Consider the following 55365-nt stretch of genomic DNA (forward strand, 5'->3'; position numbering starts at 1 on the left):
CGACCTGGCCCGCGAGGTCGGGGTGGGTGGAGTCGATGCCGGTGTCCAGGACGGCGATCTTCACGCCGGTGCCGTCGAAGCCGGCCTCCCACTGGCCGGGCGCCCCGATCTGCGGCACGCTCACATCGAGCGCGGCGGTCATCACGCGGTCCAGACGCAAGGAGGCGACTCCCGGGGCGAGTTCGGTGGTGCGGTCCGCGGTGTCGGTGAGCGCGGCCCAGGCCGGCGCCGCCTCCCCGGGGGCCAGCACGACGGCGTCCGAGTCCACGGACGGCAGTGCGCGCACCTTCGCGTCGGTGTCCGCGCGCAGCCGCCGTTGGGCCGCGGCGTCGTCCGCGGTGTAGCGCACGAGCACGGGCGCGCCGCCGTCCGCGATCTCGCGGTACTCGGGCCGGTTCAGCTCCGCGACGTCGAACAGGTTCAGGTCCACCTTGCCCGCGTCGATCAGCGCCTCGGCGTCGGCGGGGACGACATAGGTGTGGTCGCCGGTGCGGCCGATCTGGACGGAGATTCCGGCGCGGCCCTTGGCGGGCAGGATGCCGACCGCGGCGCCCTCACCGTCCAGCACGACCTTGTCGCCCGTGATCAGCGTGACGGTGGTGTGGCCCGGGGCCGTCTGCGAGACGGTCGTGAGAGCGCCGCCCATGGGGGAGCCGGGGCCCGCCGCCGCGGCCGGGACGGTGGTAGGGCCCGCCATCAGAGCCGCCGTCATCAGCAGAGCCCCGGACCAGGCCGGGACATGGGCGAGCCGTCGGGTTCTTCGTGGTGCCAGCAAGATCGTCCCTGTCTGTGGGTGGGAAGCAGCGTGGTGTGACGTCGTGCGGTGCCGTGACAGCCGTGCCTGAAAACGTTGTCAGGGCCGTGTCATGCTGCCCATGGCCCCTCAGCCGGAAACGAGCTCGTTGCCCGCTTAACTGTCCGTCGCACGCAAGGAGTTGAGACGCGGTTCGCCGTCGCGACCGGTGCCGTGCCGGGGACGGGGACGGCACGCCGTGTTCCCATTCAGACAGTGACGGACGAGTTGGCGAACCAGGCCTCGCGGAGCTTGACCTTCGAGTCGGGTCGAATCTTTACGGTCGGCGGCATGAGCGAGCTGCGGATTTCTCAGCTCGCCGAACGCACCGGCGTACCGGCGACCACCCTGCGGTTCTACGAGACGTCCGGCCTGTTGCCCGCAGGCCGGGCCGCTTCCGGCTACCGCCTCTACGGTGAGGACGCGGTCGAGCGGCTGGCGTTCATCGGGGCGGCCAAGCACCTCGGGCTGCCGCTGGAGGAGATCGCCGAGTTGCTGTCGGTGCGGGAGTCGGCCGCCTGCCGGGAGGTGAAGGCCGATCTGCGGCCCCGGATCGCAGCCCGCCTGCAAGCGGCAGAGGAGAAAGCGGCGGAACTCGCGGCGCTCGCCGTGACCCTGCGCGCGAGTCTGGAGCACTTGGACGGGCTGCCGGACCGGTCCGGCAGGTGCGATCCCCTGTGTGGGCTCCTCGCTCCGGCCAGGCTCACCACCGGGCGGAAGACGGTGTCACGGCGCGGTGGGCATCGAGTCGACATGGCGTTCACACCCGGCCGCCGTGTGGCCGAGGAGGCAGCCGAGCGGTGGCGCACGGCTCCGGTGGCGTGCTCACTGACCGGTGAGGAGACCACCGAGCGCAGCGCCGCCTGGCACCGGGCCCTGGCGGGCCCCCGCCGTCATGAGATCCCCGACGGCCTGCGGTTGACGCTGCCGGTGAACCGCACACAGACGGTCGCCGGACTCGCGGCTGCCGAGCAGGGCTGCTGCGGGTTCTTCGACTTCCGCCTCCACCTGGACGGTCCCGACCTCCACTTGGAGGTCCGTGCCCCCGCCGAGGGCGCCGGTCTGCCGGCTGAACTGTTCGCCGACGCCTCTTGAGTCTCCCCTCTGTCCGGCTCCTGCCCGCCCCCCTGCCGTCCTGGGCGTGCCGGCGTATCTCGAAGATCGCACGACAGGGGTATTGCCTCTGTGTGGCAGGAGGTTGACGGAGTGTCAGGACTGTGTCGCGGTCATGACATCATCCGGGAACGCTTGTTCCGCCCGAACGCCCGGGGCCATCGTCGTGGTGCGGCCTACGACCCCGTACGCCGTACTCACCCCGGCGCGTGACCACCAAGCGCGCCACCGTTCGAGGAGGACCCTCTCGATGGCAGCAGTACGCGACACCAAGCGGCGGGCCGCCGTGGCGATCACCACCGCGGCGACCCTGGCGGCGGTACTCGGTGCGGGCCTGGCCGCACCCGCCCAGGCCGCCCCGGCGGAAGGCAGGATCCTGCACGCCGGTGCGGCCGAGGCGGTGCCCGGGAGCTACATCGTCACGCTGAAGCAGACGGCCGGACTCAAGGCGTCAACAACCCAGGGCAAGAAGCTGATAGCGGGTTACGGGGGCCAGATCAAGCGCACCTACACGTCGGCTCTCAACGGCTACGCCGCCACTCTCAGCAGCGCCGAGGCCAGGCGGCTCGCCGCGGACCCGGCGGTCGCGACCGTCGAGCAGGACCAGAGGGTCCACTCGACCGCCACCCAGACCAACGCGCCCTGGGGTCTTGACCGTATCGACCAGCCGAACCTGCCGCTGAACGGCACGTACAACTACCCGGACTCGGCGGGCGGCGGCACGACGGTCTACGTTCTCGACACCGGCGTGCGCATCACCCACCAGGAGATCAGCGGCCGGGCGTCGTACGGCTGGGACTTCGTCGACAACGACGCCAACGCCCAGGACGGTGCGGGCCACGGCACGCACGTTGCCACGACCGTCGCGGGCACCACCTACGGCGCGGCGAAGAAGGCGAAGATCGTCGCCGTGCGCGTCCTCGGCAACAACGGCTCCGGCACGACCGCCGGGGTCATCGCCGGCGTCGACTGGATCACCGCCAACCACGTCGCCTCCTCCGTCGCCAACGTCTCGCTCGGCGGCGGGGCCAGCACCACGCTGGACGACGCGGTGCGCAGATCTATCGCGTCCGGCGTCACCTACTCCATCGCGGCCGGCAATTCGGGCGCGCTCGCGTCCAACTACTCACCCGCCCGGGTGTCGACCGCGATCACGGTCGGCGCCACCACCAGGACCGACGCGCGGGCCACGTACTCCAACTACGGACCCACCGTGGACATCTTCGCGCCCGGCTCCAGCATCACGGCCGGCTGGAACACCTCCGACAGCGCCACCTACACCGGCAACGGCACCTCCTTCGCCGCGCCGCACGTGTCGGGCGCCGCCGCCATCTATCTGACCAACCACCCGGGTGCCTCCCCGGCGGCTGTCGCCACCGCGCTGGTGAACGGCGCGACGTCCAACGTCATCACGGGAGTCGGCACCGGCTCCCCTAACAAGCTCCTCAAGCTCGTCCCGTAACAACAACCACCGCACCACCGCACCGCTGTACACCGCACGACGGCCGGGGACCCGGGCGTGGGACAGTACGCCTCCCGCTCCCGGGTCCTGTTGAGCCCTTCATCGTTCTCCAGCAGGAGTGGACGTGGTTTCGAGTGGCGGTGTGCGTTCTTGCTTACCTCGGCCGTCACAGCCGGGACGTCGGCTGTGACGGCCGAGGTGGTGGCGCGGTCTCGCCGTGCGCGTGTCCCCGCCGCGTTCGGGGGCATGCGGAGGTGGACCGGACGCACGCGTCCACCAACGGAGGGTGAAGACGATGTCCCTGCCCAACTACCCCCACCAAGCGGCCGACGGCACGTCCCCGCACACGACGCCCGAGCCCGCGCCCGCCCGGAGCAACGCCCTCGCGGTGGCCGCGCTGGTGCTGGGCATCATCGCGGTTCTCCTCTTCTGGACAGTCGTGGGCGGGATCTTCCTGGGCCTGCTCGCCGTGGTGCTCGGCATCATCGGTGCCCGCCGGGCGCGTGGAGGCCGGGCGCCCCGCCGCACCATGGCGATAGTCGGCGCCGTCCTCGGAGCAGTGGGACTCGTGGCCTCGACGGTGATCGTCATCATCGGCGTGTCACTGTTCAACTCGGAGGAGTTCGACAACTTCAACGACTGCATGGAGCACGCCAACAGCCAGAGCGAGAAGGACCAGTGCGCCGAGGACTTCTCCAAGGACGTGGAGAACTGACCGCACACGCGACAGTGTTGACGCCATCGGAAGGCTGCTCCGCGTCAACGGATCACGCCGGCCGAGGAGTTACGTGCCGCCTCCCCGCGCGATCCCCGTGCCCCGCAGCGAGGTCCGGGTGCACGGGGAGGCGGTCGATGACCGCTTCGACCCGGGCCGGGAGGGCCGGGCAGCGGCGAACTCCGCCAGTCGCGGCCGTTGTCGTACGCGACTATCGCGCCGGGTTCCGCCGCTGAGGTGCGTCAGGTGCGCTGATGGATCCCAGCAGGGCCAGGGCGTCCGCGGAGGGGGAGCCTGGCTCCGCGTGCAGGATGATGAGCTGCTGTCCCGGAGCGCTGCGGATGCTGAGGGCCTCGTGCCGCCAACTCCAACTCTCCTACCAGGGAGTGGTGCATCCGCTTGACGTCGTAGGGCGGCACCCGGGTGTACTCACGTGCCCACAGGGAACGGAACTCCGCGCTGCGCACGGACAGTTCTCCGACCAGCTCCAGGATGCGAGGGTCCTCGGGGGTGCTAGCGGCCGTGGCCTGAAGGTCGGCGACCGCACGATGCTTGGCCCGCTCCGCGTTCCGGTAGAGCGTCTTCGCTGCGGGGTCCAGGAAGAGCATGCGCAGCACGTTGTCGCGCCGCGCGAAGTCACGGTAGAGGGCGTCGGTCAACGCGTTCGTGGCCAGCAGGTCTTGGGCGTGGCCGATGATGAAGGCCGGCGTGCGGGTCCAGCTTTCGATCAGCTGTCGCAGATGCGGGCGGACACGCTCGACCCGGGACGGTGACTTCGTCCGGCGGGCGGTCGGCGCCGCGAGCCGGAAGAGCTCCTGCCTCTCCTCTTCCCCCAGTCGCAGGACACGGGCCAGGGACTCCAGTACCCGCGGTGAGGGGCTGAGTTCACGGCCCTGTTCGATTCGGCTGTAGTAGCTCGGACTGACACCCGCGAGTGTCGCGACCTCGTCGCGCCGCAGGCCGGGAACCCTTCGACGGCCGGCGCTGGGCAGCCCCGCGTCCGCGGGGCTGAGACGCTCCCTGCCGGAACGCAGGAAGGGACCCAGACCTTCCACCGGGTCGGGGCGGTTGTCATTGGCCATACTGCCGAGGCTAGGCGGAAAACGCCCGGAAATGCTCCGCCCATGGTGGGTGCGTTACACCCAGGCATGCGCGGCCAGAACGACCTGCTGTCATATTACGTTTACGGGCACTTCTCGTCAGCGGGAACGCATTTAGGCTGGTGGCATGAGCAATGGGACACCTTTGGGCGATTTCCTGAGAGCCCGCCGAGGAGCGCTCAAGCCTCAGGACGTAGGCCTGCCCGAATACGGGCGACGTCGGGTACCGGGACTGCGCAGAGAGGAAGTCGCGCTGCTTGCCGGAGTCAGTTCCGACTACTACGTCCGGCTGGAACAGGGCCGTGAGAACAGTCCGTCCCCGCAGGTGCTGGAGGCCGTGGCGCAAGCCCTGAAGCTGGGCGCGGAGGCCACCGACCATCTCAACCGACTCTGCCTCACCGCCTCGCAGCGTCCACGTGACCGGGGCGAGGCGGAGGTCAGCCGGCAGCTGCTACAGCTGATGGACGGGTGGGAGCACACTCCGGCCTTCGTGGTCGGCCCGGCTCTCGACTTCCTGGCCGGCAACTCCTTGGCCATCGCGCTCCACGACGGGTTCACCCAGTTCGACAACCTCGCCCGCATGGTGTTCGTCGATCCGGCGGGGCGTGAGTTCTACCAGGAATGGGAGCGCGCCGCGCAGTCCTGTGTGGCGGAAATCAGGGCCGCCTACGGCCACGATCCCGAATCTTCCCGTATCGCCGCCGTCGTGGCCGATCTGTCCGCTCGAAGCGAGGAGTTCGCCGAGCTCTGGGGGATGCACGAAGTCAAGAGCAAATCCCAGGAAGGCAAGCAGCTCAGGCACCCCGAGGTCGGGGACCTGCACATCAGATTCGCTGCTTTCACGGTCAACGGGGCCGCGCATCAGCAGCTGGTGGTCTACCAGGCCGAACCGGTCGCCGCGACGGCGGCCGCCTTCGAGACGTTGCGAGCCAGGGCAGCCCTGCCGAACCAAGCTGCCCGGCCCACCGCGCCGCCCACGGCCGACCTCGCCGTCGAGGAGCGGTAGGGAGCGGCGGCCTTCAGCTGGTGCGTGCATCTGCCGACACTCGACGGGAGAGACAGCGCGCGCGTCCACCGTGACGTCGACGCGCACATCGCACGGCACCAGGAGCGGACATGACCACCGTGAAGGACCTCCAGCCCCACCCGCTGGACCAGGTACACCGTCTCATCGAACCGGGGCCCGTCATTCTGGTCACGACCCGGCACCACGGAATCCCGAACGTGATGACCAACGGGTTCAACATGATGGTGCGCCATGCCCCGCCTCTGATCGCGTGCACCATCGGTCCCTGGGACCACAGCTACGAGGCTCTGGTCGAAACCGGCGAGTGCGTCATCTCGGTCCCGACGGCGGACATGGCCACCGCTGTCGTCGACATCGGCAACTGCTCGGGCACGGAGGTGAACAAGTTCGAGGAGTTCGATCTGACCGCCGTGGCCGGCGAGGAGGTCCAGGCGCCTCTGGTGGCCGAGTGTTTCGCCAACATCGAGTGCAGGGTCGCCGACAGCAGCCTCGTTCCCTCGTACAGCCTCTTCCTGCTGGAGGCCGTCAGGGCGTGGACCGACCCCTCGCAGTCCCAACCGCGCTTGTTCCACCACCGCGGAGACGGAACCTTCACCTTGGACGGGCCGACCATCGATCTGAAAGAACGCATGACCAAGTGGCAGTACCTCCAGTAGGCGGAGGGCACACCCTCGCGCTCGGGCGGAATCCATGGCCGGGCACCGCGGTCGACAGCGTCAGCCGGCGCTGAGCCGACGGGCCTTCCTCTCAGCCCCAGTTGTGATCGCCGGTGGGACCGCCGATGGAGTGAGACGGTGGCGCCGCTGCTGACGAACCGTCCGGGCGGATGCCCACTGGCGACTGTTGTCGGTGTCGTTGCGGGAAGCGCCGATGCGTGAGCGTGTCGGTCCGCCGACGCCGGGTCTGATCGTGGCTGATCGCGCGGCATCGAGGAGATGTTCCGGCACCGAGCCGTCAGAGGCCGAACTCGCCCAGTAGGCCCGCGTACTTCTTCGACGGTGGCGCCGCGTACTCGCCACCCTTGCTTGTTCGCAGGCCCAGGGACACCAGCGACTCGACCAGCTTCACCGCCGCTCCGACGCCGTCGACAACCTGGGCGCCGGTCCGGCGGGCGAGCGTGGGGGCGAGGGGTGCCATGCCCGCGCAGCCGAGCACGACGACATCGCACCCGTCCTCGTTCACTGCCGCCGTGCACGCCTCGGTCACGGTCCGCACGGTGCCCGGGCCGGGGTCGTCCAGGTCGAGTACGGGGACGTCGCAGGCGTGCACGCCACGGCAGGCGTCGGCGAACCCGTAGCGTCGCGCCAGGTCCCAGGTGCGTCCGGTCGTCCGGGGCAGCGTGGTCACGACGCTGAAACTCCGGCCGAGCAGTACTGCCGTGTGCATCGCCGCCTGGGCGATCCCGATCACCGGCCCCGTCGCCAGCTCACGCGCGGCGTCGAGCCCCGGGTCGCCGAAGCAGGCGATGACGTAGCCGTCCGCGGCGTGCGCCCCTCCCGCCGTCTCGCCCGCGGCGATCTCCGTGAGCAGGCCGGGGACGGCCAGCGCCTCGTCGTAGTGGCTCTCGACGGACTCCGGTCCCATGGCCGGGTTGACGGCGGTGACGACGGTCGACGGGGCCGCGGCCGTACGCGCGCAGCGGCCGATGGTCTCCGTCATGCCTGGGCTGGTGTTGGGGTTGATCACGCGGATACGGGTCATCGATCGATCACGATCCGCGGGGACCGCCGCTCCAGCGCGACGAACGCCAGGAAGCCGAGGCCGCAGCCGATGAACCAGCTGTAGTCCGAGATCTCGGTCAGATCCATGGTGGTGAGTTCGAGGTCGATCAGCATCTTCGGGATGAGGACGGACGCGACCGCCGGTATCCCGCTGAGGGCCGTCGCCCAGACGGCGTTGGGGTTGTAGCCCTTACGGAACCAGTAGCGGCCGGTCGTCGACCTGGTGAACAGATCGTCCACGACAACGTGCTGACGGCTGATCACGTAGTAGCCCGCGATCAGGATGCCGAACAGCGGCCCGATGAGCGCCCCGAGCAGCCCGAGGGTGTAGTGGATGGCTTCCGGGTCGCTGTACCAGTTCCACGGCGTGAGCAGCACGGACCCGACCGCGGCGATCATGCCACCGGCCCGCCAACTGATCCTCTGCGGGCTCACGTTGGAGAAGTCGAAGGCCGGTGAGATGAAGTTGGCGACGATGTTGATGCCGATCGTCGCGATGACGAACGTGAGCCCGCCGAGGAGGATCGCGAACGCCGTGTCGATGCGCTCCACGGTGTGGATCGGGTCGGTGATCAGCTCGCCGAAGACGGGGACGGTGGCCGAGGCGGTGATCACGGTCAGGAGGGAGAAGAAGAGGAAGTTGACGGGCAGGCCGAGGAAGTTGCCCTTCTTGACGGCGTCGAACGACTTACCGTAGCGGGCGAAGTCCCCGAAGTTGAGCATCGGGCCGGAGAAGTACGAGACGACGAGGGCGATCGCGCTGAGCATCACCGGGATCGAGGCGCCGAAGCCCAGGCTCTCTCCCTCTGAGAGGTTGAAGCCGATGTTCGACCAGCCGGCCTTGCTGACCAGGTAGACGGCCAGCACGATCATGACGATGTAGACGGCCGGTCCTGCCCAGTCGATGAAGCGGCGGATGGACTCCATGCCGCGCCAGAAGACGGCGGCCTGGGCAACCCAGAGGATCGCGTAACAGAGGTAGCCGAGCGGGGAGAGCCCCAGGAAGGTCGAGTCGTTCAGGGAGCCTGAACTCGGCCAGAACTTGAGGAAGATGATGAGCAGCGACTGCGAGGCGAGGTAGGTCTGCACGCCGTACCAGGCGATGGCGATGAGCCCCCGGATGACGGCCGGGATGTTGGCACCGGCGACACCGAAGACGGCGCGGTTGATCACGGGGTACGGCACCCCGGTGACCTGGCTGGGCTTCGCGACGAGGTTGCAGAAGACGTTCACGATGAGGATGCCGACGATCAGCGCGAACAGCACCTGCCAGCTGGCCAGCCCGAGCGCGAAGAGGCTGCCCGCGGTGACGTATCCGCCGATGCTGTGTACGTCGGACATCCAGAACGCCAGGATGTTGTACGAGTTCCAGGACTGCTTCTCGACGGGGGCGAGGTCGTCGTTGGTGAGGCTGGGGTCGTACCGGGAATCGGTGGCTTCGGTGGGGGTGGTGGGTGGTGCGACGCTCGGCGCTGCGGTGTTCTCGGCCATGAATGCCTCCGGGAGCGCTGTAAAGTCATTCCTTAACAGGGTGCGTCAAGCTAGCACTTGACACCTGTCGTTGTTTTTCCGCCGTGTAAAGGACGTGTCGCAATTGGAGGGCAAGGAGCCGGGGTCAGGTCCCGGGCCGGGCACGTCGGTGGACGCGATCAGCTCTGAGCGCCTGGGGCTACGGCTCCGCGAACTCCGGCTCCGCTCAGGGAAGTCGCTGCGCGCGCTGGCGCGTGAACTCGGAATCTCCGCGAGCGCGGTCTCGCAGATCGAACTGGGGGCGATGCGCCCGTCGGTGAGCCGGCTGATCGCGTACGTCTCGGCGGTCGACGCACCACTGGCGGCGGTGTTCGACATGGACGAACCGGAAGCGCCTGTCGAGGAGCGGGGGTTCGCGATCCGTCGGTCGTGGGAGGTCGACCCGATCCTGCTCGACGGCGGCGTCACCTTCCGCAGACTGTCGCCCGCGCCGACGCCGGACGTCGAGTTCTTCGAGTCCGTCTATCCACCGGGCGCGATCTCCAACGCGCACGGTCAGTTTTTGAAGCACGACGGCTACGAGGTGGGGACGGTCACTCAGGGCGAACTCACCATCGAGTTCGGGGCGGACACGGACACGGAGATCGTGACGCTCGCCGCGGGTGACTCGATAACGTACCCCTGCCGCCGGCCGCACATCATCGGCAACCGGTCGGAGAGCGTGATGGCGGTCGCGACGTGGCTGATCGTCCACCGTTGAGCCCGCTTGAGTCCGCTTGAGACCGTTGTTCCCGTTGAGTCCGCTGAATGGGCTGAGGCGCTGTCAGAGGGCGCCGATACCGTCCTGATGTATGGAAGCGACCTACGCAGACTTCTCGACATCCCCGCCGACGTGGCGGCCGACAAGCTGACCGACTGGCTCCGGACCCGCTGATTCGGCCGATTCGGCGCTTGACGCGGTTGCCTACGGCGAGCACGCCGCGATTGCTATGTTCCAGCACCATGGCAGACCACTGGACCAAGCTCGAACTCGACGTACGCACCTTCGACGCGGCGCGCTTCGTGACGTACGCGGAGCGTTGCCGAGCGGCCGGTATCCGGCTGACCACGCTGGCTGAGCTGGGGGACACCCCGCCCCACCGGCGTGAGCTCTACACGCTCAACAAGGACTGCTCCGCCGACATCCCCGACCGCGGCGAGTTCTACACCTTCGACGAGTACATCGAACGCCGGGTCGACGTCCCGTCCTTCGACCCGCGTGGTGTCGTCATCGCACTGGACGGCGACACATGGTGCGGTCTCGCCGCGACATCGGACCAGCGGTCCGACGGCTTCGTCTTCAACGAGATGACCGGGGTCCGGGCCGGCTACCGCGGTCGGGGCATCTCCATCGCGATGAAGACGTTCGGGATCGGCTTCGCCCACCTCTGTGGCGTGGACAAGATCCGAACATTCCACCACCCCGCGAACGCGGCCGCCATCGAGATGAACCGGCGGCTCGGCTATGTGGACGCCCAGTGGGACTGACAGACAGAAGGAACGGTATGGAGGACACACGACAGGTGGTCGGTTCCGGATCCCCGTTGGAACCGGAGATCGGGTTCTCGCGGGCGGTGCGGGTCGGGTCGTACGTCGTCGTCGCTGGTACGGCTCCGATCGGGGACGACGGTCGCACCGTCGGGCCCGGTGACGTCTACGCACAGACCGTACGGTGCCTCGACATCGCCGAACGTGCGCTGCGGGAGGCGGGGGCCGGCATGGCGGACGTCGTACGGACCCGCCTCATGCTGACCGACGTCACGCGATGGAGGGAGGCCGCCCGCGCGCACGGAGAACGGTTCGCCGACATCCGGCCCGCGTGTACGGTCGTGGAGGTGTCCCGCTTCATCGACCCCGAGTGGCTGGTCGAGGTGGAGATCGACGCGATCAGCCCCGTGCGGCGCATGCGGCGCTGATCCCCCTCGGGGAACTACGCGTGCTGGTTGCGACGGCCGGCTCCTGGGCTAGCCTGCGGTGGTGAGCACCGGACAGGAACACCCTGAGGCCGAGCGCTGGTTGGCGGACACCCGGGCGTCCTACGATGCCGACGCCACCAGCTACGCGGACGAGACGCGGAACCTCCTGGCCGAACTTCCCGCCGAACGCGAGACGATGGCGCTGTTCGCCGAGCGGGTTCGGGCGCAGGGCGGCGGGCCCGTCGCGGACGTGGGGTGCGGGCCCGGGCGGATCACCGCGCACCTGAGCAGTCTTGGCGTGGACGTTTTCGGTATCGATCTGTCGCCCCGGATGATCGAGGTGGCGCGCACTGAGCATCCCGGTCTGCGGTTCGAGGTGGGGTCGATGACGCGACTCGACCTCGCGGACGGCGAGTTGGCCGCCCTGCTTGCCTGGTACTCGATCATTCACGTCCCCGACGACGCGATCGGCGAGGTCCTTGCCGGCTTCCATCGGGTGCTGCGGCCCGGCGGTCTGCTGCTGCTGGGTTTTCACGTCGGCGACCCCTCGCCGCCCAAGCCGGGGGCGGACGAAGAGAGTTGGCCGGAGTCCTACGTCCGTCGCCGCCGGCCGAGCCAGATGGACGCCTGGGTCGACGAGGCAGGCTTCACCGTCGAGACCCATCCCACGCTCACGTCGGCCACACGCACGCTCGGAGTGCTGATGGCCCGCCGCTAGGTCGTGTCTTCAAAGTCCCGCTGAGGGCAGCGGCGGATTCACCGGCTGCGATCCGTACCCGGCGAGATAGAGCTTCATGGCGCACTGATCCTCGGCCTCGATGAAGACCCGCTGCCCCCAATGAGCACTGAGACGGTGGGCGATATCGACCAGTCGGCGACGTTCCTCCGGCGAGTACGCGGGGAACCGGACCCAGCCCCGTTCACCAATGATGTTGCCGAGATCGCTGAACAACACCGCCCGAGCGCGCTGTTCTTCCTCCTCCGTCAGTGGCGTGGATCCGCCTTCCGCGGGCTGCACACGGACGTTGTAAAGGTCTCGGATCACTGGCTTCTCGCAATGTCGGGGCTGTTCCCGGAGGGACTGTCGTCGCGGCTGGTGGCACAGCTCCCGGAGTGTCCAAGTGTCTCCCCGCGCGGGACACCCGCCTTGCGGCCTACGGTACTTGACGTGGCACGGCGTCACACCCAGGTCGCTTCGACGACAGCTCCGAGGCCGTTTCGTTCGGATCCTGCGAGGCTCGTCATACTTCCCGAATGGAGATGCGAGTCGTGGAGGCGGCGCGGCGTTGGCTGGCTGAGCGGGGCGTCAGCCAGGTGCGCGACGGGTGGGTGAGCGACGAGAGGCCGGACGTGCTGCTCACGGCCAACCAAGTGGCGCACTCCTGGGCCGGCGACGTGTTCGGCGAAGACCTCGTCGCAGCCGATCAGGTGCGGCTGGCCTTCGGGCTGCTGGACCTCCTTGACGACTACTGGGTCACGTGCGAGATCCGGTTCGCGGACCAGGGCACGGCGGGTCCCCTGCCGGTCGACGTGCTGTGGGACGGCTACCGCAGACGACTTGAGGCGGACAGGGATGCCGAGGCCGTCACCTACTCGCTTTGGGTGGACTGGTTCGAGGACCACACGACTTCCGCGACGGCCTTCGCCGAAGTGCTCGGCAACGACATCGACCGTGTCGTGGCCGATCCGTCGGAAGCTCTGCTCCGGCGAGCCCGTCGGGTTCTGGAATGCTCGGGCCCGGTGCGCTGGCCTGTGAAGGAGCCGACGTACCGCACCGCGATGCGGCTGCCCGCCCTGCACTCAGCCCTCTTCCACGGCCTTCGGGCGAGCTTCCACGACGTCTGCGGCGACCTGGAGCCGGGCGCCGCACTGGCTCTCCTCGACCAGCTGGATCTCCCGACGGGCACTCAGCACCGCGCGGAACTGCGCCAGGTGCTCGCGGCGGGTCACGAGAACCGCTACCGGAGCCGCGGCGCCTGGGACGCCGCGGTTCGCTCCTGCTCCTGAGGCGTGTGCCTGGCCGACCGAAGCAAGTTGCCGACACGCGCTCCGGGATCGTGACCCGCCGGGATCCCGGCACCCGGCACCAGGTACCCGGCACCCGGCGGCCGGCGGCCTGACGGTCGCAGCTTTGAGAGGGTTTGCCCCGAGCGCGCCCCGCCGCCTCGATGACAGCCAGATTTCCTCAATGTTTTTTCCGAAAGATCACTGTCCCTTCTAATGATCATCGCATTAGGGTCCAGGCGTCCGCGCAGACTTCGATGCAAGGAACACCTAGTGAGACAGAAGCGCACCAGCAGACACACACTGCTGGCAATCGGGGCAGCCCTGGCGGTGCTGACGGCCACCCCGTCGGCCGTCGCTGCCGGCCGGGACGGTACCGGCGTCCCCGACAACGTTGTCCCCGCTGTCGGCAAGGCCACCTCCGGTACCGGAAGCCACACCGTCACCCTGCTGACCGGTGACCGGGTGACCGTCACACCCGGCGGCAAAGGCCCCGACTCGGTCACCGTCGAAGGACCGGACGGTCGTCGTAGCGACGCCCGCATCACCACCCGCGATGGGGACACCTACGTCTACCCGTCGTCCGCCGACCCCTATGTGGCGGCGGGAAGACTCGATACGGAACTCTTCAATGTCACCCGCCTGATCGCCGACGAACTGGACGACGCCCACACCGAGGGCCTGCCGGTGATCGTCAGTTACACCCCTTCGTCGCGACGCTCCTTCGTGGCACCGCCCCTGCCTGAAGGCGCGACCGACGCACGGCCCCTCAGCAGCATCGACAGCACCGCGCTCACCGCGGACCGCGACCGGGCCGAGAACTTCTGGCACTCCCTCACTTCCCCGTCCCCGTCCGCTCCTTCGAGCACCGAACGGAGCTCGCTCACCGCGTCCGCCCCGGGTAAGGGGGGACCGGCACTGGCCGGCCGTGTAGCGAAGGTATGGCTGGACGGGAAGGTCAAGGCCTCCCTCGCGGACAGCACCGCGCAGATCGGCGCTCCCGAGGTCTGGGCCAAGGGCAACACCGGCAAGGGTGTGGACGTGGCGGTGCTGGACACCGGATACGACCCGGGGCACCCCGATCTCGCGGGCGTCGCCTCCTCCGCCAGCTTCGTCCCGGGCGAGGACGTGGACGACCACCACGGTCACGGCACGCATGTCGCGTCGACCATCGCCGGCAGCGGCGCCGCGTCCGGCGGCACCGAAAAAGGTGTGGCCCCCGGTGTGAACCTGCACGTGGGCAAGGTGCTCAGCAACCTCGGCAGCGGGCAGGACTCCTGGATCATCAGCGGCATGGAGTGGGCCGCGCGCGACGCCGACGCGCGGATCGTCAGTCTCAGTCTCGGCTCCGACGCCCCGGGCGACGGCACCGACCCCATGAGCCAGGCGGTCAACGAGCTCAGCGCCGAGACCGGAGCGCTGTTCACCATCGCGGCCGGCAACTCCGGCCCCACCGACCACACCGTCGGCGCGCCGGGAGCGGCGGACGCGGCCCTCACCGTCGGCGCTGTCGACTCGAAGGACGCCATCGCCGACTTCTCCAGCCGAGGACCACGGCTGCGTGATGACGCGATCAAGCCGGAGATCACCGCGCCGGGCGTGGACATCCTCGCCGCGCGCTCGCAGTACACGGGAGGCAGTGGCCCGTACACGCTGATGAGCGGCACCTCCATGGCCACCCCGCATGTCGCGGGCGCCGCCGCCCTGGTGGCGGCCGAGCATCCGGACTGGACGGGCGACCGGATCAAGGACGCCCTGATCAGCAGCTCTCTCCCGACGGCCTCCCACCCCGACGAGGGCGGCAACGGGCGCGTCGACCTCGTGGCCGCCACCGAGGGGACCCTGTTCGCGACCGGAACCGTCGATGCCGGAATCCACTCGCTCGGGGGTGATCCCGGCGAGACCGTGGACAAGACCGTCCGGTGGAAAAACAGCGGCGACCAGGCGGTCACGGTCGACCTGGAAGTAGCCGCCCCGGACGCTCCGTCGGGCCTGTTCACGCTGGCCGACCGTCAGCTCGTCGTCCCGGCGGGCGGCAGCGCCTCGACCACCCTGACGACACACCTCGACGAGGCCCCCGCCGGCAACCGCTACACGGGCCACGTCACCGGAGCGGTCGCCGGGAAGACCGCGACCAGGACCCTCGTCGCCGTCAGTACCCGCGAAGAGGATCACCACCTGCGGATCCACGTCACCGACCGCAGCGGTGCTCCCGTCAACGTCCTGGTCAACTACCAGCGCGAGGGCGACGAGTACTACTCGGCGCAGTACAGCCGGAACGGCGTCCTCGACGTCATCGCACCGGCGGGTACCTACACCGCCTGGACCTGGCTCGCCGTCGAAGGTACCCACGGTGAATCGTCGGCAGGTCTGGCACTGCTGGCAGCACCCACCATCGACGTGCACGGCGGTGACACCGACGTCGTGCTGGACGGCACCCGGGTGCGCCAGGTGAAGCTGAGAACACCCAAGGCCAGTACCGACAGCGACGTGCGCGTCGACTTCAGCCGTACCTTCGGCGGCGACGCGCCCCCCATCGCGGACGCGCACGTGGTCGGCGACGGATTCGACAGCCTGTGGGCCCTGCCCACCACCAAACCCGCCAAGGGCGATCTGGTCTACACCGCGCGCTGGCGGATGCAGCAGCCGCTGCTCTCCCTCACCGCCGGCGACCAGGAATTCGACGACCTGTGGATCCAGCCGGGCTCGTCACTTCCCTCCGACGGCAACCGCACCCTCCCCGCCGTGTTCGCCGGGAACGGCGGGACCGACGACTACGCGTCCCTGGACGCGAAGGGGAAGGTCGCCGTCGTCCGCTACGTACCCGAGGACGATGACGTCGCGCCGTCGGGTGTCGACCAGGTGCGGGCGGCGGAGCAGGCTGGTGTCGCGCTCCTGGTGATGGTCAACGACCTCAACGGCCGGCTCCGCCAGCCGGTCTCCCGCACCCCGCTGACCGTGGCCGGTGTCTCCCGTACCGAGGGCGAGATCCTGATCAGCCGCATCCAGAAGAGCCGCACAGGTTCGGTGCCTATGCGGGTGGTCGGCCATGCCGAGACGGAGTACCTGTACGACCTGGTCCACTCCTGGCACGGCCAGATCCCGAAGGATCTGGAGTACGCGCCCAAGGAGCACCAACTGGCCCGCGTCGACGTCGACTTCCGCAATGATCCGGCCGACGAGGTCGATGAGTTCCGTTACGACATCCAGCCCTACCTCGGGGTGAAGATCGGCGGCACGCGGGTGTCCAACGCGGGTGCCCACCGCACCGACTGGGTGACGGCGGACAAGAACGTCCCGTGGATGGAGGAGGCCAGCGTCGGCATCAAGTCCTTCCAGTACTCGGGGGAGATCGACTACCCGGCGGGCAAGTCCACCGACGTGCAGTGGTTCGGTCCGATGGAACGGCCCCGACTCAACAGCAGCCAGTGGCTGCCGGAGCGCACCGGCAACAGCGTGCAGGCGTTCCTCCCCGGTTTCGGTGACAGCGGGGAGGACCACGCGGGAGTCATCGGCTTCGGCACCACGTCCCAGACGAGCTCCTTCTACCGGGGCGACACCCTGCTCGCCTCCGGCGAGGGCTCGTTCGTCGGCGCCGAGGTGCCCGCGGCCCGTGCCGGCTACCGGCTGGTGACCACCACCGCGCGCACGGAGGGGTACCCGTACTCCACCGCGACCACGACCGAGTGGGGATTTGTCTCGGAGGCCCCCAAGGAGGGAGCGACGCAGACGCTGCCGCTGGTCCAGGTCGACTACACCCTCGCCACCAGGGCCGACGGCACGGCGAAGCGCAACGCCGAACTCGTCGTCACTCCTTCGCACATCCCGGGAGTCTCGGTCGCCGCGGTACGCACCGACAAGGTGGAGCTGTCCTACGACGACGGCCGCACCTGGCAGCGGGCGACCCTGAGCAACTCCTCCCGGGGTGCTCTGACCCACCTGCGCGCACCGGCGAAGGCCGACTTCCTCTCGGTGCGGGTGCATGCCTCCGACGCCCGGGGCAATTCGGTCACGCAGACCGTCGTACGGGCGGCCGGCCTGGGCTGATCCGCCCCTGCCTTCCCGCCGTACCCCCGCTTGGCCGGCGCGTCCCGCACGCGCCGGCCAAGCGCACGACCGGCAGCGGGACCGGGACCGGCGCGCGAAAGGCGGGCACAGAAGCGCCCTATGCGGCGACCAGCTCTCTGATCTCTCGCTCGGTCCAGTGGCCGGAGGCGCCGGGGCAGGCAGCGACGTACTCCGCGATCGTCGCGAGCTCCCATGCCCCTGCCGCGAGCAGACCACGCGTCAGGACGGTGAGATACGGGGCCGATGGCGCGTTCAGTTCGACGTCGTCAACGCTCCAGGGCGCCGTGAACGTGAGCATCGGCGCCCCGTCGAGGACCCCTGGACAGACGAGCGTCTCGTACCGCCCGTTCCCGAGCACGGCGTGGCCGAGGCTCAGAACCTCCCCGAGGTCCAGGTCGGTTCCCGGTTCCCGGTACATCTCCTGTGCCGCGATGTCCGAGAACTGCTGGGCGGTGACGAGGTGCGCCCGCGCCAGCACGCGGCCCTTGGCGTCCGGATCGAGGAACGCCCTCCCGCCGGTCCAGACGGACGACTCGGTGGCGAAGTACATGGAGCCCGTGATCTCCACGGGCAGGGATCGCTCAGGGAGCCGCCGATCCCGGCAGCCCGGATACTCCCTCGTGGCGCCAGGAGGCCGCCCCCCGGTGATGTAGTGCGCGAGGCGGGCACGGTCCGTGTTCGAGCCGTACGACGTATACCAGACCCGTTGTGGAGGTACGGCGGCGGCGACCCCGGCCGCATCGATGACTGGAGGGCTGATCATGACTCCAACCGATGTGAGGCTTCAGGGACGGGGGATGTGAGCGGTGTCGAGGGTCTGGTCGACGATCTCGCGGGCGAGGTCGGAGATGCGGAGCTGGTGGGTGCGGGCGTAGGCGCGCAGGGCGTCGAAGGCGAGGTCGGGATTGGTGTTCCAGCGTTCGGCGAGGATGCCCTTGGCCTGTTCGATCGTGATGCGGCTGGTGAGAGCGTGCTGGAGCTGGGCCTTCTCCCGTTGTTCCTGGCCGAGGTCGCGTTGCTGGAGGAGAGCGATGGTGGCGATGTCGGCGAGTGCCTGTGCGAGGGAGGCGTCAGGGGCGGTGAGTGGCTGGCTGCCGGTGTGGAAGAGGTTCATGGCCCCGACGGCGCGGTCGCGCAGTCGCAGGGGGAAGACGTGGCTGGTGCGGAAGCCGCTCATGCGGGCGCGTTCGGCGAAGGCGGGCCAGGCGTGGGTGACCGAGGGGTCGTTCAGATCGATGTTGGTGCGTGCGGCGCCGTCGCGGTAGGAGTCCAGGCAGGGGCCTTGGTCGTGCTGGATGACGAAGAGTTCCAGGACCTGGGTCGTCTCGTCGGACGCGGCGACGGTGTGGAGCCTGTCATTCTCGCTGGCCAGGAGGATACCGACGGCGGAGACGTCGAGCAGCGTGACGCAGTGCACGGACAGCTGCTCCAGGAATTCGATCAGGTCGAAGTCGTCGATCAGGGAGTCCGCGACCTGGACGAAGACTTCTGATACCTGCTGTTCGCGGGACATGGATGTCATCCCCTGGTCTCCTCGGACGCATTGGGTTCGTCGGGACTGTCGCGGTTGAGCCTAAGCCGCCGGGCCACGACATCCTCGGCCACATCGAGGATGGGCCGGTCGTGACCGTAGGCGTGGGCCCGCAGCCGCAGCAGAGCCTTGCCCGGCGGAAGGCCGAGCTGGACGCTGAGCATGCCCGTGGCCTGGTGGACGACGGCGTGGTGAAGTTCACCGTCCAGTCTTCCGCCGGCCCGCGTGTCGAACTGTTCACCGTCGCCGCCCAGATACCTCAGGGCCAGGGCGGCCGCGAGGGCCATCGCGTCGTTCATCTGCTGCCCGGTCATGGGCCCGGGGATGGAGCGCAGCGCGGTGAGGACGCCGACGGTGATGCCGCCGAGGGCGAGCGGCAGGCAGAACACCGCCTGGATCGGCAGGCCGGCGAGGGCGGGGAGGAGCACGGGCCAGCGGCCTGCCGCTACCGCGGACACATCGTGTTCCAGGACCGCCCGACCGGTGCGCAGGGCGTCCAGTCCTGGCCCTTCGCCCAGGGTGAACTGGAGGTCCTCGAACGATGTGCTCGTCTCCCCGGTGGTCCACAGGGTCTCGGTCGTCGGGCCTTCGAGAGCCAGCGACACCGACAACTGATCCATCCCCAGGGTCGAGGCGCAGCCGTCGGACAGTCGCGAACCCCGCTCCGCGTGGAAGGCGCGCAGGATCTCGCTCATCTCAGGACTGATCACTGGCGGCCACTTTTCCCTCCTGGGGGTGTGCGCTGGATCAGGGGGCCGGTGTCCGAGGGAGGGGAGGGCTGTGCCTGTGCGTCAGGTGGGCTCTGCCCTGTCCAAAGGGACCGGTCCTGGCCGACACTACCGGCGCGGAGGGCGGCGGGCGGGCACGCCCGAGCAGCTCCTCCCGGGACCCGGCCGGGTGAACTCACGGAGAACCCGGGCCGAAGGGTGGCGCGAGGGGGGCGGTGGACACGGGGGAGGTGTTCGGATCCATCTCGCCCGCCGGGAAGATCCGAGCGAAGCGGCAGCGCCGTGACCCCTGGTTATCCCTGACGTGGTCACGGCGCTGCCGCGTCTTCCCTGGTACCGCCGACGGAACCAGGAAAGTCTGTGGTGTCCCACCCGCCTAGCGGTCGGGGACCATCGGGCCGGGAAGCCGGGCCGGGACGCGGGAGAGGGGCCGTGAGACGAGTATTCGCGAGAAGCCCGGCCCTCGCCGATCCGGCCCTGTGTCGGGTCCCGGCCGAAGCGCATGTTGATGATGCGACGGTTCTGGTCGCCGGGCCGACAGTGCGCCGACAGCGTCAGCGGCTGTTGTTTTGTGGGTCTGAATGGGACGCGTCATCCACTTCACCCCCGGGACGGCCGTGTGTTCAGATCCGCCGGGGGCAGGGGCGTTCCAGGTACCCTAGACCTCTCCACCTCCGATGGCTATAGCTGCCTTCCGGTGCCACCTCCGTCTGTCCGTGCGTTCGGCACAGCACGTGGCATCGGCCGCCGTAGGCCGCAGTCGCACCGGCCATCCGGATGCGGCCCCACCAGGCCGGCCCTAGGCTGAAGCAGTGGCTGTGGCGGCGGGAGAATACGAGATCGGCCGGGAGACCGGCCGACTGCTCGTGCGCACCTATCGCCAGGGCCTGGCCGCGAAGGTCGGACATGATCTGCTCATCGAGGCCACCCGGTGGGAGGGCCACGTCGTCGTACCGGCGGACTCGGCGGCCCGGCCGACGGTGTCGGTGAGGATGGACACGGGCGCGCTGGAGGTTGTGGAAGGCACGGGTGGTGTGAACCCGCTCAGCGAGGGCGACAGGCAACAGATCCAGCGGACCATGCGCAAGATGCTGCGCACCGACCGCTACCCCCACGTGGCCTTCACTTCCACCGCCGTGGAGCTCCGCGACGACAGTGCGACCGTGGACGGCGATCTGACCCTGACCGGGCAGACTCACCCGCAGCGCCTGGAGATTGAGCAGCGGGACGAGGCCACCCTGGTCGGCACCGCGAGCCTGGTCCAGTCGCGGTGGGGCGTGAAGCCGTACTCCGGCTTCCTCGGTGCCCTGAAACTCCGCGACGCGGTTGACATCGAGTTCACCGTCTCCCTCTCGGCACACTGACAGAGCGCCCAGGAGCCTTTGCCGCCAACGCCCCTCGCTGTTACAGACCTTGGCCGGGGTCCGGGTGGTGGTGTCGGGTGATCTCGTGTGGCGTGGACGGTGGCGCTGTAGGTGTGGTGCGGGTGGGTGCAGGTTGCAGTGGTCATGGATACGCCAAATTCAGGTGTAGTTGCCGTATACAAGCGAGAGTTACGTATATGTCCGTGTTTGGTAACACGAACTGTGCGTTCCGGTTGTGGGGCCGGTGAGCCCGCGATGGTCGTGCCCTCGGCCGACGGGGCCGGGAAAGTCTGGCGCCGCACAAGCCCGTCAAGGCCTCTGCGTGGCGCGAACATGAGGGGCATCATGTCCACTTCTGTATCTGTCCGCCGTACAGCCGCGCTGGTCCTCGCCGCCGGCGCCCTGGTCGGCGCGGCCGCGCTGCCGGTGTCCGCCGACGGTGGCCACCGGGCGCCGCGCAACAACGTCGTCCTCGGGGAAATCCAGTACGACAGCCCGGGCCGGGACACCAGGTCGAACCACTCCCTGAACGGCGAGTGGGTCGAGGTGGCCAACAAGGGCCGCTCCCGAGTGAACTTGGACGGCTGGACCCTTTCCAACAGCGACGGCAACCGCTACCGCTTCGACAACCTGCGCCTCGGCGCCCGCTCCACCGTCCGGGTCCACACCGGCCACGGCCGTGTCACCCGCACCGACGTCTACCAGGACCGCCGCACGCACATGTGGTCCAACCGCTCCGACACCGCGACTCTCCGCAACGACCGCGGCCGCACCGTCGACTCCGAGTCGTGGGGTCGTGGTAATCGCCACTGATTCCGTGCTCACAGCCGCACCCCCCGGCGCGATGCGCCGGGGGGTGCGGCTGTTCCGCGAGGGCGACTGGTTGTCACGGAACTCGCTGTACCGCGGCGAGCTGCTCTCCGGCACCGTCACAGCGATCGAAACTAGCGATTCATGGCTGTTCTCGCTTCGGTGAGTGCGGCCCGCAGAAGCCCGTAAGTGCTCGACACCGTGGCCTTGTTGTCGGTCAGCCAACGTCGTGTGAGGCGGTTGGCCGCGGCGGCACGCCGCTCGCGCAGCCGCACGCTGGTCTGGCACTCCGCGTCCGCGAGCGCGAGCGTTCTCTCGTCCGTCCCGGCGCGTCCGCGCCGGCCGTCGGGGTAGTACGTCGCGGCCAGGGCTACCGCGTCGGCCGGTGTAGCCGTGTCGTAGTCCTTGGTGGCCATGCACCGTGCGAAGGCCGCGTAGGCGGCGCGGACGTCGGGGTCCTCGTCGGCCGCGGCAGCCTGCCGCTGCACGAGTTCGGGGATGTAGTACACGGTCAGGTAGTTCTCCACCGACCCGTAGAGCCGCCGCCGGGCGCTGCCCACACAGCCCGAAGAAGAGGCCGCCACCTCGAAATCCCCTGGCAGTACAACCCGTACGTCGTTGCCGTCCTTGCCGCGGAGCACGTGATAGAAGCGCTCTCTGGTGTCAGGAGGCAGTGAATCGGCGTACGTCTCGACCGGACCCTTCTTCGGAACCCGGGTACGGGTCATCCATCTGTTGGGGTAGCCATGTTCTCGTACGACTTCGGCGCGGAGCGGTTCGGCGCCTCTGAGCAGGCCGATCATCGGCCGGTCGTCACGCGGGGCCGGGACCTGTGGATAGGTCATCCCCGCTTGGTCCATGCACCGCGCGGTCAACCGGTTCTCGGCCTCGTCGAGCACCGCGGGCCGGTGGACGAGCTGCCGGAAGTGGTCGGGGGTGTCGGCCGCCTCCGAAGGCCGCCCACAGGCAGTGGACGCGAGGGCCAGCGCGAGCGACGTGGCCGCCATGCCCATGACGGCGAATCTCGGCATCGTCTGTCTTCCCGTCAGGAAACGGGGGTGCCGGGAATCCGGTACCCCCGTTGTTGCGAGGACTACTTCACCCTGAAGTAGTTGATCTTGTCGTTGGCCGCGGAGCCCACGTTCGCCTCCGTGTAGGGAGCCCACTTGAAGATGTCGTCGTCGGGAACACCGGTGAGGTCATTCACCCCCACCCACTCGTTGGCCGTGTTGTTGGAGCCCGACGACGTCCCGCCACCCACCTGCACCCGCGAACCGCGGCCGGCCGAGGACCTCAGAAGCTGCCCGCCGTAGTTGGCGTGGATGTAGGCGCAGAAGTAGCCGCTCTGACAACGCAGGGCCAGCGCCTCGGCCGATCCTCCGCTTCGGAGGGCGGCGGCGACGGCCTCCTTCTGGTGCGCCGACGCCTGCGGGCCGGCGGGGCTGGTGGTGCTGGTGGCGGCGCTGGCGCCGGCGCCGGCCAACGCGACTGCCATGGTCAGGGCGGCCGCGGTGGCCGCGAAGCGGATGCGCATGTCGATCTCCTGTCGAAAGGGGGCGGAGTGTCGCCGACATCCGACCCCGGATCCACCATCCCGGGGGCCTTTGATCCCTTGGTGGGCGCGCCGCCCAAGCGTTGACGGCCCCGGCGCTGCCAGGGGCGCCGGCCGGGGGCGGGCGAGTGGGCAGCGCAAGGCCTCATGGCCCATGCGGACGATCACGGTCATGACAGCTGGAGAGCTGTATCCAAACCCGTGATCTACCCTTTTAGTGTGAAATCAAATTTTGTGATGATTCCTGGTGGCTGGCACGGAGGCTGGGCCTGGGCGCCGGTGGCACGACGGCTGCGCGGGGCCGGACATCGGGCCGTGACCCTGACCATGCCTGGACTGGCCGACGGCGACGACGCGGCCGGATGGCGCCTTCGGGACGCCGTGGCTCACATCGTCGGGGAGGTCGAGCGGCGGGATCTCACCGGCATCACGCTCGTCGCCCACAGCTGGGGCGGGTTTCCGACGACAGGCGCCGCCCAACAGCTGGCCGGTCGGCTGTCGAAGATCGTTTACTACAACGCGTTCGTCCCTGAGCCGGGCCGGAGCACGCTGGGAGAGTTCCCGCCGGAGCTGGCCACAGAGATCCGGTCGGCGATCGCCTCCACTCCCGACCACGTCTGGATTCCGTCGCTCGACATCGTCCGGCAGGCGCTGCTGCCGGACGAGCCCGAGGCCGCGCAGCGGTTGCTGCTGGAGCTGATGGCGCCTCACCCGGGCGAGTACGGAGAGGACGCGCTGGACGAACCTGCCGTGACGGACCTCGGCGTCCCCTTGGCCTACATCCTCAGCGAGGAGGACCGCGGGCTGCTGCGGCCGAACGCCGGCGCGGAGTACGCCGCCCGCCTGGGCGTCACGCCGGTGATGGTGCCGGGTTCTCACGAGTCGCTGCTCACGCATCCGGACGAGGTCGCCGCGGCGGTAATGAGTGTATGAGACCCCGGCCGCGAAGCGCGGGTGTGGCGCGGGGAGGTCCCGACCCGGCGGTGGCGGATACGGTGCGGACAGGGACGGCTACACGATCCTCGGCTGACAACCCCGGGAGGTCGCGCGGCGAGAGCCGACGGCATGGTCCGGTGTGGTCAGGGTGGCCCAGACGGCGTTGCCGCCGGTGAGTACCGACCGGCTGACTCCCCAGCTGGCCGCGAGCTGCTCGACGAGCAGCAGCCCGCGGCCGCTCTCGTCCTCCGGGCCCGGCTCGTATCGGGGAAGGCTGGTTCCGCTGTAGTCGTGGTCGTGGACCTCCAGGCGGAGGCACTCGTCCGTGACGAGCCCGATGCCGCAAAGGAACTGCACACCGAGGGTGTGGAGTATCGCGTTGGTGGCCAGTTCGGACGCGAGCAGCATGGCGTCCGAGAGTAGTTCGTCCGGCAGGCCCCAGTCGGTCATCCGTCCTCTCAGAGAACGACGGGCGACCCCCACGCTGGCGTGGTGCGCGGGAAGTTCAAGCCAGTGGGTGCGGCGTGGGTCCGCATTGTCCAAGAGCTGGAGAGAGGGGGTCGTGTGGGGGGACACGGCGGTTGCCTTCCGGTACGAGCGGGCGCGGCCAGGAGAGCGGACTGGGCGGCCAACAGGCGTGCGGGCAGGGGTTGTTGGATGTCGCCGTCCAAACGATTGGCACAAGTAACTATGCTCGCAGGCGAGTTCAGCGCGCAACCGACTCCCTGATATTTACAGGAAGCCGGTATCGGGCTGGCGCCTTCGCCAAGTCGCTGTCAGAATTGTGCTGATGACAGATCATCTGGAGGTAGGGCGTGAGCGAAGGCCGTTCGGCGACTGGTAGCGCCAGTGCGCCCACTGTTCTCCGCATGATTCTCGGCCGTCGGCTCCAGGAGCGCCGGGAAGCCGCCGGTATATCACTGGAGGGCGCCGCCAAGGCCCTGCGCGTGACCACGCTGACCATTCGCCGCCTGGAGAAGGCGGAGGTCCAACTCAAGCCTCTCTACGTGGAGAAGCTGCTGGAGACCTACGGCGCCGACCGCCGGGAGATCGAAGAATTCGTCGAGTTCGCCGAGCGGGCCAACAAGCCCGGCTGGTGGCACCCGTACCGTGATGTCCTGCCCACCTGGTTCAGCGCCTACGTGAGCCTGGAGACCGGAGCCACGACACTCCGCACCTACGAACCCCACTACGTCACGGGGCTGCTTCAGACCCACCGGTACGCGCACGCGGTGCTGGGCGGCGGCTTCCCGAACGAGGACGACGCGGACATCGAGCGTCGGTTGGATCTGCGCCTGCGCCGCCAGGTCCTGCTCGACAGGGCCGACGCACCCACCCTGTGGGTGGTGATGGAGGAGGCCGTACTCCACCGGCTGGTGGGCGGGCCCGAGATCATGCGTGAGCAGATCGACCGGCTGCTGGAGGTCTCCGAGCTCGACCATGTCAGCGTGGACGTCGTGCCGTTCTCCACCGGCGCCCATGTCGGGGCGTGCGCGCCGTTCACGTACTTCCGGTTCGAGGAGCCCGAGCTTCCCGACGTCGTCTACAGCGAGATCCTTTCCGGCGCCGTGTACCTGGACCAGCGCTCCGATGTCGCGGCCCACCTAGAGGCGCACAACCGGATGTCCCTGCTCACTTCGTCCGCGGACAGCAGGGCTCTCCTGAACCGCATGCGCAAGGAGTATTCATGACCATCACCAGTGGCCCTGTCTACAACGGGATGCCCGCGTCGGAGCTGGGCGAGCAAGGCTGGGAATGTCCGTGGAGCGGGCCCAACGGAGGCCAGTGCGTCGAGACGAAACAGCTGCCCGACGGCAGCGTGGCGGTGCGTCAGTCGACCGACCCGGCCGGCCCCGCACTGATCTACACGCTGCAGGAGATAACCGCGTTCGTCGCGGGAGTGAAGAGAGGGCTGGCCGATCACCTGATGGCCGGCTGAGCAGGGACGCCAGCGGGAGGGGGAGCCGGACCTGGCGGCGACCCGGCCCGGGGGGACGACGCACACCACGGAAGAGGAGCACGATGACCAACGCGCACGCCGGCCGGGGAATCGACACGAGCAGGCCGCACTCAGCTCGTATGTACGACTACTACCTCGGCGGCAAAGACCACTTCGAGGTCGACAAGCACGCGGCCGAGACGGTCGCCTCGGTCTATCCCGGCATCTTCGCGTGCGCCCGGGAGAACCGGGCATTCATGCACCGGGCCACCCGTGTCCTGGCCACCGAGCACGGCATCCGGCAGTGGCTCGACATAGGCACCGGAGTCCCCACGGAGCCGAACCTGCACCAGGTCGCGCAGAGCGCGGTCCCGGACGCCCGGGTGGTCTACGCCGACAACGACCCCCTCGTCCTCAAATACGCCGAGCGCTTGATGCGCAGCACGCCCCAGGGCCGGACCGCCTACATCGAAGCGGACGTCAACGACCCTGAGTCGCTCTTGACCGCCCCGGAGCTCACCGAGGTCCTGGACCTGACCGTACCCGTGGCGCTGTCCCTCAACGCGCTCATGCACTTCGTCACCGACGCGCAGGACCCGTACGGGATCGTGCACCGCGTGCTGGACATCCTCCCCTCGGGCAGCGCGCTGGCCCTGAGCCACTGCACGCCCGACTTCGACCCGGAGACCTGGCAGAAGGTCACCGACATCTACACCGATGCCGGCACGCCGGTGCAGTTCCGCTCCCAGAAGGACGTCACCCGCTTCTTCGACGGTCTCGACCTCCTCGACCCCGGAGTCGTCGTGGGCCACCGCTGGCGCCCCGAGGCTTCGCCGCAGGACACGGCCGCGACGGCTGCGACGGAGCCGCTCACCGACGCGACGGTCAGCCTGTGGACGGGAGTGGCCATCAAGCCGTGAGCCCTCCCGCCGCGGGGGACACGCTGCACACCACCCGGCACCGCGTGCGTTCGCCCGGTGGCCCGCAGGAGAACGGCTCCGGAGTGAAGGGGGCCTCAGCGGATGATGGCCCCTCCGGAGAGGGGCCATCATCCGTCCCCCGGGCTACCAGCGCGCTGTGGACAACGCCAGGTCGGCCATCCGGCCCGGCGAAGCGCCCTGGCCGACATGGCGTACCGGGTGGCCTACGCGCTGGTACCAGAACTTGAAGTCGCCGCTGACCTTCTCCGGAAGGTTTCCGTGGTTGGCCTGGAAGTACTTGTAATGGACGAAGTGGTTGGAGTTCATGCCCAGAGCCGATCGCGTCGTGACCCGGTCCGGAGACGGGAACTCGTCCACCGACAGCAGCGTCCAGTCCGTTCCCCCCGTTCCCTGCGGATTGTTCAGAGCCCAGGTCTTGAGGAAGGAGGAACCGCCGCGTTGGTCCTTGCACTGCCTCGTGCCGCAGAATCCGGTCCAGTTGTGTCCCTGATGGCCGGTGTCGAACGTCACCACGTCCTCAACCCACAGCGATTCCGGGAATCCGGCCTCCTGTCGCTGCACACCGGTCAGGGCCGCCCGGGCCACCAGCCCGCCCATGGAATGGGCGACGAGCTTCACCGGCCGGCCCTTGCTGGTGTAGTTGTCGTAAATGTGCCGAGCAAGCTGGCGCCCGAGTGTCCTGATGCTGACGCTCTGGTCCTTGGCGGCCAGTTTGACTTGGCAGTTCTTGTCGCCCTTGTAGTATCCGGCGTGGTGCACCGGCCCGTTCCAGCCCCAGTCCCGCATGGCTTTGGGGAGCTGCCCCCAGTAGGCCCGACAATTCACCGTCGGGTTCTCGTCCCTGGAATAGCCCTTGAGGTAGTACACCGCAGCGGACTTGCCGGCTACCCGCCGCGCCTCGGCCTGGGCCGTCCCGGGCGAATCACTGTGCGCGCCGCTTGCCAGGGCAGGGCTTGCCAAGAAGGCCAGGAGTAATGCCACGGCGGCCGACAAGACCGCCGAAGGCCGGGAAGATCCGCGGTACATACGCTGCTCCTTTGTTGGCGCTCACGCCACATCTGGATGGTCTCGGTCCTTCGGGTGGTCGATGCCACGCGGAGGCCGCCGAGTTCGAGGTTCTTCGACCTGGTGACCCCGCCGCCGCGCACCCCGCCCGTCCGCGGGGGCAGCGGTCAGGGCTGCGCCCACCAGAAGCTCCTTCGCGCGGGAGTCTCCCCTCCGGCGGGAGGACGCGGGGCATGGGCTCCGCTCAGCTGTTGATGCGGTCGGTCACGGCGACACTGCACTCGTCCGACCCGATCCCCGGTCCTGTCGTGCAGATCCAGAGAGTGATCTCCCCGTCCTCGCGCATGTCGTAGTTGCAGGTCTTGCTCACCGCGGGAAGGCTCACGCTGCAGGTGCCTGAGCGGCCGTAGTCCGTGTACCACTCGACCGAACTGGTGCGGCCCTCGTAGTGCTCGACCCAGATCTTGTCGCCGTAGCCGATGAATCCACCCTCGGCATATCCGTTGCCCACGACGGCATCGGCATAGGCGGAGGTCGAGAGCCACAGCACGGTCGCGGCGGCGACGCTCGCGGCCGCCGCGAACCTGGAAACGTTTCGCATCGAATCACCAATCCATTTGGCATCGCTCGTCCTTGAGGTCCGCGCCCATGGTGCAGAGGCGGTATTCGGGAAACCTTCGGAAAAGCTTGAATCCGTCTTGGCCCTCCGATCGGCGGCGCCCAGAGTGTGGCCGTAGGGGCCGGCGGAGTGACGCGGGGGGCGTGATGGAGACGTGGTTCGGGGTTCTGGGGGCCATCGTGGTGCGGCGCGACGGCGTGCCGGTCGACGCCGGGCACGCCGTGCAGCAACGGGTACTGGCGGCGCTGCTCGTCGACGCGGACCGGGCGGTGTCGGCCGACACGCTCGTGGACCGGGTCTGGGGAGATGCCGAGGCGACGACCGGCCGCACGAAGCTGTACGGATACGTCTCCAGGCTCAGACACGTACTGGCGGGCGCGGGCGCAACCCTCACGCGGGAGAGATACGGCTACCGGCTGGCCGTCGAGCCCGCCCTCGTAGACCTGCACCGCTTCCGGGAGCCGTCAGGCTCGGCCCGAAGAGCGGGCACCGACGACCAGGCCGAGGCGTACCTGCGTGAGGCCCTCGGTCTGTGGCGGGGCAGCGCCTTCGCCGGCGTCGACACCCCGTGGTTCAACGCGCAGCGGGATCTCCTCGACGGCGAGCGGCTGACCGCCGAACTGGAGCTGGTCGATGTCCGGTTGCGTCTGTCCCAGCACCACTGGCTGGTGGACGAGCTGCGCTCCCGGGCGGCCGCGCACCCGCTCGACGAGCGGGTTGTCGGGCAGCTGATGCTGGCTCTGTACCGGTGCGGACGGCAGGCAGAGGCCCTGGAGGGGTACGAGCGTGCCCGGCGGCGGCTCGCCGAAGAGCTCGGGGTCGACCCGGGTGCGGCACTGCGTCGCCTCCAGGAGCGAATCATCGCCGCCGACCCTGAGCTGGCCTTGGTCCGGGCCGGGGCGTCGCTCGCCCCCGAGCGGCCGGCCGACGAGGACGGCGCGGTGGTCTCTCCGGTGCACGCGACGGGAAGGCAGCCCGTCCCGCGTCTCCTGCCGGCGGACCTGTCGCTCTTCGTCGGCAGGGAAGCCGAACTGAGAGAGGTGCACCAGTTGTTCGACCGTGGTGCTGCCGGTCCGGTGACGCTGCTCGTCACCGGACCCGCGGGAGTGGGCAAGACGGCCTTCGCCGTTCGCAAGGGGCACCGGCTCGCCTCCCGCTTCCCCGACGGGCAGCTCCACGCCGACCTGCGAGGCTTCGGCGACGAGCCGGCCGAGCCGTTCACAGTCCTCGGTACCTTCCTCCGTGCCCTCGGCACGGTCGGCGGGAGTGTGCCCGCCGAGCTGGGTGAACGCGTTCACCTCTACCGCACCCTGCTGGCCCAGCGCCGGGTGCTCGTCGTCCTCGACAATGCGGCCGGTGCCGAGCAGGTGCGGGACCTCATGCCGAGCGGCGGGAGCTGCGGCACCCTGATCACCAGCCGGACGACCCTGTCCGGGGTGAGCGGGCGTCGCATCGTCCTCGGTGAACTGAGCTCGGTGACAGGGCTCGCCCTGCTCCGGGAGATGCTGGGCCCGACGCGGACCGGCGCGGAGCCGGACGCGGCCCGCTCCATCGTGGAGACCTGCGGCGGCCTGCCCCTCGCGGTGTGGGTCGCCGGTGCACGGCTGGCCGCACGACCGCACTGGCCGCTGGCGAAGGTCGCCGGCGCTCTCGCCGATGAGCAGCGCAAGCTGGACGAGCTGACCGTGGGCCACATCGCCGTACGGGCGAGTCTCGGGCTGACGTACCGGGGAATGGGCGCGGTCACGAAGCGCGCGCTGCGGATGCTGGCCCTGCTGCCGGGACCCGACTTCGCCGCGTGGGCGCTGTCCGCGTTGCTCGACGTGGGTCTGTCCGAGGCGGAGACGGTCCTCGACGACCTGGTCGAGGTGCACCTGGTCCAGACGGGTGCGGTCGCCGCGACCGGCATCCGGTACCAACTGCATGACCTGGTAAGATTGTTCGCTCGGGAGCGTGCGGAAGAGACCCTCTCGTACGAGGATCGCACGGCCGCGCTGGACCGGCTGCTCGGGGCGAGTCTGCACCTCACGGACCTCGCGGCGGACACTCTCAGCGTCGATTTCCAGGGCATCCCGCAGAAGGATCTGGCGTCCTGGCGGCTCGCTCGGGCCGACACCGACCATCTGCTGGCCGAGCCGCAGGCCTGGTTCGGCGACGAACGCCAGTTCCTCATCAGCGTGACCGAGCAGGCCCTGGACCGCGCGGAGAGTGCTCCGGCCGCCGGACTCGCCATCGCGCTCACCGCCTTCTTCCAGGTCGGCAGTCACTTCGACGACTGGGAGCGACTCCAGCGCCGGGCGCTGGAGACCGCGCTGAGCAGCGGCGACGAACGCAGCGCCGCGAAGGTCCACCGTTGCCTTGGCGAGCTCACGACCATCCTCGACTGGTACCCGGAAGCCCTGCACCACTTCCAACAGGCGTTGCTTCTTGCCGAAGGGCAGGGGCCGACGTACCGCGCCAGTGCGACGGCCGGGCTGGCGTATGTGCACCGACTGCTCGGACAGTACGACTCCGCCGTCCTCCACTTCGAAGCCGCTGTGGAGTTGGCCCGGTCGGCGGGCAACGTCAACTGTCTGGTGTACGCGACCAACGGCCTCGGCGTCATCGACCTGGAGCAGGGCCGTGTCGAGGCCGGGATGGCGCGTTTCACGGAGTGTCTGCGGGTCAGCAGGGTCGCGGGCTACCTGCCGGGGGAGGCCCAAGCCCTGCGCTGCCTCGGCCAGAGCCACCGAGCGCGCGGTGACTACCGGGGTGCCGCTGACGTATACCGGCAGGCGGCCGAGATCAGTGAACGCCTCGGCGACCGCCTCACCGCCACCCACGCCACCTGCTGGCTCGGCGACGTCCTGGTCCGGCTGGGCGAGCAGCACGAGGGGCGCCGCCTGCTGGCGCGGAGCCTGTGGACCTACCGCGAGTTCGGCAATCTGTGGGGTGAGGCGGCGACCCTGTACGCGCTCGCGGATGCGCAACTCGCGGCCGGACGACCGGCGTTCGCCCGTCGCCGCGCCGAAGCCGCCGTCGGCCTCTGGCGGCGCATCGGCTCCAGCGGCTGGCTGGCCGTCGGCCTCGACACGCTGGCCGAGGCGTACGCCATGGGAGGCGATCAGGAGTCCGCGCTGCGCGCTCGAGAGGAAGCCACCTCGCTGCGGCTGGAAGCTGATTGAGGAGTGCCGAGTCATCCGGCCGGGCGGTTGGCCCGGTCGCGGGGTGAGTCGGCGGTGCCGTGAACCGCGCACCACGAGGTAACTACGCACTTTTTTGTGCGTACTTGTGAGAGTTCCAGACCGCTACGAAAGTGAAGGAGAACGCATCCCACCACACGAAGAGGAGCACCTGTGGGCAGCACAGCGGTCTCGGTCATCGGTCTGGGCGAGATGGGGCGGGCGCTCGCCGGCGCTCTGGTCACGGCCGGTCACCCCACGACCGTATGGAATCGGAGCGCGGCCAGGGGCGACGAGCTGGTGGCACGTGGTGCGCTGCGAGCCGCGACGGTGGAGGAAGCGGTGGGCGCGAGCCCGCTGACGATTGTCTGCCTGCTGGACTACGACGTGACGGACGCGCTCCTCCGGCCCGCGGCCGGTGCGTTACGCGGCCGGACCCTGGTCAATCTCACCAACGGCACTCCCGCCCAGGCCCGGCGGACCGAAGCCTGGGCGACGGACCACGGCGCCGCGTATCTGGACGGCGGGATCATGGCGATTCCGCCGACCGTCGCGACCCCGCGGGCATTCATCCTCTACAGCGGTCAGAAGCGGCACTTCGAGGCACACAGGGAGTCCTTGGAGGTCCTGGGCGCGGCGGAGTACCTCGGCGCGGAGGTGGGGACAGCCGCGCTGTACGACCTGGCACTCCTGAGCGCGATGGACCACATGTTCAACGGCTTCTTCCACTCGGTCGCGATGGCCACGTCCCACAGGGAAGGCACGGCGGCGGGTTTCACACGGTTCCTGGTGCCCTGGCTGACGAACATGGCCCAGATGATGCCGACGTTCGCCGCCGACGTGGACTCGGACGCCGAGCCGTCCTTCACCCAGGGCCTCGACGTGGTGCTGAGCGGCGCACGCAACATGGCACAGGCATCCCGGGACGCGGGCGTACGCGCCGACTACTTCGAGCGCTCGGTGGCGGCGCTGGAACGGCAGTGCGCCGAGGGTCTGACCGTGTACTCCGCCCCGGAAGCGGTGCGAGATCTCAGGACGACCTCCGACTGAGGCGGATTCTCCCTCCGGCTTCCCGTCGTGCGGGGGGCGATCAAGTGGGGTGCGGGGGCGGGTGCCGCCGTCGCTATAGCCTGCGTACGTGACCTTGAGTGGACGTCGGAGCGAGTTGGCCGCGGTGGACCGGCTGCTCGACGGCGCGACGGCGGGGCGCGGCGGACACCTGGTCGTCAGTGGTCCGCGCGGCTCCGGCAGGACCGCACTCGTGGACGCCGCGGCCGAAGGGGCACGCGCCCGGGGGCTCACGGTGCTGCGCGCTGCCGGTACGGTCTCGGGGCACGCCGTGTGGGACGGCCTCGTCGAATGGCCTGAGCCTCCGCCTGGCCACCAGGGGCCCGGGGGAGCGCCTCGCCCCAAGGGGACGGATCCCCAGACGCCCCCTGTCGTACCGGCTGGCGCCGGTCCGCGGCTGCTGGTCGTCGACGACATCGACCGGGCAGGCCCGGCGGCGGTGGAGATCTACCGGCTTCTCGCCTTCCGGGCCGACCCCGGGACCGCGTTGCTCGTCACCACGGAGGAGCCCCTCGGGGCGCCGCCGGAGGTACGGCTCGGAGGGCTGACCGAGCAGGAACTCGCCGCCTTGGCGCCGGGGTTGTCCGTCGACGCGGTGCACGCCCTGTGGCTCGCGTCGGGTGGTCTCCCGGGCGCGGCCCTGACCCTCGCGGGCGATCTCGTCGGCCTTCCCGAGAGCACCGACCCCGTCCTCCACCTGGCACTGACGGCCAGGTCGGGGACCGGGTTCCTCGACATCGACGCGGGTCTGGTCCGGCTGCTGGAGACGGCGGCCGAGCGGCCCCTGAACCCCGTCGACCGCGCTCAGGTCCTGGCACGTCTGGCCCGGGAGTTGCTGGGCGACGCGTCGGCCGCCGGGCGCAGGCGCGCACTCGCCGACGAGGCCCTCGATCTGGCCCGCGCGGTCGGTGATCCCGGCTCGCTCGCCGGCGTCCTCGACTCCCGGCTGCACGCCCTGTGGGATCCGGCCGCCGCCGGCGAACGCCTCGCGACCGCGTCGGTGATCGTGGAGCAGGCGCGCCGCGCAGGCGACGCCGAGACCGAACTGAGGGGCGTGTTCTGGCGGTTCGTCGCGCTGATGGAGGTGGGTGAGACGGTGCGGGCCGAGGCCGCACTCATGGCGTACGCGCGTACCGCCGAGCACGTGGGCGACGCGGAGGCCGCCGTCGTCGTGTCGGCGCGCCAGGCGATGCTCGCGACAGTGCGCGGCCGGTTCGACGAGGCCGCCGTGCTCGCCCGGGAGGCCGCGGCGCGCGGGCGGCGGGTCGGCCTCCCGGACACGGAACGGCTGGCCGGCAGTCTGCGAAGTGCGGTCGCCGTGCTGCGGGGCGACGTCGCGGAGCTCGTGGATCCGTGGCAGGCCATGGCCCGGCGGCTCCCCGGGCACTTCTTCGAGGCGACGGCCGCGCGGCTGCTCGTGGAGGCGGGGCGGCCGGTCGAGGCGGGTCTCGAACTGGAGCGGTCACTTCCGGCAGTGTTGGCCGGATCAGGGCCGCGCTGGCTGGGCGCCGCGGCGGACCTGTCCGTGGTGGCTTCGCGTGTCGGCGACCCCGGGGCCGCGCTCGCACTGTACGAGGCGCTGACGCCGTACACGGGTCGGCTGGTCGTCTGGGGCGGTGCGAACACGGTCACCGGTGCCGTCGACGACTACCTCGGCCGGCTCGCCCTGCGACTCGGCCTCCTCGACGAGGCCGTGCGCCTGCTGAGCACCGCGATGGAGCTGGAGCGCAGGATCGGGGCGCTGCCGTGGCTGGCACACACGGCAGCCGCGCGCGCCGACGCCATGACGGCGCGCGGTGCCGCGGGGGACGGGCCGGCGGCCGAGGAGCACCGCTCCACGGCACGGTCCATCGCGGAGCGCCTCGGGCTCGACGGTCTCCTCGCGTCGCTCGCCCCGCCCGCCGACGACGGGCGCTTCGTGCGCGACGGGGACGACTGGCGGCTTCAGAGCGGCGCCGAGTCGGTCCGGCTGCGCGACACACGAGGCATGGAGTACCTCCGGACGCTCCTGGCGTCCCCCGGGCGGGAGATCGACGCTCTGGACCTCGTCGCGGGCGGCAAGGGGCTGCCGGCGCCGGCGAGCGACCCGGTGCTCGATGTGACGGGGCGGGCGGCGTATCAGCGGCATCTGCGGGTTCTCGACGAGCAGCTCGACGCAGCCGACCGGGCGGGCGACCCCGACCGCGCGCGGGCCGTCACGGCCGAGCGCACCAGGCTCCTCGCCGAACTCCGGCGGAATGCCGGGCTCGGCGGGCGCCCGCGCCCCAGGACCGACGAGGCGGAACGGGCGCGGGTCAACGCGACCAGGGCGCTGTGGACGGCGGTCGCCCGCATCGAGGCCGCGGCCCCGCTGGCAGGCGCCCACCTGCGTGCGTCCCTGCGCACCGGAAGCCGCTTCGTGTACCGGCCCGCCCCCGGCGGCCCCGCCCGGTGGATCGTCTGACCTGCGAGGACGGTCCCGGCGGCAGAGAATGGACGAGGCCGGCGGAGACGCGGCCGGACCTGATTCGGCGGCGCGGGGAGCGACGGGATGTGGGCGACGTACGTGACCTGGGTCACGTACGGGGTGTTCACCCTGAGGTTACGCCTCCCAGGCGGACACCTCGGAGAAGGGAACCTTCATGAACGGCACGCAGCACACCACCCTCGCCGGCCTCGCCGTCGACATCCACGGCACCTCCGACGCCCGGCGGCCCATCGTTCTGCTTCACGGCCTCTCCTACGACCGAAGGCAGTGGGGCCCGCTCCTGGACGAGCTGGACGCCGTGGATCCCGGCCGCCTCGTCCTCGCCGTCGATCTACCTGGCCACGGCGGGTCGGCCCGGCGCCCCACCTACCACCTGGACGAGGTGGCGGGGCAGGTGCACGAAGCCGCGACGGAGGCCGGGTTCGACACACCCGTCGTGGTCGGGCACTCCCTCGGCGGCGCCCTGGCCACCGTGTACGCGGCGGCCCATCCGGCGGTCGCCGTCGTCAACATCGACCAGCCCCTACTGGTAGGACCGTTCAGGGACGTGCTCCTCCAGGCGGAACCGGTACTGCGGAGCCCCGCGTTCGGGGAGGTCTGGGACATGATGCTCCAGGGCATGCGAACCGACCTGCTGCCGCCCGCCGCACGGGAACTGGCAAGCACCGCGACGACTCCCCGGCAGGACCTGCTCCTCGGGTACTGGGACGAGGTACTCACCACGCCGGCGGACGTCCTCGCCGAGGAGCGGACGCGCGACATGGGCGCCATCCGCGACCGCGGAATCGCCTACCACCACGTGAGCGGCGAGGAGTTGCCGGCGGCCTACCGCACATGGCTGGAGACGGTGCAGCCGGACGCCACCGTGACGGTGATCCCGGGCAGCGGCCACTTCCCGCACCTGGCACGCCCCAGGGAGGTGGCGAAGATCCTCGCCGCGTACTGATGACCCACCCCGGGACCCGGCGTCCGACGGCTCCCGCCCTCAGCGAGACCCCGTCCGGAGTCCAGCCGTTCCCGCGTGTTCCGTCACACGCGAGTCGGGGTGGTGAATCATCGTGGGGGAATGACAAACGCTGACATGCCGCCCTTTGGCGGGCGCCTGCTCATCGGCGCGACGGGCTCCGCCGCTGTCGCCATGCTTCCGGTCTACATCGGTGCCCTGCGCGGCGCGTTCACCGGAACCATCACCGTGCTGATGACGCATACCGCGACCACCTTCATCCCCCCGCACACCGTCGGGTTGTTCGCGGACCGGGTGGTGACGGGCACGGAACCGGCCGACTGGGCACGGGAGAACCAGGAGACCCTGGCTGCCGAACACGACCTGATGGCGTCCTGCCGGCCACCGCCAACACGCTGTCCGTCATCGCGACGGGCGCCGCGCCGAACATGCTGGCCACGGCGATCGCGGCCGCGGAATTCCCCGTGGTGTTCTCCCCGGTGATGGGCGGTGGGATGTGGCGGAAGCCTGCCGTCCGGCGCAACGTCGACCAGATGCGCCAGGATGGCTACCACGTCGTCGATCCGCAGTGGGGCCAGCGCTACGACGTCGCGCGCGGCGAGTTCATCGACAGCCCCATGCCTCCGGCGCCGCCCCGGTTCGTCGAAATGATCCGGGAGTTCATGCCGCAGCGGCGTTCGGAGGACGGCTGAGCGGTCCGGCCGTACGGCGGAAACCACCGCATTGACGAGTTGGCCGTACGAATGCCGGCCCCGGCGGCGGCCGTCCGGCGTTCCGCAGAGCGTGGTCAGCCGCCGGACACATCACGCTTCTCCAGTGGCCGTACCGCGGGCCCCTGGAGCACCGCACCGTCGACACCGAACCGCGAGCCGTGGCACGGGCACTCCCACGCGGTCTCGGCGTCGTTGAACGCCACCAGACACCCCAGATGCGTACAGCGGGCGGACACCGCTCGGGCTACCCCGTCCGCGTCCCGGTAGACGGCGCAGCGCCGCCCGCCCACGCGTACCACCGCGCCGCTGCCGGGCGGGATCTCCGCGACCGAGTCGACGTGCGTGGTCCGCAGGCGGTCGCCGACGAAATGCCGGCCGACCTCGACCTGCTGCTTCAGCAGGGCGGGCGCCTCCCGCACGGTGCTCTTCCAGCGCCTCGGGTCGTACAGACCGGCCCACGGCGGCTCGTGGCCGTCGATCAGCGCGGCCAGGAGCCCGCCGGCCATGACGCCACCGCTCATGCCCCAGCCACCGAAGCCGGTCGCCACGTACGTGTGGCGGGATCCGGCGTGGAAGGGACCCACGAGCGGCACGGTGTCGGAGGTCTCGTTGTCCTGGGCCGCCCAGCGGTAGGCGGTGTCACCGACCGGGAACCGGGCGCGCATCCAGGTGTCCAGCCGGCGGAATCCCCCGTGGGGGTCGCCGGTGCCGGGGGTGAAGCTCTCACCGGTGACGATCAGCAGGCGGTGGTCGTCGTCGAGCGGCGCGGTGCGTACCGACCGCTTTCCTTCCTCCTGCGTGATGTACATGCCGGTCGGCGCGATGCCCGCGGCGATCGGGGCGGCGATCACCAGTTCCCGGTGCGGGGACAGGCGCGCGAAGGCCAGCGCCCGGTCGAAGACCGGAAAGTGGGTGGCGACCACGACGTCGCCCGCCGTCACGGTGTGGCCCGACTCGACGGTCACCCGGCAGGGGGAGCCTTCCGACAGGCCGGTGGCACGGGTGCGTTCGAAGATCAGACCGCCACGGGCCCGGAGGTCGTCGGCGAGCGCGAGCAGGTACTTGCGGGGGTGGAACTGGGCCTGCCCGTCCACCCGCACGGCGCCGCTCACCTCGTACGGCAGATCGGTGCGCTCCACGTATGTCGCCGCGAGCCCGGCCGCCGCGGCTGCCTCCCGCTCGGCCTTCAGTCCGGGTACGGCCCCGGGGTCCACGGCGTAGGTGTAGGCGGGGGCGCGTTCCAGGTCGCAGTCGATACCGAGGGTGGCGACGATCTCGGCGACCCGTTCCACGGCGCCCTGCTGCGACTGGGCGTACAGCCGTGCGGACTCCTCGTCCCGGGTCCGGCGCAGCCGGTCGTAGACGAGGGTGTGCAGCGCGGACACCTTCGCGGTGGTGTAGCCGGTGACCCCGGCGGCGATCCGGTCGGCCTCCAGAACGGCGACCGTCCGGCCGGTACCGGCGAGTTCCCACGCCGTGCTGAGCCCGGCGATGCCGCCGCCCAGCACGGCCACGTCGACGGTGAGGTCCTTGGTGAGGGCCGGGTGGCGAGTGGCGTCGGCGGTGGTCGCCATCCAGAACGATTCGTCCGCTCCCGGCAGGGGCTGAGGGTCTGTCATGTCAGCCTTTCAAGAGGGTCAGGTCTCAGGAGAGAGGCATCTGGTACCCGCCCCCTGAGCCCCGAAGCACTCTAGGCCGTGACCTTCCCGTTCCGCGGGACCCCGGCCGGGCGGTTGCTTCGTACGGGCCCGGTCGAGAGCCGTTGAACGCGAGATTGGTTCGGCGGGTGTCGGCCGTACCGGCACGTCAGCGGATGTCGTGGTCGGGGTGGGTCTCGTCGTACGCGTGCCGTGCCCCGGCGATGACGGCGCGATGCGCGAGGGACCAGTCGGCGAGCGCCTTGACCAGGTGGGTCAGGCCGGCCCCGGTCTCGGTCAGGCGGTAGTCGACGTGGGCCGGGACGGTCGGGTACACGGTGCGCAGCACGAGGCCGTCACGTTCGAGCCGGCGCACGGTGAGGGTGAGCATGCGCTGGGAGATGCCGTCGATGGCGCGCTGGAGTTCACGGAAGCGACGTGGCCCGCCGGCCAGTTCGACGATCACGAGCACCGACCACTTGTCGCCGATGCGGTCCAGGACATCGCGGATGCCGCAGTCGGGGTGGTCCTCGCCTCCGCATGGGTCGAGGTCGGCGGGGGAGCTGGTTACCCCGGTGTGCGTGAGTGACATCAGACTGCCTTCTTGTGGCCGGTGGGCGTGCGGTCGAGGATCAAGCGTAGTTACTGATGAGAACCACGACGAAAGACTGCGACTGATCATGATTCTGGTGACCGGAGCGAACGGAAACCTCGGCTCGGCCACTCTCGCGGCGCTGCACGCCCGCGGTGCCGCTGCGACGGGCGGCAGCCGCACGCCGGGGGAGGGGATGCGGCGTCTCGACTTCGACGACCACCTGAGCCTCGACCTCGCCGGTGTGTCGGTCCTGGTGCTCGTCTCCGCCGGCTACGCCGAGGACGACCAGGTCGTCGCCCGGCACGCGGCGATCCTGGCCGCCGCCGTCCGTGACGGTGTCGGCCACGTCGTCTACACGAGCCTGACCACCGCCGGCGATCACCTCGCTTTCGCTCTCGCCCACCGTGCGACCGAGCGCCTGGTGCGGGCGAGCGGGTTGCCCTGGACGATCCTGCGCAACGGCCTGTACGCCGAGCTCTTCGGCGGTCTGCTGATGTGGGCCGGCAACGGTGTGGAGTCCGCCTTCGTGGAGTCCCCCTTCGGGGAGGGCGCCCTGGCCGCCGTCCCGCGAGAGGATCTGGCCGAGGCCGCGGCGGTGGTGGCATCGGATCCCGCACCTCATGGCGGGCGCGTCTACGAACTCGTCGGCACGCCGATCACGGCGGGACAGGTGGCCGACGCGATCGGCGTCGCGCATCGCCCCATCGGCCTCGGTGAGCACCGTCGCCGGCTGCTCGACGAGACGGCGGGGCTGCTGCCCTTCCAGCCGCCGATGCTGGCCTCGATAGCCACCGGGGTCCGGCACGGCTTCCTGGGCGGTACCGCACCCGACCTCACCGAGCTTCTTGGCCGGGCGGTCCGCGATCCACTGGCTGTGGCGGTCGCGGTCGCGTCCGCCGCCGGGCCGGAAGCGAAGTCCTAGCGAGGAGAGCGGTACGCGCTCGACGGCGGAAATGAGTCCTCCCCGCGATGGCGCCGGGAATGAGGCCCCGCCCCGCGCGGATGAACCGCTTGAAGAGGTTCGGCGGTGATCAGCACCCGCCGAGAAGCGCTCTCGGCCGGCTCTCACACGGCACGTGCACCCCGCCCGACAGCCGACAGGCGGCGGCCTCGCCGACCGCCTGCCACAGTGAGAGGTGTGCGGCCGTCCGCGCCGGGTACCCGGTGGCCGGCCCACTCGGGGCCCTTGACCAGGGCTGGAGGGCTGATGGCCGTACGACATCGATTGATCGAGTGGTCCGTGTCGGACGTCGGGGCGGTGCTCGCCGACGGGACGCGCGACGGCGACGGGGCGCTCGGACCGGGGCTCCGGAGAGGGGCCCGGCCGGAGGTCTCCGCCTCCTGCCACCCAGGGGGCGGCGTGCACGGAGCCAACGCTCCCCGTGCGCTCCGCCCGGCCTCCCGTGTGTCGCGCGGCCCGGACCCGTGGCCCGCGACGGGTGGGTTCCGCGCGGTGAGAAGCGCGCAGTCAACGGCTCCGGAGTCGGATCCGCGGTACCGCAGAGTGATGAGGTGAGTCCATGCTGGGTCTGCTCGGAACGTACGACCAGCAAGGCCGTGTGATGCTGCCGCGCGGCGTCTACGGGCCGCAGGGAGACACGTTGCTGCTCCGTGAAGCCCTGGAACGGGAGACGGTCGGCACCGGGTCGGCGGTCCTTGACGTCGGCACGGGCTCCGGATATCTCGCTCTCGCCGCGGCACGGCGGGGCGCGAGCGTGACAGCCGTGGACCGCACGCGCCGCGCCGTCCTCGCGACCCGGCTGAACGCCGCGCTCGCCGGGCTCCGGGTCGAGGCCGTCCGAGGTGATCTTCTCGCCCCCGCCGTCGGCAGGCGGTTTCACCTCATCCTCAGCAATCCGCCGTACGTACCCGCGCCGGACGCCGCCCTGCCCGTACGGGGCCCGGCCAGGGCGTGGGACGCCGGGCACGACGGCCGCCTGGTCGTCGACCGGCTGTGCGACGGGGCGGCGGGCCTGCTCCGGCCCGGCGGGGCGCTGCTGGTCGTTCACTCGGCGCTGTGCGGGGTACCCGCGACCCTGGAGCGAATGGAGCGCGCGGGTCTGCGGGCCGAGGTGACCGATCGCCGCTCCGTGCCCTTCGGCCCCGTACTGGCCTCGCGGAGGCAGTGGCTGCTGGCGCGCGGTCTGATCGCGCCCGATGACGAGAAGGAAGAGCTGGTGATCATCCGTGCCGAACGCGTCGAGTGACAGGTCCTGCCGCGTCACCCCGACACGGGACGGGCCGTTCCTGGTCCAGGGTCCCGTCGAGGTGACCCTGGACGACGGGAGGACGGTGCGGTCGGACCGGTTCACCGTGGCCCTGTGCGCCTGTCGACGCAGCCGGACCTATCCCTGGTGCGACACCAGTCACCGCCGCAGGGGCAGGGACTCCGGCGCGCCCCGGGACGGTTCGGGCCCTGTGCGCCGTTCGGGTGATGCGAGTGGGGAGGCCCACGAGTGAGGCCGGGAGAGCTGACCCATGCCGGGCTGAGCGGGCCCGTCCTGCCAACGGGTCGCGGCGAGTTCAGCGACGGAGTCCTCCGTGCGCTGCGTGGTCACCCCGAACGGGAGAGCCCTCTGCCGTCGGACGGCGCGGTCGGCAGGGCCGATCCGTACGGGGAGGACCTGCACCTGGCGCTGTACCTCTGCTACGAACTGCATTACCGCGGGTTCCGGGGCGTCGACCCCGCCTGGGAGTGGCACCCGGCACTGCTCGGTTTGCGGGCCGCTCTGGAACGCCGCTTCCTGGACGCGCTGCGCAGGGACACGGAAGACCGCCCCCACGGCGCTGACGAAGCGTTCGACCAGATCCTGGTCGAGCCGCTGCACGGCACGGGGCTTTCGTACTTCCTCCGGGACGAGGGGGAGCTGTGGCACCTGCGCGAGTACGCGGCCCAGCGTTCGCTCTACCACCTCAAGGAGGCCGATCCGCATGCCTGGGTGATCCCCCGGCTGCGAGGCAGGGCCAAGGCCGCCATGGTCGCGGTGGAGTTCGACGAGTACGGGGGCGGTGACGCGGACCGCATGCACTCGCGGCTGTTCGCGGACCTGATGACGGACCTTGGTCTGGACACGACGTACGGCCGGTACGTGGACGCCGCGACGGCGGAGATGCTGGCGAACGTCAACCTGATGTCGATGTTCGGGCTGCACCGCGCCCTGCGGGGCGCCCTGGTGGGGCACTTCGCCGCTGTGGAGGTAACCTCCTCGCCCGCCTCCCGCCGGCTGGCCGAGGCGATGCGGCGGGCGGACGCGGGAGAGGCGGCGGTCCACTTCTACGCCGAGCATGTGGAGGCCGACGCCGTCCACGAACAGGTGGTACGCCGGGAGGTCGTCGGCGGGCTGCTGGAGGACGAGCCGTGGCTGGAGGCGGACATCGCCTTCGGCGTCGCGGCCACCGATCTGCTGGACGCCCGCATCGGGGAGCGGACACTCGCCGCCTGGCAAGACGGCCGGTCGAGCCTGCGGACACCGCTGTGACGGCTCGCGGACGCATGTGATCCTGTGCGGCCAGGTCGCCGGGCAGTGCGTGCTCCACTCCGCGCTGGACGCGCCCATCCGCCACCTCCGGGTGACCGTGCCCGAGGACGCCCTGGCGCACATCCACTTCTGACTTCCCGTCCGCGGAGGACGAAGCCGAGGACAACGCGGCCCTGAACGCGCCTGGGAACTCGACCGGTTGGGAGCCCCATCGCCCCGGCCACCCTTCCGGCGTACCGGCGCCCGACAGCGCGAAACGGTGCCGCGTCTGCGATCGGGCCGTCTGCGCCGCTCCGCTCAAGATGCGGCCCGGTCGAAGACCGACAGACTTGTGATCATGGCAGAGCAACGTCGTACGCGGACCCGGTCCGCTTCCCCGCCCCGAGGCCGGAGTACGGCCACGGCCGCGGATCCCAGGGGGGCCGCCAGCGCCGCGGCCGAGGAGCTCGAAGGGCTGATCGGCCACCGCCCGGAGGGCGTGTCGGCCGTGCGGCGTACCGACGACGGGTGGCGTGCGGTCGTCGACGTTCTCGAAGTGCCTCGGATCCCGGACACGACGAGTCTGCTCGCCGCGTACGAGGTGCTGCTGGACCAGGACGGGGCGCTTGTGGAGTACCGCCGGCTGCGGCGCTACCGACGCGGGTCCGCCGACCAGTGACCGGCGACCGGTCGACCGCGGTGACCCGGCTTCCATACCGCTGAGAGGACTCTCCCGATGCCCACGACGACCACGTATTCGGACGAGGCGCTGTGTCCGCCCCGCGCCGGCACGCTCTACGACGTACTGGAGCTCATTCTCGACCGCGGCATGGTGATCGACGTGTTCCTCCGGGTCTCCCTGGTCGGCATCGAGATCCTCAAGATTGACGTGCGGATCGTCGTCGCGAGTGTGGACACCTATCTGCGCTTCGCCGAGGCGTGCAACCGCCTCGACCTGGAGCGTGACTCCCGCAGCACCACCGTTCCCGAACTACTCGGAGGGGGCGCGGCCCGGAAGGTCGGCAAGCGCAAGGTCAAGAACGCCGCCGAGTCCGTGGGCGACACCGTACGCAAGGCCGTCGGCGGTCGCGGCGACGACGACCAGGAAGACGACGAGCGGGACGACGATATGCGGGACTACGACGAGGACGACGAGTCGGAGGAGTACGAGGAGCAGGAGGAGAAGACACGGCCCCGCCGGCGGACGCCCTCACGCTCCGGCGGTCCCGCCCGCCGCTCGGTGAGGACCCGGTGATGACGAGCGGAAATGTGTACGTCTACGCGATCGTTCCCGCCGGTACCGTGCTGCCGGCGGACTGCGCCGGGGTGGACGACCCGCCCGCCGTGGTGCGTGTCGTCGAGGAAGGCCCGGTCGCCGCGGTCGTCAGTGCGTCGCCGCTCAAGTTGCGGGCTCGCCGACGGGACCTCATCGCCCACCAGGAGTTGCTGACGCGGCTCTCGGAGGACGGACCGGTGATTCCGATGCGTTTCGGGATGGTCGCGCCGGACGAAGAGGCGGTCCGCAGGCAATTGTCCGGCTCTCGCGCGACCCATCTCGCCGTGCTGCACCAACTGGACGGCAGGGTCGAGGTCAATGTGAAGGTGCTGACCGCTCCCGACGCGCTCGGAGCCCTCGTCGAACAGGACGAGAGGGTCCGCGGCCTTCGTGAAGCGGCGCGGGTGAGGCCGGGCCACGAGGCGAATCTACGGCTGGGTGAAGCCGTTGCCGCGGCCCTGGCCCAACGGGCGGCCGCCGCCGGTCGGCGGGTTCTGGACGAACTCTCGTCCCTGGCGCACGCCGTGGCCGCGGGCCCGGAAGTCCGGGGTTGCGAGCTCAACGCGTCCTTCCTGGTCGGGCGGGACGAGTACGCCGTGTTCCGGGCGTCCGCCGAACGGCTGGCGGCGCACTGGCGGGAGCACGCGGAGCTTCGGGTGGCCGGTCCACTGCCGTGCTACAGCTTCGTCGCGGCAGAAGGCGCTCCCGCTCCGGCCGAGGTCTGAGATGGGTCTGATCACCGGGCTTCTCACGCTCCCCCTGGCGCCGGTCCACGGGGTGGTGTGGGTGGCGGATCAGCTCTACGGCGCGGCGGACCGCGAACTGAACGACCCCGGCGTTCTGCGGGCGCAACTGGCCGCTCTGAACCAGGAGTTCGAGGACGGGCAGCTGAGCGCCGAGGAGTTCGAGCGAGAAGAGGAACGGCTCCTCGACCGGCTGCACGACTCCGGGGGAGCCGGTCATGGCCGGCTCGCGGATTCCTCCCAAGTCACCGAGGCGCAGCGGGAGCCGGAGGACGAAGAGGCCGAGACGGACGACGGCCATGCCGAGGACGAGAAGGACTGAGGCCCACCATGACAGACATCGACTTCAGGCAGGGACCGCAAGATTCGTATCCCGTCCCCGGACCGGGCAGCAGCAGTCTCGCCGACATCCTCGAACGCGTCCTGGACAAAGGCATCGTGATCGCGGGCGACATCAAGATCGACCTGTTGGACATCGAACTGCTCACCATTCGTCTCCGGCTCTTCGTCGCCTCGGTCGACACGGCGAAGAAGGCCGGGATCGACTGGTGGGAGACCGATCCCGCGCTCAGCTCCAAGGCGTCCCGCAACGCCCTGGAGGACGAGAACCGCGATCTGCGCCGACGGCTGGAGTGTCTTGAGTCCGGCGAGGGAGAGAGAACAGCACCCGAAAGCCTCACGGAGGATTCAGCCGGATGAGCGACCTCGTAACCGCCGCCCCTCAGGACACCACCACGGCGACCTACGTCTTCGCCGTCAGCCGCACCGTGGACCCCTCCGTGCTGGCCGGACTGCCGGGGATGGAGGAAGGTGCCCCCGTCCATGTCCTGCCGTGCGGCCGGCTCACCGCCGTCGTCCAGGCCGTCACGGCGGCACACTTCACCGAGGAGGCATGGCAGGCGCGGCTCTCGGACCCCGCGGAACTCGAACGGTGCGCCCGCGCCCACCACGCGGTGGTCAGCGCGGCCGCGACCTGCGGCCCCACAGTCCCCTTGCCCCTCGCGACCCTGTACCGCGGTGACAGCCGCGTACGGCAGGCGATGGCGGACGAGGCAGACCGGTTCACGTCGGTCCTCGACCGCATCGCCGGGCATGTCGAGTGGGGGGTGAAGGTGTACGCGGCCCCCGCCCCGTCCGGTCCCGAACCCGACGTCGCCGGTGCGGACACGGCCGTGAAAGGCGCCGGGCTGGCCTACCTGAACCGCAAACGCGGGCTTCAGCAGCGGCGCCATCACCGTCACGAGGAGGCGCTGCGCGCCGCCGAGGCGGTGGACGCGGAACTGCGCGAGTTCGCGGCTGCCTCACGCCGGCTGCGCCCGCACGGCCAGGAGGCGTCCGGGCGAAGACGCGTCCAGGTTCTCAACGCCGCCTATCTCGTGGCGGAAGGCTCCGCCGCCGAACTGACCGAGCTGACCGGCCTCCTGGAGGCTCGCACAGGAGCGGAGATCGAGATCTCCGGCCCCTGGGTGCCGTATTCCTTCGTGGGCGGGGCGTAGCCGTGACCACACGTCAGCCCGTTCCGTGGGACAACCCCGAACCCCTGACCGGCCCCATCGGCGTCCCGCTGGTCGATCTCCTGGACCGTGTCATGGCGACCGGTGTGGTGATCAGCGGGGATCTCATCATCGCCATCGCCGACGTACCGCTCATCCGGCTCTCGCTGCACGCCCTGCTCTCGTCCGTCAGTGAACGCGTACCGGCTCCCTGGGCGGACGGAGGCCCGCTGTGACCACGACACGCCTGGATCTGGACCGCGAACAGATGGGCCGCGACCTCGTCGCCCTCGTCCTCACCGTCGTCGAACTCCTGCGCCAGCTGATGGAGAGACAGGCGATCCGCCGGGTCGAACAGGGTGACCTCAGCGAGGAACAGGTCGAGGAGATCGGCACGACACTGATGCTGCTGGACGAGCGCATGACGGAACTGTGCGACCGGCACGGCGTACGCCCCGAGGACCTCAACCTCGACCTCGGACCCCTCGGCTCACTCCTGCCGCGCGACTGAGACACGACAGTCGCCGACCGCCCGTTCCCGCCTTGAGGCCGCGAACGCCCGACAGGCGGGCCGCCCCCGGGCGAGCCACTTCCGCACCGCAGGGCCCTGCACCGGCGACCGACTCGAAGCCCTACAAAACGTGCCAAAATGGTCGTATAAATCTTCTCCGCCGACGTCGCGGGCCACGTTGCCGGTGGCGAGTTGTCGGCGGGGCGGCAGGGCCTGGCCTGCGACAGGAGAGGTCGTATTGGGCGTGCATGAGAAAGAAGGTGCCGCGGGGGAGGCGTGGGCGGTTCTGGACCGCGAGGTGCTCCGTACGGCGACAGCCGTACGGTCCCACCTCGCGAGTGTGTATCTGCACGCGCCCGGAAACGCCGTGAGCATGGCGGTGGGCATCGGAATGGCCGCCCGCATGGCGTGGCCGTGGTGGCGCTGGGCACTGGCGTCGGAGGTCCCGGTGGCCGAGGCGGTCCGCGAGTGCCACCCGGTGTGGGTCGGCGGTCAGCAGGAGATGGCGGAGCGCTACCCCCGCGCATCACTGGCGTTCCCGTTCCCGGCGTCCATGTACGTCGCCCCGCTGGTCCTCGACGGCATCTGCTGGGGAGCGTTTCTGCTGGTGTGGCCGGCCGACCGGACCTCTGCGCCGTCCGGGCAGGAGGAACGCGAGATCAGTGGCTCGTGCCTCCGTATGGCCGAGGCGCTGCGCCGGGCCGACGAATCCGGTGAGACGCTGCGCCCTGCGGACGAACCTCGCTCGTTGCCGCTGCCACCGCCCTTGCACAGTGACCCGGGGCTGGAGCTTCTCGAACGCCTGCCCGGCGGGATCCTCGGGCTCGATCTGGAAGGCCGTGTGACCTTCGTGGACGCCGCCGCCGGTGAACTGCTTGAGCGTGAGACCGAAGGACTGCTGGGCATACCCATCTGGGAGATGTTGTCCTGGCTGTGGGACCCGGCCGCCGAGAACGCCTATCTGTTCGCCACCGTCAGCCAGCTTCCCACGAACTTCACCGGCCAGCGGCCCGACGGCAGGCGGCTGGCGTTCGTTCTGCACCCCGGGGAAACCGGGGTCACCATGCAGATCGGGGCCGCCGAGGTCGCTCCCGAAGGGGAACAGAGCCTTCGTGCTCCGCCCGTCTCCGTCCCCGCCCACAGCCTGTTCCGCCTTCTGCACCTGATCTCCGCGCTGGCGGAGGCCACCGGCGTCCAGGAGGTCGCGGAGTCCCTCGTCGAGCAGATGGTGCCGGTCCTCAACGCACAAGGGCTGCTGCTGCTCATCGCGGACGAGGGCCGCATCCGCGTCGTCGTCGCCCACGGCTTCCCGTCGGCGATCACCGAACACATGCGCGATCTTCCGCTGAGTGCCGGCACGGAGGGAGTGCAGACCCTTGAAACGGGAGTCGCCAGATTCCACACGGACAACACCGCGCTTCGTCGGGACTTTCCGGACATCGAGAGACACTCGTCGATGAGTGCGTACGCGTTCCTGCCACTGACGGTCACCGGGCGCACCATCGGAACCTGCGTACTCGGATACGACCGCCCGCGCCAGTTCCCACCGGAGGAGCGCGCCGAGCTGACCTCGCTCAGCTGGATGGTCGCCCAGGCGTTGGAGCGCGCCCGGCTCCACGACGTCAGCGCACGGGCCGCGCGGGGCCTTCAGGTGGGACTGCTGCCGCGGACACTGCCGACCGTGGAGGGCCTGGAGGTTGCCGCCCGCTACCGCGCGGCAACCCACACGCTCGACGTCGGCGGTGACTTCTACGACCTGATCCGGACCGGCGAGGACAGCGTGACCGCCGTCATCGGTGACGTGCAGGGACACAGTGCTTCCGCGGCCGCCCTGATGGGCCAGGTCCGCGCCGCCGTACACACTCACGTACAGGCGGGCGCCCCACCCGACGAGGTCCTCTTTCGTGTCAACCGCCTCCTGACGGACTTCGGCGGGGACCTCTTCGCGAGCTGCGTCTGCGCCCACCTCGACCTCTCCCGGCGCCGCGCCCTGGTGGCCACGGCGGGCCACCCGGCGCCGATCCTCAGCCTTCCCGAGGAAGGCACGCGGATCTTGGACCTGCCGGAGGGGCTGCTGCTCGGCATCGACCCGGACGTGTACTACCGCTCCGCCGAGGTCCCGCTGCCGCCCGAAAGCCTGCTCGTTCTGTACACCGACGGACTCATCGAGCGGCCCGGCATCGACATGGGATCAGCGATGAGGGACCTCGCGGACCACGTCGCGCAGATACCGTCCGGCCCACTCGAAGGGCTGTGCGAGAACCTGCTCTCACGGTCGGACGACACGCCACGAGAGGGACGCGGCGACGACGTGGCGCTTCTCCTGCTCCGACCTGGCGACTCCAGGGCGTTGATTCCATGAGCGAGCGAGGACTTGCCGCCGGCCGCCGCTCCGGAGGCTGCGGCGACATCCGGTGGAGCAACTGGTGGCGGCCCGATGAGTAGCCGCGGCCGATGGGATGTTCGCGACCTGCCGCCCAGCACGGCAGGGCCTTCCTGGTGACCGGAGGCGCGTCCGGCATCGGCTACTTCATCGCCGAGCAGCTGGCGGGCGCGGGTGCCACCGTGATCCTCGCGGGGCGCGACAGCGCCAGGGCCGAACTGGCCGAGCGGGCGATCCGGTCCCGCGTTCCCGGTGCCTCGCCGCGGCCCCTTCTCCTGGATCTCGCCGATCTGGCAGCTGTCCGCACGGCGGCGGACGACCTGAGCGGCTCCGTGGAGCGGCTCGACGGTCTGGTCCTGAACGCCGGATTGATGTCGCAGCCGGAGCGTCGCGAGACGGTCGACGGCAACGAGCTGGTGTTCGGTACGAATTGTCTCGGTCACTTCGTCCTGGTGGCCTCGCTGTACCCGCTGCTCGCGCGCACCGCCGACAGCCGGATCGTCACTGTCGGCAGTGCCGCCGCACGGCTGGCGGAGCTGGACTTCGACGACCTCCAGGCCGTGCGGCCCCCGTACAAGGGGTTTCGCACGTACGGACAGGTGTTTCATCGCCAGCAGCGGACCACAGACGTTGATGTCGTATGCCCGGCGAAACCGTTCGACGTCCGTCTCCGCCAGACTTCCCAAGGTGGCCGGAGCGCCGGCGCAGTTCACCAGTACATCGACTCGGCCGCACCGTTCCGTGACGGCCGCGGCCAGGTGCTCGACGTCCTCTTCCCTGGTGACGTCAGCACGTTGGAACCATGCCTCGCCGCCCAGGTCCGCCGCGAGCGCCTCGCCCCGGTCCGTCCGCCGGCCGACCAGTACGACCTGGGCGCCCTCCTCGGCGAATCTCCGCACGATCGCCGAACCGATACCACTTGTCGCGCCCGTCACCACTGCGACCGCGCCGTCAAGCTCATTCATCACCACACCACCCAATCGCTCTTATCGTTATTCTTCATCCCAAATGTCTGGTCAGTCAGCCCCCAGCGGAGTGGCTGTTTCCCGGTCGATCGGCGGAGGAGAGAACAGAATGCCGCGTACCACGCTTCAACCGCCGGAGCTTTTCAACAGCCGGCCCTGGGGGTTTTCGCAAGTGTCGATCTCCCCTCCGGGGAGAATCGTGAACATCGCCGGCCAGGTCGCGTGGGACAGCAACCACGAGGTCACAGCTGTGGGGCGGGAAGCGCAGCTCCGCCAAGCGCTCAGGCATGTCTTCGTCGCTCTCGAAGCCGTTGGCGGTACACCGGACGACATCCAGATCCTCCGGCTCTACCTTCCCGGTTTCGAGTCCGGCCCCGAGGCGGACCTGGTCGGGCGCGTCCTCGTCGACACATTCGGATCGGAGAACCCGCCCCCTTCCTCATGGATCGGGGTGCAGGCCTTGGCGCAGCCGGAGTATCTGGTAGAGGTCGAGGCCATGGCAGTCGTCCCGGACAGCAACGTCCCGGTGGATGGAGGCGTAAAGCGGTAGTCGTCGCCGCGATACCGCCGGGCAAGAGGGCTGCGACCGTTGGAACATCACGTGCGCGCGGATGACGTGGCGGCGCTCGGTTCGGGTTCCGGACGTGGTAGTCGACAGGGATGAAGCCTTCTGGTGACGCGGTCCATTCATCCCGGTTCGGACGGCTGCGCCGCGTGATCAGCCGTTCACCTGTCGGCCGCGGCTGGCGGCGGAGCAGTGACCTTGAGCTGTGGTCGCTTGCCCTGGGGTTCGCGGCGCTGGGGCTCCTCACACTGGTGCCGCTGCTGATCACCGTCGCCGCCGCGGATCCGGAGCGCGGGTGGGGGTTCGCCGAGTGGCTCGGAGAAGGGCTCGGCGTCTCGATCGCCTCCAGAGCGGAAGTCGGGCAGTTGTTCACCCGGCCCGCCGAGGTACTGCGGACGACAACCGCCTTCGGCATCGCCACTCTTGCCGTATTCGGTCTGAGCTTCGGTGCGGCGGTGCAGGGAGGCTACGAGAAGATCTGGGGTCTGCCGCCGGCCCGCTGGAGGGCCAGGTGGCGGCATGTGGTGTGGCTCGGCGTCCTGACCGGATACCTCTTGCTCTCCGGCACCGCCACCCTGCGGCGCGAGCCCCTGGGGGGTGGGGCCGTCGCGTCGCTGAGCGCCCTCCTGTTCCTCTGGTGGTCCCAGCGACTGCTGCTCGGCGGGCGGATCCGCTGGCGTGCCCTGTTTCCCGGCGCGGTCGCCACCGTGATCGGGCTGCTCGGCCTGAGGATCTTCTCCGGGCTCGTCTTCTCGCCCCTGATCGCATCCAGCGCCGTCAGCTACGGCCCCATCGGGACCGTCCTGGTCATCCAGTCCTGGCTGGTCGGTGTGGGAGTCGTCGTCTTCGGCGGTGCCATGGTGGGCCGGCTGCTGCACGAGGAACTGCCCCGCATGAAGCACGCGCTGAATCAGCGCAGGGGTGACCGTCGCGACCGCGGACGCGGCTGAGCGGCGTCAGCACGGGAGGACGGCGTGGATGGTTTTCCCCGGGCCGGGGCCGGGCGTGATGGTCACGTTGCTGGCGAGGCGGCGGATCATGTGCCAACCGAAGCCTCCGGTGCCTCCGTTGAGGTCCGGGGTGCGCTCGCGCGGCGGGAGCGGGCTGGGGTCGCAGACGGCGACGCGTACGGCATCGGGGTCGGCGGTGAGTTCGAGTGTGTAACGGCCGCCACCGTGACGCAGTGCGTTGGTGGCGAGTTCGGACACCACGAGGGCCAGGTTGTCGGCACTTCCGGTGTCGGGTGCGGGGCTGAGGCTGTTGAGGAAGGCGCGGGCCACGTCGCGGGCCCGGGCGATGCCGGCGGGGCTGTCGTCCGCGAGCACGAGAGTTGCGGGAGCCGACGTACTGGTCGGCATGGTGCCGTTCATGCGCTTCACCCACCTGTTCCGGTTGCTGCGCTGAAGTGGTCTTGTTCCCGGCCCGTCGGCCTCCACACTCCCGGCGGAGACAATTTCCCGTGCGTTCGGGTGACAGCACGCCGCACTCTGACATCACAGAAAATCTGTCGTGGCGGGAGTAGACATCCGACTTTGCGCGGGGCTAGAGTTCTACTCGTAGCCAGACAGTGAAGAGGGCACGGCAGAGATGAACTGCCGTGCATGCAGGTCAAGCAGAGTGTGGAACGGCAGTGGAGTGGCGGGGCCGGAATCGGTGGGTCCCGCGACTGGCTGCCGGGCCGTGCGGCCCCGGGGGCCGCAAGCAGTCCCGCAAGGTCCAGCAGTACGACCCGAAGGAAGTAAGGAGTAGACACCGTCAGGATCGCCCGGGCGAGCACCACGACGCTCGGGTACCGCAGGCCCCAGAACGGAAGGTGGTCCCCGGTCACGCATACGCGATCCCCGCAACCCCGCCAAATCCCCCGGGCGGCAAGCGGAAAACGAAAGCCGACGCACCGAGTCGGCAGATGGTGTTGAAACCCCGGGCCCGGGTGCCGTTACGGCACCCGGGCCCCTCGACGCGTCCCAGAAAAAGAGGTGCTATGCCCCCTGAGAAACCCCGCCCCGCCGACAACCTCGACGACGACGACTACCCCGCGTACACCATGGGCCGCGCCGCCGACATGCTCGGCACCACCCCGGCCTTCCTCCGTGCCCTCGGCGAAAACCGGCTCATCACCCCGCTGCGCTCGGACGGCGGCCACCGGCGCTACTCCCGCTACCAGTTGCGTATCGCCGCCCGCGCCCGCGAACTCGTCGACAACGGCACGCAGATCGAAGCCGCCTGCCGCATCATCATCCTCGAAGACCAGCTCGAAGAAGCCCTCCGCATCAATGAACAGCAGCGCCGCCACGCCCAGTAGCGGTCGCGGCGCGCCGCCTGGGCCGGGTCGGCCGCGGCACTGCGCCAACGGCCTTCGGTGGAACGGGGTTTCGCGTGAGGAACCGCGGGCAACCGGCGTGCATGGGCGGCAACGGTCGCCCGGTGCCCACTGGTTGAGGTTCAGAGCGGATTGGACGTGCGGCGTTGATGAAGCGAGTCGCTCTTGCTCCGCGTGCGGTGCGGCAGCTGCGCCGTGTCCGTTCGGTGTATCTGGTCGGGGTGATGCTGTCGGTGCTTGGCTTCGTCCTGGAGTCGGGCCGGACCGTCGGCGACCGGCGGCTGGAGATCGTAGGGGTCTTCCTGGTGGTGTTCACCGCGCTGCTGGGTCTGACCGTGGTTCAGCTGTGGCGTCACCGGAAGACAGTTCACTGCAGTACGTCGAAGAGGCTGACCCCCTCCGGCTGAACTCCGGCCGGGGCGGTACGGGTTCGGGTCGAGTGCTTCCGGAAGCGTGATGGGTGGCGATGCGGGGCCCTTGCTTGTGCTGCCGCGCCGGCATCGGCCGGGTCAGGTGAGCGTCAGCCCGTACGCGGTCAGCACCTCGCTGACCGGCTGCCAGTACGTGACGCCCGACGTGGTGCAGGAGGTGGTGCCGCCGGACAGCAGGCCGAGCGCCAGGCTCCCGGAGAAGGAGGCCGCTCCGCTGTCGGCGGGGGCGGCGCAGGCGTTCGCGCGGAACAGCCCGTGGACAGCACCGGCACCGCCGTAGTTGATGGACACGTTGACGGCCTGCACGCTGGTGGTCTGGCAGTTGTAACCAGCGATCCTGAACGGCATCCCGACCCGGGGCTCGACGGACCCGGTGATGTCGACCTCGCTCTGTCCGCACCGGACGGTGCCCGGCCGGGGAACGGTGGGGTTGTCGTACCGGACGACGCCGTAGTCGTTGCCCGGGTAGCTGGAACCGACCGTGGGGCCGATGTACGTGGTGAGTGACGGGTTCAGATACCAGTGGCTCACGTCGTTGGTGCAGTGCCCCGCGGTGACGAAGTAGTCCTGGCCGTTGTTGACCGCGTTGAAGCCGAGCGAGGCCGTCGCGTCGAACCCGTAGATGTACTCGCCGCCCTTGACCAACGGCGCCGTCTCATCGGCCGGCTTCCCCAGCCCGGCGGCGGTGGCCAGCTCGCCGGGGATCCGCTCGAACTCCAGCGCGCCGGCCAGTTCGCCGGCCGTGCGCCGGATGTGCCCGATCTCCTGGGCGGAGACCGTCTCGTCCACCGACACCCGGACCTTGCCGGTCGCCGGGTCCACGTTCCACGCCGTGCCCGCGACGTCCGCCTCCAGGACGGCTCCCCGCACGGTGTTGAGCTCCACGGCGCTGAACGTCCCGTCCGCGGTCCGGCCGTTCGCCGAGCCGGGCGCCAGTATCCCGGCGGCCAGCGCCACCAGCGCCCCCGCGACCGCTGCCGATCTGACGCGGGTGGCATGCCTGTTCTTCATGTGCGCCTCCGTTCACACCATCACGCCCTTGTGGCGTCTATGTGTTCACGACAACTCTTCCCCGGATCGACCCGGATCGACCCGGGGCGCACCTGGCCTCCCGGCCTGAGCTCTTGTCGCTTCGCGGATTGCAGAGTCCGGTCCGTGCTCGCCGACCGCTGACAGGCTCCACTACTCGGTGATACCGTGTAGTGGTACTCGGTACTACGTAGTACCGCTGGGTCGAGGAGGACTCGCGATGGACGACCTGACGGAGATGCTGAAGGGCACCCTCGAAGGGTGCGTGCTCGAAATCATCGGCAGCGAGGAGACCTACGGGTACGCCATCACCCGTCAGTTGAACGAGCTCGGCTTCGCCGATGTCGTCGAGGGGACGGTGTACACCATCTTGCTGCGACTGGAGAGGAACAAACTCGTCCAGGTGACGAAACGACCATCCGGGGTCGGTCCGCCGCGCAAGTTCTACGCACTCAACGACGCCGGACGCGAGGAACTCGCGAAGTTCTGGACGAAGTGGCAGTACGTCTCATCACGCATCGACAGGCTCAAGGAGGGCGGAAGATGAACTTCTGGGAGACCATCACAGGCAGCGATCTCACCAGGGAATGGAAGGCGTTCGAAGCCCGGGCCGAGGCCCTGCCGGACGACTACCGGGCGGCGTGGGAACAGATCAAGGGCCACCTCTTTCCCCATGGGGACTTCACCGGCCGCAACCTGATGCCGATCCTCGACGCAGCCCTGGGGCTGCTCG

57 protein-coding genes and 4 pseudogenes (2 of these 61 only partly in view) are annotated in these 55365 nt (G+C 69.8%); 43 read left to right on the forward strand and 18 right to left on the reverse strand.

The features are described from left to right. Window positions 1-775, reverse strand: partial view of a S8 family serine peptidase gene (locus IEY79_RS30565; RefSeq protein WP_189110884.1) — the start only. Its footprint begins 2540 nt before the window's first position; 775 of the gene's 3315 nt are visible here — the first part of the coding sequence; it begins with the start codon at window positions 773-775; the stop codon falls past the left edge of the window. A 309-nt stretch (window positions 776-1084) separates the two neighbouring features. Here IEY79_RS30565 and IEY79_RS30570 point away from each other — a divergent pair, with 309 nt between their 5' ends. From IEY79_RS30570 to IEY79_RS30580, 3 genes are all read left to right on the forward strand, one after another. Continuing rightward, window positions 1085-1888: a MerR family transcriptional regulator gene (locus IEY79_RS30570; protein ID WP_189110885.1), complete on the forward strand. Its 804-nt coding sequence runs from the start codon at window positions 1085-1087 to the stop codon at window positions 1886-1888. Between the two features lie 268 nt (window positions 1889-2156). After that, complete coding sequence (locus tag IEY79_RS30575) at window positions 2157-3368, forward strand: S8 family peptidase (protein WP_189110886.1); 1212 nt, start codon at window positions 2157-2159, stop codon at window positions 3366-3368. A gap of 295 nt (window positions 3369-3663) precedes the next feature. Next, entirely contained in the window at window positions 3664-4083 is a 420-nt protein-coding gene (locus IEY79_RS30580) for a DUF4190 domain-containing protein (RefSeq protein ID WP_189110942.1), read from the forward strand. Window positions 4084-4325: 242 nt separating this feature from the next. Here the strand turns inward: IEY79_RS30580 and IEY79_RS30585 are convergent, their stop codons facing one another. Further along, the gene (locus IEY79_RS30585) at window positions 4326-5165 is read right to left on the reverse strand and encodes a helix-turn-helix transcriptional regulator (protein ID WP_444544906.1); all 840 of its coding nucleotides are present in this window, start codon (window positions 5163-5165) and stop codon (window positions 4326-4328) included. A gap of 145 nt (window positions 5166-5310) precedes the next feature. Between IEY79_RS30585 and IEY79_RS30590 the strand changes: the two genes are divergently transcribed. Continuing rightward, a complete protein-coding gene (locus tag IEY79_RS30590) occupies window positions 5311-6189 on the forward strand; it encodes a helix-turn-helix transcriptional regulator (RefSeq protein ID WP_189110887.1) in 879 nt (292 codons plus the stop codon). A 110-nt stretch (window positions 6190-6299) separates the two neighbouring features. After that, window positions 6300-6866 (forward strand): flavin reductase family protein, encoded by a 567-nt coding sequence (locus IEY79_RS30595; protein WP_189110888.1) that lies wholly within the window; start codon window positions 6300-6302, stop codon window positions 6864-6866. 298 nt (window positions 6867-7164) lie between these two features. Here the strand turns inward: IEY79_RS30595 and IEY79_RS30600 are convergent, their stop codons facing one another. Both IEY79_RS30600 and IEY79_RS30605 read right to left on the reverse strand, forming a co-directional pair. Beyond that, window positions 7165-7911 carry an aspartate/glutamate racemase family protein gene (locus tag IEY79_RS30600; protein WP_189110889.1) on the reverse strand — a complete coding sequence of 249 codons (747 nt, stop codon included), beginning with the start codon at window positions 7909-7911 and terminating at the stop codon, window positions 7165-7167. Continuing rightward, a complete protein-coding gene (locus IEY79_RS30605) occupies window positions 7908-9422 on the reverse strand; it encodes an NCS1 family nucleobase:cation symporter-1 (RefSeq protein ID WP_189110890.1) in 1515 nt (504 codons plus the stop codon). The genes IEY79_RS30600 and IEY79_RS30605 overlap by 4 nt, the downstream gene beginning before the upstream one ends. Window positions 9423-9516: 94 nt before the next feature. On the opposite strand from IEY79_RS30605, the gene IEY79_RS30610 reads away from it, so the two are divergent. The 4 genes from IEY79_RS30610 to IEY79_RS30625 all read left to right on the forward strand — a co-directional run bounded on the left by IEY79_RS30610 (window position 9517) and on the right by IEY79_RS30625 (window position 12074). After that, window positions 9517-10161 carry a helix-turn-helix domain-containing protein gene (locus IEY79_RS30610; RefSeq protein ID WP_229701250.1) on the forward strand — a complete coding sequence of 215 codons (645 nt, stop codon included), beginning with the start codon at window positions 9517-9519 and terminating at the stop codon, window positions 10159-10161. A 242-nt stretch (window positions 10162-10403) separates the two neighbouring features. Beyond that, the gene (locus IEY79_RS30615; protein WP_189110891.1) at window positions 10404-10928 is read left to right on the forward strand and encodes a GNAT family N-acetyltransferase; all 525 of its coding nucleotides are present in this window, start codon (window positions 10404-10406) and stop codon (window positions 10926-10928) included. A 17-nt stretch (window positions 10929-10945) separates the two neighbouring features. After that, window positions 10946-11356: a RidA family protein gene (locus tag IEY79_RS30620; RefSeq protein ID WP_189110892.1), complete on the forward strand. Its 411-nt coding sequence runs from the start codon at window positions 10946-10948 to the stop codon at window positions 11354-11356. Between the two features lie 61 nt (window positions 11357-11417). Next, window positions 11418-12074 carry a class I SAM-dependent methyltransferase gene (locus tag IEY79_RS30625; RefSeq protein ID WP_189110893.1) on the forward strand — a complete coding sequence of 219 codons (657 nt, stop codon included), beginning with the start codon at window positions 11418-11420 and terminating at the stop codon, window positions 12072-12074. A gap of 9 nt (window positions 12075-12083) precedes the next feature. Here the strand turns inward: IEY79_RS30625 and IEY79_RS30630 are convergent, their stop codons facing one another. Further along, complete coding sequence (locus IEY79_RS30630) at window positions 12084-12374, reverse strand: hypothetical protein (RefSeq protein WP_229701251.1); 291 nt, start codon at window positions 12372-12374, stop codon at window positions 12084-12086. Window positions 12375-12610: 236 nt separating this feature from the next. Here IEY79_RS30630 and IEY79_RS30635 point away from each other — a divergent pair, with 236 nt between their 5' ends. Together IEY79_RS30635 and IEY79_RS30640 are read left to right on the forward strand one after the other, a co-directional pair. Beyond that, window positions 12611-13363, forward strand: coding sequence for a hypothetical protein (locus IEY79_RS30635; protein WP_189110895.1), 753 nt, complete (start codon window positions 12611-12613; stop codon window positions 13361-13363). A gap of 270 nt (window positions 13364-13633) precedes the next feature. After that, window positions 13634-17407, forward strand: a complete 3774-nt coding sequence (locus tag IEY79_RS30640; protein ID WP_189110896.1) for a S8 family serine peptidase — start codon at window positions 13634-13636, stop codon at window positions 17405-17407. A gap of 118 nt (window positions 17408-17525) precedes the next feature. Here the strand turns inward: IEY79_RS30640 and IEY79_RS30645 are convergent, their stop codons facing one another. From IEY79_RS30645 to IEY79_RS30655, 3 genes are read right to left on the reverse strand one after another with little or no spacing between them, the layout of a single operon-like run. Beyond that, entirely contained in the window at window positions 17526-18191 is a 666-nt protein-coding gene (locus IEY79_RS30645) for a histone deacetylase (RefSeq protein ID WP_189110897.1), read from the reverse strand. Window positions 18192-18212: 21 nt separating this feature from the next. Next, a complete protein-coding gene (locus IEY79_RS30650; RefSeq protein ID WP_189110898.1) occupies window positions 18213-18950 on the reverse strand; it encodes a GAF and ANTAR domain-containing protein in 738 nt (245 codons plus the stop codon). Then, a complete protein-coding gene (locus tag IEY79_RS30655; RefSeq protein WP_189110899.1) occupies window positions 18947-19669 on the reverse strand; it encodes a GAF and ANTAR domain-containing protein in 723 nt (240 codons plus the stop codon). Before IEY79_RS30655 ends, IEY79_RS30650 begins: the two co-directional genes overlap by 4 nt. An 836-nt stretch (window positions 19670-20505) precedes the next feature. On the opposite strand from IEY79_RS30655, the gene IEY79_RS30660 reads away from it, so the two are divergent. Together IEY79_RS30660 and IEY79_RS30665 are read left to right on the forward strand one after the other, a co-directional pair. After that, on the forward strand, window positions 20506-21051 hold the full coding sequence (locus IEY79_RS30660; protein WP_189110900.1) for a YceI family protein: 546 nt from the start codon (window positions 20506-20508) through the stop codon (window positions 21049-21051). 345 nt (window positions 21052-21396) lie between these two features. After that, window positions 21397-21864, forward strand: a complete 468-nt coding sequence (locus tag IEY79_RS30665) for a lamin tail domain-containing protein (protein ID WP_189110901.1) — start codon at window positions 21397-21399, stop codon at window positions 21862-21864. A gap of 131 nt (window positions 21865-21995) precedes the next feature. Here the strand turns inward: IEY79_RS30665 and IEY79_RS30670 are convergent, their stop codons facing one another. Both IEY79_RS30670 and IEY79_RS30675 read right to left on the reverse strand, forming a co-directional pair. Then, window positions 21996-22892, reverse strand: coding sequence for a hypothetical protein (locus IEY79_RS30670; RefSeq protein ID WP_189110902.1), 897 nt, complete (start codon window positions 22890-22892; stop codon window positions 21996-21998). A gap of 62 nt (window positions 22893-22954) precedes the next feature. Next, window positions 22955-23395 (reverse strand): peptidase inhibitor family I36 protein, encoded by a 441-nt coding sequence (locus IEY79_RS30675; RefSeq protein WP_189110903.1) that lies wholly within the window; start codon window positions 23393-23395, stop codon window positions 22955-22957. A 237-nt stretch (window positions 23396-23632) separates the two neighbouring features. Here IEY79_RS30675 and IEY79_RS30680 point away from each other — a divergent pair, with 237 nt between their 5' ends. Beyond that, window positions 23633-24346: an alpha/beta fold hydrolase gene (locus tag IEY79_RS30680; protein ID WP_229701252.1), complete on the forward strand. Its 714-nt coding sequence runs from the start codon at window positions 23633-23635 to the stop codon at window positions 24344-24346. 78 nt (window positions 24347-24424) lie between these two features. Here the strand turns inward: IEY79_RS30680 and IEY79_RS30685 are convergent, their stop codons facing one another. After that, window positions 24425-24925, reverse strand: a complete 501-nt coding sequence (locus IEY79_RS30685) for an ATP-binding protein (RefSeq protein WP_229701253.1) — start codon at window positions 24923-24925, stop codon at window positions 24425-24427. 239 nt (window positions 24926-25164) lie between these two features. Here IEY79_RS30685 and IEY79_RS30690 point away from each other — a divergent pair, with 239 nt between their 5' ends. The 3 genes from IEY79_RS30690 (at window position 25165) to IEY79_RS30700 (ending at window position 27208) form a co-directional block, all read left to right on the forward strand. After that, window positions 25165-26040, forward strand: coding sequence for a Sco1979 family transcriptional regulator (locus IEY79_RS30690; protein WP_189110904.1), 876 nt, complete (start codon window positions 25165-25167; stop codon window positions 26038-26040). Continuing rightward, window positions 26037-26288 carry a DUF397 domain-containing protein gene (locus IEY79_RS30695; protein WP_189110905.1) on the forward strand — a complete coding sequence of 84 codons (252 nt, stop codon included), beginning with the start codon at window positions 26037-26039 and terminating at the stop codon, window positions 26286-26288. Before IEY79_RS30690 ends, IEY79_RS30695 begins: the two co-directional genes overlap by 4 nt. 83 nt (window positions 26289-26371) lie before the next feature. Further along, window positions 26372-27208, forward strand: a complete 837-nt coding sequence (locus IEY79_RS30700) for an SAM-dependent methyltransferase (protein ID WP_189110906.1) — start codon at window positions 26372-26374, stop codon at window positions 27206-27208. Between the two features lie 144 nt (window positions 27209-27352). Here IEY79_RS30700 and IEY79_RS30705 read toward each other — a convergent pair whose 3' ends face one another. Then, window positions 27353-28255 (reverse strand): esterase/lipase family protein, encoded by a 903-nt coding sequence (locus IEY79_RS30705; protein WP_229701254.1) that lies wholly within the window; start codon window positions 28253-28255, stop codon window positions 27353-27355. A 223-nt stretch (window positions 28256-28478) separates the two neighbouring features. Continuing rightward, window positions 28479-28835, reverse strand: coding sequence for a hypothetical protein (locus tag IEY79_RS30710; protein ID WP_189110907.1), 357 nt, complete (start codon window positions 28833-28835; stop codon window positions 28479-28481). 164 nt (window positions 28836-28999) lie between these two features. Between IEY79_RS30710 and IEY79_RS30715 the strand changes: the two genes are divergently transcribed. The 5 genes from IEY79_RS30715 to IEY79_RS37610 all read left to right on the forward strand — a co-directional run bounded on the left by IEY79_RS30715 (window position 29000) and on the right by IEY79_RS37610 (window position 37205). Continuing rightward, window positions 29000-32017: an AfsR/SARP family transcriptional regulator gene (locus IEY79_RS30715; protein ID WP_189110908.1), complete on the forward strand. Its 3018-nt coding sequence runs from the start codon at window positions 29000-29002 to the stop codon at window positions 32015-32017. A gap of 171 nt (window positions 32018-32188) precedes the next feature. Further along, a complete protein-coding gene (locus tag IEY79_RS30720; protein ID WP_229701255.1) occupies window positions 32189-33064 on the forward strand; it encodes an NAD(P)-dependent oxidoreductase in 876 nt (291 codons plus the stop codon). Window positions 33065-33152: 88 nt separating this feature from the next. Further along, window positions 33153-35525: an ATP-binding protein gene (locus IEY79_RS30725; RefSeq protein ID WP_189110909.1), complete on the forward strand. Its 2373-nt coding sequence runs from the start codon at window positions 33153-33155 to the stop codon at window positions 35523-35525. A 178-nt stretch (window positions 35526-35703) separates the two neighbouring features. After that, entirely contained in the window at window positions 35704-36495 is a 792-nt protein-coding gene (locus IEY79_RS30730; RefSeq protein ID WP_189110910.1) for an alpha/beta fold hydrolase, read from the forward strand. Between the two features lie 446 nt (window positions 36496-36941). Next, window positions 36942-37205: a flavoprotein gene (locus IEY79_RS37610; RefSeq protein WP_229701256.1), complete on the forward strand. Its 264-nt coding sequence runs from the start codon at window positions 36942-36944 to the stop codon at window positions 37203-37205. Window positions 37206-37300: 95 nt separating this feature from the next. Here IEY79_RS37610 and IEY79_RS30740 read toward each other — a convergent pair whose 3' ends face one another. Beyond that, entirely contained in the window at window positions 37301-38845 is a 1545-nt protein-coding gene (locus IEY79_RS30740; RefSeq protein ID WP_189110911.1) for an FAD-dependent oxidoreductase, read from the reverse strand. A 187-nt stretch (window positions 38846-39032) separates the two neighbouring features. Beyond that, window positions 39033-39455 carry a winged helix-turn-helix transcriptional regulator gene (locus IEY79_RS30745; RefSeq protein WP_189110912.1) on the reverse strand — a complete coding sequence of 141 codons (423 nt, stop codon included), beginning with the start codon at window positions 39453-39455 and terminating at the stop codon, window positions 39033-39035. Between the two features lie 88 nt (window positions 39456-39543). Between IEY79_RS30745 and IEY79_RS30750 the strand changes: the two genes are divergently transcribed. The 15 genes and pseudogenes from IEY79_RS30750 to IEY79_RS38480 all read left to right on the forward strand — a co-directional run. Further along, window positions 39544-40380, forward strand: a complete 837-nt coding sequence (locus tag IEY79_RS30750) for an NAD(P)H-binding protein (protein ID WP_189110913.1) — start codon at window positions 39544-39546, stop codon at window positions 40378-40380. Window positions 40381-40978: 598 nt separating this feature from the next. Further along, complete coding sequence (locus IEY79_RS30755; RefSeq protein ID WP_189110914.1) at window positions 40979-41665, forward strand: HemK2/MTQ2 family protein methyltransferase; 687 nt, start codon at window positions 40979-40981, stop codon at window positions 41663-41665. Further along, the gene (locus IEY79_RS30760) at window positions 41646-41918 is read left to right on the forward strand and encodes a CDGSH iron-sulfur domain-containing protein (protein ID WP_189110915.1); all 273 of its coding nucleotides are present in this window, start codon (window positions 41646-41648) and stop codon (window positions 41916-41918) included. The genes IEY79_RS30755 and IEY79_RS30760 overlap by 20 nt, the downstream gene beginning before the upstream one ends. Further along, window positions 41915-42937: an iron-containing redox enzyme family protein gene (locus tag IEY79_RS30765; RefSeq protein WP_373292663.1), complete on the forward strand. Its 1023-nt coding sequence runs from the start codon at window positions 41915-41917 to the stop codon at window positions 42935-42937. Before IEY79_RS30760 ends, IEY79_RS30765 begins: the two co-directional genes overlap by 4 nt. Window positions 42938-42950: 13 nt before the next feature. Further along, window positions 42951-43064: pseudogene (locus IEY79_RS30770) on the forward strand (cysteine hydrolase); the annotation flags it as partial. 210 nt (window positions 43065-43274) lie between these two features. Next, window positions 43275-43595: a gas vesicle protein GvpO gene (gvpO, locus tag IEY79_RS30775; RefSeq protein ID WP_189110916.1), complete on the forward strand. Its 321-nt coding sequence runs from the start codon at window positions 43275-43277 to the stop codon at window positions 43593-43595. Window positions 43596-43652: 57 nt separating this feature from the next. Next, window positions 43653-44171, forward strand: a complete 519-nt coding sequence (gene gvpJ, locus IEY79_RS30780) for a gas vesicle protein GvpJ (protein WP_189110917.1) — start codon at window positions 43653-43655, stop codon at window positions 44169-44171. Beyond that, on the forward strand, window positions 44171-44917 hold the full coding sequence (locus IEY79_RS30785; RefSeq protein ID WP_189110918.1) for a GvpL/GvpF family gas vesicle protein: 747 nt from the start codon (window positions 44171-44173) through the stop codon (window positions 44915-44917). The genes gvpJ and IEY79_RS30785 overlap by 1 nt, the downstream gene beginning before the upstream one ends. 1 nt (window position 44918) lies before the next feature. Further along, window positions 44919-45134, forward strand: a pseudogene (locus IEY79_RS37615) (gas vesicle protein GvpG); the annotation flags it as partial. Between the two features lie 131 nt (window positions 45135-45265). Beyond that, entirely contained in the window at window positions 45266-45634 is a 369-nt protein-coding gene (locus IEY79_RS30795) for a gas vesicle protein (protein ID WP_189110920.1), read from the forward strand. Continuing rightward, window positions 45631-46431: a GvpL/GvpF family gas vesicle protein gene (locus IEY79_RS30800; protein ID WP_189110921.1), complete on the forward strand. Its 801-nt coding sequence runs from the start codon at window positions 45631-45633 to the stop codon at window positions 46429-46431. The genes IEY79_RS30795 and IEY79_RS30800 overlap by 4 nt, the downstream gene beginning before the upstream one ends. 2 nt (window positions 46432-46433) lie before the next feature. Continuing rightward, the gene (locus IEY79_RS30805) at window positions 46434-46664 is read left to right on the forward strand and encodes a gas vesicle protein (protein WP_189110922.1); all 231 of its coding nucleotides are present in this window, start codon (window positions 46434-46436) and stop codon (window positions 46662-46664) included. Continuing rightward, entirely contained in the window at window positions 46661-46939 is a 279-nt protein-coding gene (locus IEY79_RS30810; RefSeq protein WP_189110923.1) for a gas vesicle protein K, read from the forward strand. Before IEY79_RS30805 ends, IEY79_RS30810 begins: the two co-directional genes overlap by 4 nt. A gap of 244 nt (window positions 46940-47183) precedes the next feature. Further along, window positions 47184-49301, forward strand: a complete 2118-nt coding sequence (locus IEY79_RS30815) for a SpoIIE family protein phosphatase (RefSeq protein ID WP_189110924.1) — start codon at window positions 47184-47186, stop codon at window positions 49299-49301. A 92-nt stretch (window positions 49302-49393) separates the two neighbouring features. After that, window positions 49394-49843, forward strand: a pseudogene (locus IEY79_RS38480) (SDR family NAD(P)-dependent oxidoreductase); the annotation flags it as partial. Window positions 49844-49927: 84 nt separating this feature from the next. On the opposite strand, the pseudogene IEY79_RS38485 reads toward IEY79_RS38480, so the two are convergent. Next, a pseudogene (locus IEY79_RS38485) lies at window positions 49928-50287 on the reverse strand (SDR family oxidoreductase); the annotation flags it as partial. Window positions 50288-50396: 109 nt separating this feature from the next. On the opposite strand from IEY79_RS38485, the gene IEY79_RS30825 reads away from it, so the two are divergent. Beyond that, a complete protein-coding gene (locus IEY79_RS30825) occupies window positions 50397-50837 on the forward strand; it encodes a RidA family protein (RefSeq protein WP_189110925.1) in 441 nt (146 codons plus the stop codon). A gap of 110 nt (window positions 50838-50947) precedes the next feature. Further along, window positions 50948-51802, forward strand: coding sequence for a YhjD/YihY/BrkB family envelope integrity protein (locus IEY79_RS30830; RefSeq protein WP_229701258.1), 855 nt, complete (start codon window positions 50948-50950; stop codon window positions 51800-51802). A 6-nt stretch (window positions 51803-51808) separates the two neighbouring features. On the opposite strand, the gene IEY79_RS30835 is transcribed toward IEY79_RS30830, so the two are convergent. Next, window positions 51809-52222 (reverse strand): ATP-binding protein, encoded by a 414-nt coding sequence (locus IEY79_RS30835; protein WP_229701259.1) that lies wholly within the window; start codon window positions 52220-52222, stop codon window positions 51809-51811. Between the two features lie 611 nt (window positions 52223-52833). On the opposite strand from IEY79_RS30835, the gene IEY79_RS30840 reads away from it, so the two are divergent. Further along, window positions 52834-53154: a MerR family transcriptional regulator gene (locus IEY79_RS30840; RefSeq protein ID WP_189110926.1), complete on the forward strand. Its 321-nt coding sequence runs from the start codon at window positions 52834-52836 to the stop codon at window positions 53152-53154. A gap of 167 nt (window positions 53155-53321) precedes the next feature. Beyond that, entirely contained in the window at window positions 53322-53579 is a 258-nt protein-coding gene (locus IEY79_RS30845) for a hypothetical protein (RefSeq protein ID WP_189110927.1), read from the forward strand. Window positions 53580-53681: 102 nt separating this feature from the next. Here IEY79_RS30845 and IEY79_RS30850 read toward each other — a convergent pair whose 3' ends face one another. Next, window positions 53682-54614 (reverse strand): S1 family peptidase, encoded by a 933-nt coding sequence (locus tag IEY79_RS30850; protein ID WP_189110928.1) that lies wholly within the window; start codon window positions 54612-54614, stop codon window positions 53682-53684. 238 nt (window positions 54615-54852) lie between these two features. On the opposite strand from IEY79_RS30850, the gene IEY79_RS30855 reads away from it, so the two are divergent. Then, window positions 54853-55179, forward strand: a complete 327-nt coding sequence (locus tag IEY79_RS30855) for a PadR family transcriptional regulator (protein ID WP_189110929.1) — start codon at window positions 54853-54855, stop codon at window positions 55177-55179. After that, on the forward strand, window positions 55176-55365 hold the 5' portion of the coding sequence (locus tag IEY79_RS30860; RefSeq protein ID WP_189110930.1) for a DUF1048 domain-containing protein. The gene runs 167 nt beyond the window's last position; 190 of the gene's 357 nt are visible here — the first part of the coding sequence; its start codon is at window positions 55176-55178; the stop codon falls past the right edge of the window. Before IEY79_RS30855 ends, IEY79_RS30860 begins: the two co-directional genes overlap by 4 nt.

This window comes from Streptomyces camponoticapitis (assembly GCF_014646115.1).
Lineage (GTDB): Bacteria > Actinomycetota > Actinomycetes > Streptomycetales > Streptomycetaceae > Streptomyces > Streptomyces camponoticapitis.

Coding starts and splice junctions, on each gene's coding strand:
- IEY79_RS30570 (WP_189110885.1), top strand. CDS start 1,085: ATGAGCGAGCTGCGGATTTCTCAGCTCGCCGAACGCACCGGCGTACCG.
- IEY79_RS30575 (WP_189110886.1), top strand. CDS start 2,157: ATGGCAGCAGTACGCGACACCAAGCGGCGGGCCGCCGTGGCGATCACC.
- IEY79_RS30580 (WP_189110942.1), top strand. CDS start 3,664: ATGTCCCTGCCCAACTACCCCCACCAAGCGGCCGACGGCACGTCCCCG.
- IEY79_RS30585 (WP_444544906.1), bottom strand. CDS start 5,165: ATGGCCAATGACAACCGCCCCGACCCGGTGGAAGGTCTGGGTCCCTTC.
- IEY79_RS30590 (WP_189110887.1), top strand. CDS start 5,311: ATGAGCAATGGGACACCTTTGGGCGATTTCCTGAGAGCCCGCCGAGGA.
- IEY79_RS30595 (WP_189110888.1), top strand. CDS start 6,300: ATGACCACCGTGAAGGACCTCCAGCCCCACCCGCTGGACCAGGTACAC.
- IEY79_RS30600 (WP_189110889.1), bottom strand. CDS start 7,911: ATGACCCGTATCCGCGTGATCAACCCCAACACCAGCCCAGGCATGACG.
- IEY79_RS30605 (WP_189110890.1), bottom strand. CDS start 9,422: ATGGCCGAGAACACCGCAGCGCCGAGCGTCGCACCACCCACCACCCCC.
- IEY79_RS30615 (WP_189110891.1), top strand. CDS start 10,404: ATGGCAGACCACTGGACCAAGCTCGAACTCGACGTACGCACCTTCGAC.
- IEY79_RS30620 (WP_189110892.1), top strand. CDS start 10,946: ATGGAGGACACACGACAGGTGGTCGGTTCCGGATCCCCGTTGGAACCG.
- IEY79_RS30635 (WP_189110895.1), top strand. CDS start 12,611: ATGGAGATGCGAGTCGTGGAGGCGGCGCGGCGTTGGCTGGCTGAGCGG.
- IEY79_RS30645 (WP_189110897.1), bottom strand. CDS start 18,191: ATGATCAGCCCTCCAGTCATCGATGCGGCCGGGGTCGCCGCCGCCGTA.
- IEY79_RS30650 (WP_189110898.1), bottom strand. CDS start 18,950: ATGACATCCATGTCCCGCGAACAGCAGGTATCAGAAGTCTTCGTCCAG.
- IEY79_RS30665 (WP_189110901.1), top strand. CDS start 21,397: ATGTCCACTTCTGTATCTGTCCGCCGTACAGCCGCGCTGGTCCTCGCC.
- IEY79_RS30670 (WP_189110902.1), bottom strand. CDS start 22,892: ATGCCGAGATTCGCCGTCATGGGCATGGCGGCCACGTCGCTCGCGCTG.
- IEY79_RS30675 (WP_189110903.1), bottom strand. CDS start 23,395: ATGCGCATCCGCTTCGCGGCCACCGCGGCCGCCCTGACCATGGCAGTC.
- IEY79_RS30695 (WP_189110905.1), top strand. CDS start 26,037: ATGACCATCACCAGTGGCCCTGTCTACAACGGGATGCCCGCGTCGGAG.
- IEY79_RS30700 (WP_189110906.1), top strand. CDS start 26,372: ATGACCAACGCGCACGCCGGCCGGGGAATCGACACGAGCAGGCCGCAC.
- IEY79_RS30705 (WP_229701254.1), bottom strand. CDS start 28,255: ATGTACCGCGGATCTTCCCGGCCTTCGGCGGTCTTGTCGGCCGCCGTG.
- IEY79_RS30710 (WP_189110907.1), bottom strand. CDS start 28,835: ATGCGAAACGTTTCCAGGTTCGCGGCGGCCGCGAGCGTCGCCGCCGCG.
- IEY79_RS30715 (WP_189110908.1), top strand. CDS start 29,000: ATGGAGACGTGGTTCGGGGTTCTGGGGGCCATCGTGGTGCGGCGCGAC.
- IEY79_RS30730 (WP_189110910.1), top strand. CDS start 35,704: ATGAACGGCACGCAGCACACCACCCTCGCCGGCCTCGCCGTCGACATC.
- IEY79_RS37610 (WP_229701256.1), top strand. CDS start 36,942: ATGCTGGCCACGGCGATCGCGGCCGCGGAATTCCCCGTGGTGTTCTCC.
- IEY79_RS30740 (WP_189110911.1), bottom strand. CDS start 38,845: ATGACAGACCCTCAGCCCCTGCCGGGAGCGGACGAATCGTTCTGGATG.
- IEY79_RS30745 (WP_189110912.1), bottom strand. CDS start 39,455: ATGTCACTCACGCACACCGGGGTAACCAGCTCCCCCGCCGACCTCGAC.
- IEY79_RS30750 (WP_189110913.1), top strand. CDS start 39,544: ATGATTCTGGTGACCGGAGCGAACGGAAACCTCGGCTCGGCCACTCTC.
- IEY79_RS30755 (WP_189110914.1), top strand. CDS start 40,979: ATGCTGGGTCTGCTCGGAACGTACGACCAGCAAGGCCGTGTGATGCTG.
- gvpO (WP_189110916.1), top strand. CDS start 43,275: ATGGCAGAGCAACGTCGTACGCGGACCCGGTCCGCTTCCCCGCCCCGA.
- gvpJ (WP_189110917.1), top strand. CDS start 43,653: ATGCCCACGACGACCACGTATTCGGACGAGGCGCTGTGTCCGCCCCGC.
- IEY79_RS30785 (WP_189110918.1), top strand. CDS start 44,171: ATGACGAGCGGAAATGTGTACGTCTACGCGATCGTTCCCGCCGGTACC.
- IEY79_RS30795 (WP_189110920.1), top strand. CDS start 45,266: ATGACAGACATCGACTTCAGGCAGGGACCGCAAGATTCGTATCCCGTC.
- IEY79_RS30800 (WP_189110921.1), top strand. CDS start 45,631: ATGAGCGACCTCGTAACCGCCGCCCCTCAGGACACCACCACGGCGACC.
- IEY79_RS30825 (WP_189110925.1), top strand. CDS start 50,397: ATGCCGCGTACCACGCTTCAACCGCCGGAGCTTTTCAACAGCCGGCCC.
- IEY79_RS30830 (WP_229701258.1), top strand. CDS start 50,948: ATGAAGCCTTCTGGTGACGCGGTCCATTCATCCCGGTTCGGACGGCTG.
- IEY79_RS30835 (WP_229701259.1), bottom strand. CDS start 52,222: ATGAACGGCACCATGCCGACCAGTACGTCGGCTCCCGCAACTCTCGTG.
- IEY79_RS30840 (WP_189110926.1), top strand. CDS start 52,834: ATGCCCCCTGAGAAACCCCGCCCCGCCGACAACCTCGACGACGACGAC.
- IEY79_RS30845 (WP_189110927.1), top strand. CDS start 53,322: ATGAAGCGAGTCGCTCTTGCTCCGCGTGCGGTGCGGCAGCTGCGCCGT.
- IEY79_RS30850 (WP_189110928.1), bottom strand. CDS start 54,614: ATGAAGAACAGGCATGCCACCCGCGTCAGATCGGCAGCGGTCGCGGGG.
- IEY79_RS30855 (WP_189110929.1), top strand. CDS start 54,853: ATGGACGACCTGACGGAGATGCTGAAGGGCACCCTCGAAGGGTGCGTG.